This window comes from Congzhengia minquanensis (assembly GCF_014384785.1).
Classification (GTDB): Bacteria; Bacillota; Clostridia; order UBA1381; family UBA9506; genus Congzhengia; species Congzhengia minquanensis.
The window spans coordinates 519044-568282 of sequence record NZ_JACRSU010000002.1 but is presented as its reverse complement, the minus strand read 5'-3'; the positions used below and the strand labels follow the sequence as shown (position 1 = coordinate 568282).

The following is a 49239-nucleotide window of genomic DNA, read 5'->3' as shown; positions in this document are numbered from 1 at the left end:
TTAGCACCTGCGCCACCGGCAAACCCGCCATTGGTCTCTTTTGCATTTTTTCCAATTGCGCCGCCTTCTGTCGCTCCCGTGTTACCGACTGTTGTTGCTGCGCCTGCCTGAAAACCGCCATCAGCCGTTTGTTTGTCTGCCTTTAAAGCTAAAAGATTATCAACAATGTTTTTGTTATAATAATCTTTTAAAGCATTATTTAATTCTGTTTTAGTCGGATAAGCAGATAAATCAACCAACCCTCCAAAACTATCCCATGTAGTACCTGTCCATGCTACATTCTCACCTGCATTTACGGAAATTACCGTCAAACCGGAAGAAACGTATGTTGGACAAATAAAGAAAGACACAATATCTGTGTCATTTCCTTCATACCCTGTCAAATTGTTTACAAACCTTGAACCAGTTGCTTGCGCATATGGAAAGCCACCAGCGTATGTCCCATCAATATTATAAACATAAGTTTCACCATAAGTTCCAGAACCGCTTGTGTCTATAAAATAATCTCTATAATTTTCCCACACGTCTCCGTTGGAAAATTCGTAATTTTTATTTCCATCTGAATCCTCATACACAAAAGAGAAATAATCTGAAAATTTACCTGTAAAATATGCGCAAGAGGCTTCAAGTGTAATATAACTTTTCTCAATAATATTATAAACTGCACCAATCTCAGGATTTTTTGGTAAGTAAAGCCCCGATGTATAATTCCCTCTAAATTTATAAATTGAATGGTCTTCAAATCCTATTTTTTTTACGGAACCATCATCATTCAGCACATATATACCATCAGATTTGACAAATAACCCCTTCGTACCATCTGGTAAATCAAGAGGGTTAATATCAATTTCCGGCATTATTAAAGGAGTTTTCATCATATATGCCATTTAATCACACTCCATTCTTTTATTCTGTTTTATGTACACCTGTATAAATACAAGGCAAAAGAGCAACATTTCGCGGCCTTGTGGCTATAGAATTAATATTGTTCCCTAAAGACGCATTCCCGCCTTCGTGTGCCCTAACTGTTTTATTATCCTCGCCATCACTTACATATCGCACCCCATGCTCATCGGTAGTAAGCCTTGTTCCGTTCTGTGCCCCACCAAATACACGCCCATTATCAATGCCTCTACCTGCATCATACCCGCGAATGAATTCTCCGCGTAAATCTGGAATATTAAATGTTGTGCTTCCATCTCCAGAGCCAAATGTAATGCCAATTATATTAAACAGAGCACTATAAGTAGTTCTACTTAAAGCACGTCCGTCACAAACAACCCATCCGTCCGGCGCAGTGTCTTTACAATAATAACTTACAAATCCTACCAACATTGAATATAAATCTTCTGCAAGCTTATGAGCATCATTTATTCCATCTTCCATTTCATTCAAATTTGCTGCATTTAAATAGGGAGCACCGCCATTTACCCAAGTATGTTTATTTGTATATGCCAAATTTCCCACCTCATTTAATTTTAGTTTTTAAATACTATATGTGCATTTTTTAAATCTCCCCAATATAATAAAAACACATTATCACCAACAGTAATTGTGTCAACCGTCTTAATCTTGGCAGAAAATGTGTTAGAGTCAAAGGGGAGCTGTACCGTAGCAATATCATTATTAATTGAAATAACTTTAGCCTGTGTAATTTTAGCTGTGTTTTTAAAGGTGTCATCTTGTTTTAATTTCTTTACAACAAACGGAACTAATTCCTGAATTAATTCACTTAAATCTTTTTCATTCAATTCATATCAACCCCTATAACAGAAAAATTACTGATGTTATTAACACTGCAAGCACTCACGCTCATTGTTCCTCTCCCAGAAAGGGGCAAGGAATAACTATCAATTAAAAATTTTTCTTTCGTCATTTTATTTCTTGGTGTAGCTACAGTTATTAGTTTATTTACCTGAACCTCTCATGACTAAAGTCATAAGGTTCCCAGTCAAGTATTCTAATGAATACAGTATCACTGGGCTAACCGGACAGTTCCTGCCCTTTTACATATGTTAATTATGCTACTTGCAATATTCTTAATCCTTCGTTTAATATATTTATAGCGGCATTTATATCTCTATCATGATGTGTATCGCAACAAGAACAATCCCATTCTCTAACTTCAAGATTTTTAGTTTCCTTGTTTACATACCCACATACATTACAAGTTTGAGAACTTGCAAAGAATTTATCTACTTTTACAATTTGTCTGTTGTTCCAATTAGCCTTATACTCTAACATTCTTACAAATTCAGACCAACTAACATCTGCAATAGACCTTGCAAGTTTATGATTTTTAATCATATTGTTTACTTGCAAATCTTCAAGGCATATTATTTTATTGTCTTTAACTATATTAGTAGATAATTTATGTAGAAAATCTTTTCTTTGATTAGCTATTTTCTCATGTCGTTTAGCCACTTTAATTCTTGCTTTATTACGATTAGAACTACCAATTGTCTTTCTTGATAACTCTTTTTGTAATTTAGCAAGTTTATCTAATGACTTTTTGAGATATTTTGGATTTTCTACTATAATGCCATCGCTTGTAATACAAAATTCTTTAATTCCCAAATCTATTCCAACAACTGAACCAGTAGATTGATATTGTGGAAGTTCCACCTCAGTACAACATATTGAACAATAATACTTGCCACTTGGCTCTTGTGAAATAGTAGCATTTAGTATTCTACCTTGAGGGAATTGTTTATCTCTAAATTTTACCTTGCCAAGCTTAGGTAGTTTAATATGTTTTTCTAATACTGAAATACTATTGTTGGTAAATGTAGTTCTGTACGACTTTCGATTATCTTTCTTGCTTTTAAATTTAGGGAACCCTGAATGCTCTTTAAAGAATTTTTGATAAGCAGAATCTAAGTCTTTTAGACTTGTTTGTAATGCCCACTTATCGACTTCCTTGAGCTATTCTAATTCCGTTTTTAATGTAGTTAATAATTTACTGCATTCATTATAACTAATAGATTTTTTGTCATTTTTATAAGACTCAATCTTTTTAGCAAGAAAGTGGTTATATACAAATCTACTACAACCAAACGATTTTTGTATCAATATTTGTTGTTCTTTATTTGGATATATGCGATATTTGTATGCCCTTTCGATGATTTTCACCTCATTTTATCTTTTGTTTTTTGTATATATATTCTGATTTGAGATTCTATGTTCTCAGACACAGTAGCCACAAAATAGCTTGGATTCCATAAATGTCCACTATACAAACTCTTCTTGAGTGTTTCGCCAAATTCCTTCATAGTAATCGTGCTGAAACACCTTTTAAAGATTTTATTAGGTTTGGAATATAATGTTGCGGTGAACAATTTATAAGAAGATGTATATGGTCTAAATCACCATTACACTCTAATATCTCAAAATTATTATCACTTGCTATCTTGTTTAATATCTCTATTAATCTATTCTCTATTGTTTTTGTTAAAATCTTACGTCTATACTTTACGCACCAAACAATATGATACTGTATTGAATATACATATCCTCTACCATATACTTTTATATTAATCACCTTAATGTATAATAACATATGTATTAGATAAAGCCAAGTAAAAATCTATATTAAACTTATTTTTATAATTAACATATGTAAAAGAACAGGATAATGGTTAGTTACCCTATAATTTCAATCATTTTAGAGGTTGTCGTTCATATAGAGTCGCTACTCTCTATACAGTTCTCTTATGAACTTCTTAATGTTTCCATTAAGCACAGACTATATCTTCTCCCTCACCATTGCGTGTTAGGGGCTACCCACTTCGGTACGCTTGCACCTACTTCCCTCAAGAGGAATAGTCGTTGAACGTTCTCCTATTCGGAGCTTCGCTGCTGATTTTCGATTTTGTGAATAGTGTTTAGGGTTTAACCTTGCACCATCTAACAAATTTTTTCTACTTTCGTAACCATCACACTTGAGTGTATTTCATCTCTATGTTGTGGTTTTGTTAGCTTTACGAATTTCCAGCAATTCAAGTAGTATTGTACGGTTTCTCTCCGTATCTACATACAGATTTCTCTATATGCTAACTGTTTCTTCACCTAACTCACGACTAAAGTCACGAGTATGCGGTGAATATTCAATCAAAATGATATAAAGGCAAAGAGGGGAGTGTAATTGATTTTTTCAGCATCCCTTCCTGTTTTGCATATTCTTTTCCCAAAGCCTCACATTGAGAATCAGAATAATACTGAGAATCTTCATAAGGAGGTTTCGTTTTAAGCCCTATTTTCTCAATACTAATATCGCTTAAAGGATTATGATTTTGTATCCTTGCTTTTGCCTGATAACCATTTGCAATGTTACCCAAAACAATGAAATCATTATATACTTTGTCAAAATTATAACTGGTCTCTAAACCTGTCATTTCTTTTTCGTCAATTGTGTAATCCCATAAAATTTCTTTATCTTCATCAAAATCATCTAAGCTTGATAAAGGTTCAATCACAAGTCTTCCGTTTACATCATAATAAATAGAAGCAGAAAGAATTTTTGCATATTCAAGTAAAACATCTGCCATAGTTCCACCTCGCTGCACTGTAGCTGTATATGGACATTTTAATAATTCATTGCCAAAACTATCAAATTTTCCAATATAATAATTCGATAGATTTGGTTCTAGTGGGTCGATCATTTCTGTCTTATCCGATACATTGGTTCCATTGTCATATTTAGATAAACGAAGCAACCCTCTTGTAGCCTCAAACAGATTATTTCCGATATTCGTTTGATATGTACCAGATAGATTTCCGGCTATCGTTCCGTCAAAGTAAGCCCATTTATCAACCCCTTGAATTGTCACAGAACGTTCCGAAGGATTGTATGTATCTGTTGGATTCGTTACACAAAAAACGCCTTGTGGTAAGTATAGCGGGGTATTATCATCAAGATAAATCCCCGCCCATACCTTAAACTTCTGCCCAAACCATATATGATTAATGTCAATTGGATTTCGATTTCTGTCATTATTAATTTTTAATGTACAAGATCGTCTTGCACCATTTTGATAATTGACAGAAATATTACCGCTTATGTCAAACATCTGATTTGTTATATCTTGTTTTTCAGTTTCATCAGCATTTAAAAGTGTTATTTTCACTGCTGTTTTATGCGGCTGACGAATTTTTTTTAGATATTGCTGAAAACTAGTCATACAATAACCACCTCGCCACTAAAAGCGAAATCTGAATATAATGTAACATCATAATTGTTATTCACTTCAATATCGACAATTACAGAAATATATTTATTGTTGTGCAACATATACACATTTACACTGTCTGCATTTGTTCCGTGTGTTGCATAGGGTATATACAAAGACAAACTATCTGTCCAATCCTGAACAGTAAATTTCCGTCTGTATCTCGGATAAAATGTGTATAATACCCATTCATTACCGGTGCGCTTAAACCATGTCTGCAACGTAATATCAAATACAATTAAGCCGTCTCTTAAATATTCGTTTGACATCGCAAGCCGTTCTTCTGTTGACAAAGCCATAATATCAGAGCCAGAATTCTTTGACAACTTTTCAAAATTATTATTTATCTTCTCTCGTACTTCTTCTGCTTGGTCTCCATTGCGAATTTTATCTATTGTTATCATTGTTTTTCACCTCATTCCACATCAAGAACACCATGATTACCAGTCCAATACTTATTGTCATCCCATAAATAACTGTCATCCCAAACATAATTAAGATACGGTGAAACAATGCCGTTATTTGTAAGCAACCAAGTATTGACAGACAAATTAGAATTATTAATCACAGATAAACCATAAGTATCTCCAACTTCAACCCAATCAATAGAAACTGAACGTAAACTATCTACCAAGTTATTTTCGTTGCTGACCTTTAGCTCACTTGAAATTTGTATTTCAAACAAGTTTCCCTCAATATCTTTTAAGAATTTTCTACGAGTATCTGTAGTCAAAGATTTTAATTCTGTCATCATTTGAGGTGTTTGCTTATATTTCCCGTCACCACAATTTACAAAACCAACCAAAGAAGATAGAGAACCGCTCCAATAATTGCTTGGAGATGCTTGAACAGTTGGATATGAAGTGAAATTCTTGATTACTTCAATATCTGTATTATTTGACATATCTCCAATATTTAAATTCAGCCTAAAAATAAACATTTTGCTCAAATATAAAACATTTTCAATCCCACTATCATCTGCAACCATTAAACAATAATGACTCCATTGTGTTTTTACATCGTTGCTTCGCATTGGGTACATAATTCCATTTTCGCTTTTAGGGTATAAATAATAAGAGTAGGATTTGTTATTAGATACCATATAATCCACAACAAAACTTGTGTTTATAGAGTGGATATCTGCAACAAATTCTGTAAATGGATTAGCATTTTCCTTGCGTCTAATTTCAAATTCATCCAAAGACTCAATTAATGTATTGCCAGCATTTAAATTGTAATTAAATTTAGAGAAAAAATCAAAACTTGATACAGAAGCAAAATCATTCGCATCCGAAATAAAATTTTCAGATAAATCTATTTGTTCAATTGCTTCGTCCTGTGTTGCACAAATATAATCACAAATCCATGGCGTTTGATTACCACTTCCACCAATAGCCAAAAATCTATAATATAAATTTAATGGTAGAGAATATTGTGAAGACACATTGCATACAAGCTCATTATCAGCTTTTAATTGCCAAGTACCATATGTAGGCGTTAAATTCGCACTTGGTGACAAATTGCTCAATGGAGTTCTTGCGCCGGTAGCTTCATAAACAACTTCACGAATATCTCCATTTGGTTTAATTAAAACAAAATTCCAGTATTGTTCACCGTAAAATGAAATAGTACTTGTTGTTTCCGCAACAACTGTTCCATAGCGTGAAATAGTCATGGCGAGTTTAGAGTCATCATTTATAAATAATTTCTTTGTAAAAATACCGGAATCGCTTTCACTTACAGAAGACGAGAATTCCAAAAGCTGAACATTTTTAAAAGAATCTTGTCCTTTATATTGAAGGCTAATAAGAATATAAGACGAATCATATACTATAAAATTACTCTTGTCACTTTTCTGGAAAGAAACCCCTGATTGTTCATACAATTTTAATGATGTCAAGCCATTCATAGGATAATTGTCTATATATAAATTACGGCCAAATGCTGAACCTGACACAACCTTAACACCACCCCAATTACATAACATTCCACATTCATTTGGCAGTTGTGTAACAAGGAAATCACCTGACAATTCAGCCGCTTGGTATAAAACATTTATTTTTATAGTTTTAAATGCGAACATATCGTTTTGCGAAACCACTTTAAAAGAAAGCTCATATTCTTGACCAGAAATGAAACCACTATAAGAATATGAAATGTTTCCTACCGAGCCATAAATTCTATTTTTAGAAATCGTATCTTCTATAATTTCTCCTGTAGCACTATTCTTTAATATCCATCCAAACCATTTAACAGAAGAATATTCATCTATGTAATCAACCGTAAATAAACAACTTCGTTTTGTAATAGAGACAGAAGACACGATTTCAACTCCGTCTGAATACAATTTAATTTGCGGTGCTACGTTTGCATAAAATACAGCATAATCACTAGAAATAGTAGGGGAGTCCGCTGTATTAGACACACTCCAAAAACTCATTTTATATTTAAATGGGTCTGACTTCTCACTTTTTGACTTATAACTCACCAAATAAAGCATTCCATTTTTAAATATATCCGAAGATAATTTATTTTTTTCAAATGACAAGTCTGAAACATTATTTTTCAACATATAAATAGCTCCATCAGTAGCACCGTAATCTCCAACACTATATATTATCATACTGTCTATTGAATATATATCACGTTTTAATTCTAATTCGCCATCTTGTGTACATTCGATAAAATCACTTGCTAAATACCACATTGGAAGTGTATTTAAATTAATTCCATTTGTTAATTCAAACGTGTTATATCTCCCATGAGTGCTAGTTGGATAAAATAAATTTATAGATTGTTTGTTAGTTGAATAAAACGTCTGTGGCACAACATATGTGTATTGTACCCGATACGTTTTTCCAACAACAAACTCTCCATCTCCAGAGCTATAATCAAATTCATCATTTTTTGGTCTTACTAAACATCCCTCTTCATCGTCTATTTTGGCAGGAACACACGGATGAGTTGTATAAAATGTATAAATGGGATTTGTTTTAATTGGCGGTTTGTCCGAAGGTACATATAACTTTCCAGCAATAGAACATGTGAGTTCTTCGTCAAACACGTATAACACATATCCATCATCCGTTAAATTCATAATATCAACTTTATATGCATTTATTGGTTCATTTCCGTCAATTACGCATGTGGGTTTAAACGGAATATTTATATCCACAGCCGGATCTCCAATGGTTTCATTTGGACATAAAAATTTTGGTTTATATAATGGCACTTCCTCACCTCGTCTCTTTCTGAATATAATAAAAAGCAGCGAACAAAATACTCACTGCTTCAAAATATAAATATTAAATTTTAACATGTTTTATATATTGACAAAATAACCCACAAATGATAAAATATCGCTTGTGGAAATCCACTGTTTACTGTTGAGTTTCTTCCAATCTTTGTAGACGGTCGATGGTTAAAAGGACGGTTGCCTTGTCATCCCGCTTGGGCGGAATGGAGGCGTGTGTATAGCCCTTGACGGGAAATAATTCTCGAAGGGAGGCTGATACATATAACTCTTCAAGATGTATTTTGGATTATCTCTATTGTTTGGATTCTTATTCAGGCATGTGTTGACACTCCACATGACTAAAGTCGTGGGATTCTTGCTTCAACCACTACTGCATTCCTAACAAGTTGTCTTGCTGGCTTGTCTTACACAGTGTCCACAAGCTAGATTATACTGTTCCCGTATGCCCTACGGTGCAGTTTATTACAATAGAACCACTGATGTTCTAGTGTTTATGTTTACTATGCCGACCGCGTTTGCAGTCCTTTATTCAGTATGTTGATACTTGCGTTAGTATCCCTGTCATGCTTTGTATGACACTCCGGGCACTCCCATTTACGAATTGCAAGATTCTTTACAAGTGGATTTTTAAATCCACAGCAGGAACATGTCTGGCTACTTGGATACATTGTAGGTACTTTTACAATGTCATTACCGTACCAGACAGATTTATAGGATAGCATATCAAAAAATTTAGACCATGATACTGAACCTATGTGTTGTGCCAGTTTATGATTACGCATCATATTTTTTACTTTTAAATCTTCTATACAGATTGTTTGGTTTTCACGCACTAATATAGTTGACTGTTTTTGCAGGAAATCATTACGCTGATTAGTTATCTTTTCATGGACTAGAGCTACTTTGACACGCTGTTTATTACGATTGTTAGAGCCTTTTTGCTTACGAGATAGTCTACGCTGTTCTCTGATGAGCTTACGCATAGACTTCTCAAGGTATTTTGGATTATGTACTACATTCCCATTGGAATCAGAGTAAAAGTCCTTAATACCAACATCAATACCAATAGACCCACCCTTATTGGGCTTAAATTCTAGTTCAAAATCTACATTAAGAACCACAAAATATTTGCCAGAAGGTGTGCGTTCAATTGTTACATTATTGATTTTACCTACTTTCATAGACTGTTTAATTTTTACATAGCCAAGTTTTGGAAGTTTTAGATACTTGTCTACGATGCGAATGTTATCATTCTGATTAACAGTTCTATAGGATTGATGATTGTGATGTTTACTCTTAAACTGTGGATGCTTTGCACGTTTCTGAAAGAAATTTACAAAACCTCTATCAAGGTCACGCAAAGCTTGTTGTAAAGCTATAGAGTCAACTTCTTTTAGAAATGCAAAATCATCATGCTTTTTCAAATCTGTCAGCATTGCAGAAGTTTGAGAGTAACCTACTTTTAAACCATTCTTATAGGCTTCATCACGCATAGCAAGACCTTTGTTGTAGATGAGTCTACAACAACCAAGAGTCTGATTTATTAAGTTTTGTTGTTCCTTATTAGGATATGCTCTAAATTTAATACCTTTTTTCATGAATACTCCTATGGTCTGGTCTTTTGGGTATCAACATACCATTTGATAGTTTCAGAACTAACATTACCTGCTGTACTTACAAAATAGCTACGAGTCCAAAGAGAAGGCATAGATTTTAATTGTTTAAATTCTTCTCTAAGTACAAGTGATGTAGCACCTTTGATTTGTTTCATGATAATTGGAATTGACATAGTAGGAAGTACACTTAAAAACATATGTACATGGTCTATATGGCATTCCATAGCAAGTATCTCAATATCGCACTTGGCACATTCAGCAATTACAAGTTCTTTGAAACGCTGTTCTACTCCAGGGATATTGAATATTTTTCGTCTATATCTCGGACAGAACACAAAATGGTAGTTAATCAATGATACTGTTGTCTTTGTATGTTTATATTCGTTATTCATACTTAACAGTATAGCATATATGTAGATGTTAGTCAATATATTATCTACATATAGTTAAAAAATGTGGGCTATCATCCGCGCGGTTAAAACCGCGGGTTTTCTTGCCCACGTGGCTTATAAATTCATTAACAAAAAGAAGAAGTGAGCCGTCTGCCGCAATCAGAATGGCTCACTAAAATTTGAGATTTTATAATCTCATCTTAAGTTTTGTCGTATCATTGTGGCAACCGTCTTGGGTTTCCACACCTTTATTTTCTATAACTATTATATCATAAAATTATTTATATTAATACTGTTAATTTTAACAAAATCATATAATACATTTTGTTAGTTTTTTTATTATCATTTCACATAAGTATAATAATTAGTTAACCATTCCCTTTGAAGGATAAAATTCCATACCTTTGGCTAACAGATTTGATAAATCCGTTAAAGTAATTTTTAAGTTCTTTATTTCTTCTGGAGTTAATGGGGGTAAATATTTTTGCAAATCATCAGAAGATTGTTGAATTAACGCCTTTGTTGCTTCCTCATTTGCTTTTTTAACACTTTCTATCATATCATTTTGCATACTTAATATGTTATATTGCTCTTCTTGTTGTTTACAAGTTAACATGTGCAATTTTATTTTGGTACATCTATTTAAAATAACAATCAAATTGCGAAAAATGGGTTCAGATTCAGCACCAACAGAAAATTTCATCCATGTCCCGCCAATATCAAATGATTCTAACTCAAATTGTTGATCTTTAATATTTAAATATGGACATTGAGTGAAAACATTATTTAAGGTATTAACGTATTCAGTAAGCTCAGAAAAATTTTTAGTAACTGGGAATTTTACGTCAAACCCCGGTCTGAAATTATGAATATCAAGTTCTTCACAGAATCTTATAACGCCATCCATATAATCTGATAATGATGTAATGTTTGATTGAATCGTTTCAAAATCTAGTGCACTAAACCCCGAACCATTTGAATCGTTAACTTTTTTATTAATTAAATTAGTAGTTTCATTAATAATATCATTAAAACACCCAATTTTTTTTAAATTCCGTAAAGCTTGTTGAGCATTTAACCACAGTAATAGGCTATCCTCACTATCCGAAATATTCCCCGACATTATTTTAAAGTCTAAATCTAAAATTGCAAAATAGTTATCTTTTATTAGATAGTACATGTTTATTAATCTCATTTTTATCCCCCAAAGCTTTAATAGCAATATTATAAAATAAATATTTCTATCTCTAAAGCATCGTCACATTATCTATTTAAGCAAACATTAATCTCAGGATTTAATCGTTTCAAAAAATCATCAAACTTTGGGACAGTAAAATCAATCTCCGCATACCCAGTAGAATATATTAACCCTTTATTGATTAACTGTGCTCTAATAGGAGATATACTTTTCACATTTCGGTTCATTATTCGTGCAACATTAGCTATGGTACAAGGAAGCTCGCCGCATTTTACCATAGCATACATAAATTTTCTTTCAGTTTCTGTACACCTTTCAAATCTTATTTGAAAAAAACTATTATCAAGATTCTCAAGAGAATATGGTATCGCAGATATTACATCATCTTTCTGTATTATGTTTTTATCATAAATGCTCCATATGGTACTGCAAAGCTCTTGAAGGAAATATGGATAACATCCAGTAGCCAATAATATTTCAGCAATAGCACCTTCCGTATATTTCACATTAAATGGTTTAGCCGGTTCAATTATCGCATTAATAGCATCATTGTTTTTCAAAGAATCAATTTGTGTATATTGAAACAATCTTTCAGAATAGGATTTAATATCTCCAAAAGTTTTAAGTATCTTAGGAAGTCCTGCACAGAAAACTAAAATTGGCAAACGTAATTGATTGACTCGATGGAGAGCCATTAATAATGCCTCCAATTGCTCGTCTTCAACGTATTGAATTTCATCTATAAAAAAACAAATAGTGTTCCCAGTGTCAAATGCAAGTTTTCCCAATGATACAAAAAGTTCTGTTACATCATTAGAAAGGCTATCAGGTATAGTTAAATCAGCTATCTCTGCTGATGGAGTATTATCAGCCGGATTAATTGTAACTCTCAGTTGTTTAATTGCGGCAATTACTTTGTTTAATTTATCTTTGGCATTTTCTTTAAAGCTCATCTGATTTAACAATCTTTGGCTTGCGATTGAAACATCCTTAATAAAAGAATTGTTTTCTTTTATCTCAATATGCTCATACAATACATTTAAGTCATCGGCAATATTTTCAATAGCGTTGAGCAATACAGTTTTACCCACTCCGCGTAATCCGTAATATGCAATTGACCTTTCAGGGAACTGGGCTTGAGTTGATACAATACATCTCTTGGCTTCCTCAATGATTGAATCCCTTCCCGCTAAATAGCCGGGAATACGTCCAGACCCCGGAGTATATGGATTAACAATATTAATCAAAAAAAATCACTCCTCACGCTATAAGTTTATAGAAATAGTATAACATATTTTAGTAAATCAATCAAGCATATTGATGTGAACCATGCCTTATTTTATAGACATTGGTGCAACCAATGTATTTAATGCATTTTGCTCAAAAGTAGCAGTTACCTTTGCTTCTTTTTCTTCTGTATCTAAAAGATAAGGTTGTTTCACTATATCCATTGCATTTAACACTTCGTTAACAGTGAACTTATTTCTCTCGACCATAAACTTACAAACAAATCTATCTGCACCATATGGCAACAAAGATTCCGGCGGTAAATTCGCCCCGCAATTCATAAAATATTTTACTGATAACCAAGCTCTGTAAAATATTTCTGTAAATGAATGGTCATATGGTAAAGGACACACAATCAAATTTTTTGTTTCGTGTAAATATATTTTGTCATTTTTCCCTTGCTTTGCAGGGACTATTGCCATCCTAAGTCCCCTTGCTGCTTCTAATAATGAAGGGTTTATTTTTACAGTTGTTCCAATCCATTTATCAGGCTCCGACTTCCCCACAAATAAATCAGCCTTCCATAAACCGTTAATACTATTGGGTAATTTTTCTCTTTCAGAAGGTTTTCTAAATGCATTAATAACACCTTGTATATGTTTCTTTAATTTTATTGGTTGACCTTTTGTTCCAGTTAATAATGCAGATTCATCCGTTAAATGCTCATTTACAGTTTCAATTAACTGCATGGCTCCATTCTTTTCAGCCCCAAATAATATAGATGTAGGAGAACCTTGTTTAATTTTACAAAATTTCTGCAATACTGTATCAATGCGTTCTAAAACTAATGGATTATTGTTGACAATTGCATCATGTACTGCATATTCAAAACAAATACCACAATCACCGTCTCCTTCACGATACAAACGGGACAATAAATTTAAAGATATATTATCGTAACCACCAACATCGGCAACTACTTCTCTTTTTAAAGAATATAGTATTCCTCTTAGTATTGGGATAGTAACCGCAAATAAAGCTTCAACTTCCGAATTTACAGGATTGTTTTGTTTGTATTTTATCAGATCAATCATTTTGTCTTTGTTTCCTTTCAGCAATTATCACTTCCTTTCCATTATACACCAAATAGTTATTATTTTCAACAAATTTTGTATCAAAAAAACAAAGTAGAGACTGCCCAAAAAGAACAGTCTCATACCACATCGTATTAATGAATCGCTATATGTCTCCTTAATGCTTCATTAACAGCTTTTGAGTCTTGTTCTGATAATTTCACACCATTTACTGTCACGCTGTTATCAACATTTGTCACATTATTGTTTGTCCTGTTTGTTGTTTCAGGCAAAGGATAAGATTTCGTAATCCCTTTTATATCTGGTGGAGAAGCGACCAGTTTAGAATAATCTCGCTGTGTTAACGGAGTAATCCCGAGATTTTTAGCCACATCATCAGGCGTTAATACAACATAGTCATCTGAATTAATCGTGCTACGACTATAAGACTCGTCTTCTTCTATTTTGGCGTATCCGGACTTATGATACCCACTTTCGGGTTCTATGCTTCTTTCATACCCTTTATATTCCTGAAGTGGTACAAAATTTTTGCCAGTTAACATTTCATAAAGAGGACTAAAGGCACTGGTAATATCAGAAACAAAACTATCTAAATATTCACTGTCTGTCAATACCAAATCAGACCACGCCTGACTAACAGATAAAACGCCGCCTTCTGCAATTTCCGTTATTTTATTCCAACGGTCGTTAATTTCGGTTATCTGAGAATCTAAATAATTAATTTGCGTACTTAAATCGTCTGTCTTTGCAGATAACTTATTTGTTTCGCCGGTTTGGTATTTCTGTGTTTCAGCATTAGATAGAGAATACTTCGCGTCTTCTAAATCATTCTGCGCATTTATAACATCTTGTGTATTTGCCACCCATTGCCATTGCCCGTTAACAAACATTCTGACGTTACGTTCATTTAAAATATTATTTAACTGAGTGCGCTTTTTATCAACTTCCAACTGTGCTTTAGAAATTTCATATTGTTTCATTAACAAATCATACTGTCTTTCATAGTTGTTTGTTATTTCAGCAATATCTTCTTTCTGAGCGTGTTGCAAATCATATTCATAGCGACTTTTTAAATTATTTGCTTTAACCTGAATATCGTTTAGCTCTTTTGTTAACGCAATATAATCCTTTTCGTTAAATAACAACAGACGGGTTTGCGCATCAAGATATTTATAGGACGTTTGTGCAGCTTTCAATTCTTTGTTAATGTTATGATGTGCTTCTGTAATGCTATTGGTTACAGAATAGTATTTTGAAAGAAGAGTATTTAAAGAATTATAATAAGTGATTTGCTCATTTAAATTCTCTTTTTGTTTTTCAATAGCTTTCGTTTCAATATCAATGGCTTTTTGTACAGCGTTTATAAATTCTTGTTTTCTTTCTTGGTCTGAAGCATACAATTCATTTTGCGCTTTTTTACCGGCCTCAATATTATTATTAATTGCTTGTCCAAAAATCGAAATGCCTTCAACAAGCCCACGTATTTCAGTGTCAACCGCTTCTCCATATCGTGATATGATATCCTTCATATCCCGTTCAAATTCATCTGAAATACTTCCATCAATGTTAAACCAATCTGTAGGATTTAACTTTACACCGTTTATATCGGTAATAGCATTCCCGTCTAAAAATCGGAACAATTGTGCCATCACAGCATCGCGCTGTTCGCCGTTTGCCTTTTGAGAAGCTTTAGAATAATTTACAGTATCTTGATTTTCTTTATATTTTCTGTTTCTTAGAATGGCTTTTGCGATCGGGTCTTCCGTTAAAGATTCAAGACTTGCCAAATCATCAACACGCTTATCTCGATAAATTTGCTCGTTATCAAATCCGGCAACAATAGAATTCCACCATTTTTTAGAGTCGTTTACCTTTTTTTCAGCTATCTTTTTATCAAACTCATAAAGTATTTCCGTTTGATTCGTAATTAACTCCTTAAATGATGTTAATTCATCTTGCATAGCTTGTTCTAAAGCGTCAATTGCTTCTTGCGTCGCACCTGAATCTCTTGCTTCTTGAATTGCCGCTCCCCATTTTTCAATGGCCTCTTTTTCCATATCATAAAAGCCAAGAATATCGTCATTGCCATTTAAAAGAGTTTCAATTAAATCTTTTTGTTGAGTATAAAATTCAATGTCGCTTAATTCATAATTAATTCTTGCATAATTTATCTCAGAAGCCCGATTCCTTCTATAACTATCCGATTTATCCTTATTCAGTTGCCCTAAAGCTTCAATTTCAGAAACCGTTTTACTAATATTAGCATCAGAAAATGGGTTAGTGTCTACGCTCTCTTCCGTTATTTTTGTATTTTCGTCTAATGCTTGGGTATTATCAGAAACTATTTTTGTGTTTGCCGCCAATTCTGGATTATCAAAATAGTTACCTATATTTTCAATTTTTAATACGCCGCCGTTGCCTTTGGGGTTGGAATGTCCTTTCCCCCAATTCGTCATAAATTCAACAACACTGGCTCCGTTGTCATGCCCCCATTTATTAGCACCTGCGTCAGACTGATTTTTAATATCACCAATAACCGCCGGAATAATTGTTCCGTCAGCATTATAAATATTAATATAGTCACCAACACTGCCAAATGTATCTGTGACAGCAACGACGTATCTATTTGCAACAAGTCCATAACCTTCTGCATTAAACCAATGGTCTTTTTTCTCTGTTGATACATCTACCAACTTTCTTTGCAGGGAATCTTTGTTCCAGTTTGTTTTCCCTTGTTCTTTTCTATTCCATGCTTCATAAGTATAATATTTCCCAAGACCTTCTGGAAGAACAATCGTTCCTTTTGCAAATGTATCAATCGGCTTATCTATCTTCTCAGATACATCTTCTCCTACAATTTCAAATTTGTCTTTATCAAATAGAGTAGGGGAGTCAATAACAGACCATTCACCAGTTTTTTTGTTAATTGCGTATTCTTTCTTATAATTCTCTCCGGCAATTCCAAAATCTTTTGTGCCATTAGCGTGAGTTGAAGCCCAAAATGTTGGATCATAACTTTTACCATTTATTCTAGTTTCAAAATGTAGGTGGTTTCCGGTGGAATTGCCCGTAGAACCCACCTTTGCAATGACCTGACCCTTTTCTACTTTCTGCCCTGCCGATACCAAAAGCTTTGAAGCATGGCCGTAAAGTGTTTGAGTTCCATCACTATGTGAAATGATAACACAATTACCATAGCCACCATTATTACCAGCCAACAAAACAGTTCCGCTGGCTGCGGCTTTAATATCAGTTCCTTCGTCGGCTGCAATATCAATGCCATTATGCATTTTAGTCTCACCTGTTATTGGGTGTTTCCTCATTCCATAAGGGCTTGAAATTCTTTTGTAATCAGGAACAAGCGACTTTGCTATTGCGTTTGGAGTACTATTATTTGGATTAAAAGTTGAAGAATTGGCATCAGCTAATTTTTCTTTTAACTCATCAATCTTTGTAATAGTATTATCAACATGGGTCGTAACACTTGTTTCCATGTTTCCAAAATGTGTCTCAACATTTTGCTGCATGGTTCCAGCACTATCAGCAACCGAGTTAAAACTACCAGTAATTTTATTTTTTGTATTTTCAGTATTAGTAGCAGCAGTATCTAATGTAGCCTTATACTCTTTGGAAATTTCAGCAAGTTCCTCTTCCAATTTAGCTCGTTCTTCAGCTCTGGTTTTTGCATTTTCTTCCGCTTGCAGTTCTAAAGCATCAGTAACAATTTGATGAATGGTATCTTGTGTGGCTTGTTCTTCTGCAATTAACGCTTTATCGTGCTGTTTCTTTTTCTCAAGTTCCTTATCTAATTCAGAAACTTCACCAAATAATGAATCAAACGACATCATAGAATCTAAAAAGTCATTTGTTCTATTATATGGATTTTCTAATTGATCAAACGCCCACATTGTACGTTCTAACCCTTCGGCCAAACCGTTAGTAATGTCAATCGTAGCTGCTCGTGTCGCTTCAATACGAGCTTTTTGCATTTCAACAATTGTCTCTTTTAATATCTTCTTGTTGTTAGTTAATTCAGAACCAATTTCCTTTACACGATTTGCAATTTCCTGCGCTTCAGATGCGGTTTTATATGGCATTTCTAAAACACGCGACAATTCATCATTTAATTGATGTGTATAATCTGATATTTTTGCATACTTTTGACTAAGCAAATCAATTTTACCAGAATAATCGCTAGTTTCTATTATACCAAGCCCAAAGTCAAGCGTCTCAATATAGTTTTTGTATTTTTCTATCTCATTTTTACGCTTTTCAAGATCATCTTTTAACTGTTCAAGACGTTCCTTTTCCCATGCTTCCTCAATCTGCTTTTCTTTTTCACGAACTTGTTTTGCAAGGTCTTCTTGTTTTTTGGCAGTGTTTGAGCCTCCGCCCATTCCACCTTTCCCCAGCCCTGCAATGGTTTGATTCATCGCCTTTTCTAAACCAGATAAATAAGCTTCAGCTCCGGCTCTTTGTTCATCAGTAAGGTTTAGCGTTGCTAATGTAGCCTTATAATCAATAACTTTAGCTTCAGCAAGATTTTTATAACCTTGTGTTAATTTATCAAGCTGTTCAAGATTACCACTGTCGGCAGCCGCCTTTATGCTTTCAATATATTGATTTGCTTGTGTCTGATACATGTCACGGATTTTAGCCTCAGTTAAAAGTCTCCAAGACTCTTTTGTTAATGTTAAATTACCACTTTCATCCATTAACATTGACATGTATTCAGGGGCAAGTTCTAATAGCTTTTGATATGTGTCAACAGATAAATAGCCATTTTCGTTATACTCTTCAATAGCGGCAGCTACTGTCTGATATGCAGACTGAATTTTATCAAGTTCTTCATTAAGAGATTTTAATTTTGCTTCGTAGTTTTCTATGAAATTATCTATGCTATCTTTAGCATTTTCGCTACCGGAAACAAGATTATACCAATAATCATCTAAAAACTTATTTAATTTAGGAAATTGATTTGAAATGGATTCAATAATTTGTTCAACATTTTTCTTTGCACTGTCACTATTCTTATTAGGGTCAGATAAACTTGATAGATACTCATCTATAGCCTTAGTAAATTCATCGTTGTCTAATAATTGTGGCAACAACCTATCTATATCTTTATCCCCATAACCAGATGTAACAAGTGTTTCTAAAATACCTTCTGCAAAACTTTTACCACCAGTTCCAGAATATTCAGAAACTACATCTTCCCATGAAATTTTAGCATACTCTACTTGCTCTTTCCAAAAATTTGCCCATTCTTCTTTACTAATTTTCCTACCTATGACAAGATTGTTCCCTAATTGTCTTTTAGCATAAAAATGTGTAGCACTTTCTTCGCTATATGAATTATCCCATGCTATAGCTCTCATGTCTTCAGCAGAAAAATCAAACGGATTATATGAAGTATTGCCTACATTGGAATTAAATTGGTCTCTAGCAGCTTCCTTTTGCCTCATTTTTGAAACTTTTAACGCTGCTTTTTCTGCTTCAATTTTTGCCCACAATTTTTTTGTCGCAGATTCATAAGCATTAGATTCATCATTTAGCAATCCAGGTGTTTCGCCAATTGCATCATTTAATTCATTTTGTATCTGTGCTAATGCTTGTTTGTCACCGCCAGTTGATACTAGTTTTTTTTGAAGTTCTTCAAGAGAAGATAATTGTTCTTGACGATTTTCAACCTCTTCATCTGCTAATTCTCTTGAAACCCTTGCCGCTTCCTCATTTTTATGTTGAAGTGTTTCAATTGCTTTCCATAAAAACATTACACCTGTTATTGTTGCCGTTATAGCACCTGTAGGTGTTTTTATCCACGATACTATATTTTTCGGGATGGTTTTTAATATCAGACTAATTATCTGTCAATACTTTTGGGATATTGGCATATAATATACAAAAAAACGACACAATATGTGACTATTTGTTTCAAATAAACTTGTTTTTGAAAATATTGTAAAAGTATGATATAATTATACACAAAATAAAAGTTATGGAAGGAGAATAATTATGGCTTTAATTAAATGTAAAGAATGTGGGAAAGAGGTATCAGACAAAGCTAAAACTTGCCCAAATTGCGGTTGTCCTATTGATACCGCTATAAGATGCCCCAAATGTGGAAGCGCAAACACCAGAGTAATTAGCGGAGCAAGTAAAGCAATGTCAGTTGCTCTTTGGGGTGCATTTGCAGCAAACAAGGTTATAAGTAAATATCAATGCAATGATTGTAACCATAAATTTTAATGGGAGGAATATATAATGGAAAATGGGAAAATCAATACAATTATAACTGTTATAATTGTCATTTTTGTATTGGTAGGAATTGGATCTTGTAGTAGCACCACAAACAAAGAATATAAATGTTCACGTTGTGGAAAAACTTTTACAAATTCTACAGATACAAGTAGTATTGCATGGACAAGTAGGTGTAAACCATGTGATGACGATTATAAACTTATGGAAGAAATAAGAGAAGCTGCGAAAACATATAGTGAACGTTATGGTAATTGATAATCTCATAATTTCCGGCATTTAGAAAGGATGATACATATGTCAAAGTGTGATTGTTGTGGTAATGAAATAAGAGTTTTTGACATATATAAAGATTGCGTTTTAAACGAGAAATCCTTTAATGTATGTAACAGCTGTTCAAATAAAATTGATAAATGGACAAAAGGAGAACTAAAGTCATCAGAATTTATTTCTACAGAAACAGATATGGGATTAGCAAATACATTAATAGAAATTGAAAAGAGCCACCCAAACGGATTACGAGCGACTAACCCTTCTGAAGGTCTTGGCTTTATAGGTTCTGCTCTGGGATTTACTTGCGTTATTTATTTCTAATAGGGATTCTCACATTTTTTGTTGGTCTTTTGGATGGGGACACTATGTCTATAATAGGAGGCATCTCGGTATTCATATCATCTTTATTCATGGGAGGAATTTTTAAAATTATATATTTGTTAATCGATATAAAAAATAAACTTTAATCATTGTTCATACATGAGTAATACTCATAGCCTCTATATTTGAATTGAGCAAACACTGTAATACATATTCTGCATCGTCTATAATAACATTATCAACTACATGATTTGCATAATCATGGAGTGCAATTGGTTTAGGGATACGTAAATTTAATTCTTTTGCAAGACTAATAATGTACGACGATATACTGCTACTAAAACATAAAATAGGAATATTTTTTTCGGCAGATATTTTGATTAAGTCAGTGGTCTTGCCGGAATTACGTGGCTTATAAATAATATTCAAATTAATCAACCCTTTCAAATAATTTAAATTAAAGCAAAAAACTAACATAAACCATCAACATGATTTAATGGCTTGACTATATCATTATCAGCAACATGAGTTTTATTTTCATTTATAAAATCGTCAATAGAATTATATTCAAGTTCCTCGCGTTGCTGCTTAATTGTATTAATTACAATAGCTAAGATGGTTTCTGCATTATTATAGGTACAGCCATATTTATACAATAACTGCATTATTTCAATAACTAAAAATAAAATTTTACCATGATCATTAGCAAATATATGATCACCTACTTTCGAAAAATATAGATTAAAATAAAATCATATACGGTAAGGAGGAAAGTAGTATGCCAACAACAGGTGAAAAACCAGGTGAAGGTACATACACATGTACTAATTGTGGGCAACAGGTGACACTTGACGATGATAGCGACACAATGCCACCTTGCCCTAAATGCGGCGGAACTGAATATAACTAATCCGCTAAAGTAAACTGTTTAATGTTAAATGGTTTACAAAAACACTGTCTCCAGATGGTTATGTGTTTTTTACCATCTGGAGTAGTGAACTTACTCCAATACATAAACGGAAGAATTTGTCTTAATTTAAAAATAAATCTTTTCATAATATTTTCTCTCTTTCATAGTTATTTTAAATACAAAAATAGACCATTAACATGGCCTATTTTTTGTCTTATAATTCATTTTGTTAACTCGACACAGAGTTCATACAACGACATATTTAATAGTTCTTTTACCGAGTGAGACATTAATTTTTCTGTCCCATATCCGTTTTCAATAAGTGCTTGCCAATATTCTTCTGCTCGTCCAATAGGCAATCCTGCAAGATACATCAAATCCTGCACGGATTTTAAAGATGCTGGCAATTTACTCATTGGAGCTATTAATATACAGGCTAACATATTTGCTTCTTGTTCATTTTCCAAAGAATCAAAATCATGTTTTAATAGAAAATGAGCAATCTCGTGAAAAAAGTAAAATCTCCAATATTTACTTGATTCATCTATATAAATTATATATTGTCCATTACCTTTTTTACACAGAATAGCGGGGAAGTTAACAAGAGGATTAACTCCATTAAAATCTTCCTCATACTGCATTTTACACTTATAAACAATCCCTAGTTTTTTACACAACGATAATGGATCGTGTGGAATTTGTGAAGACGCTTGAATGAAAGGTTTAGCAATTGCCAACAATTCTTTATATGTTTTCATTTTGCCACCCCCAACATTCCATCTTTCCGCATAGTCTTTCTGATATAATCAAGACCTTTACGAGTGACATAAGTAACGTTTCTTGTTTTTCCATCATGGCATGGAGTTTCTTTCACCTTAAATTTGCCCTCTTTGCGAAAACGTTCATATGGAACATTAACCATATCTTTGTTGTAGAATAAGATTTTCTTACCACGTAAATAAGCAAACAAAGCATATTCGCCGATTTCCAGTTCTTTTGCTACAGTATTCATATCCAGTAGTCCATCTGTGCTTAATAAATCATCATAGAACTCTTGTAGTTGAGCATTCTTTTGCTGAAGCTCTTTAACCATTGAAAGCTTAAGTCCATCAGAGAAATTAGGAAAGTAATAGTCTATAGCTTCTGATTCTCTTTGCGGTTGAATATATGCCCCGTGTTTACGAATACTAGGTAGAACCTCTTGTGTAACCCACAGCCTAAAAGGTTTTGCTATTGGTTTACGACTACGTAAAACAAGTGTGTAAAAACCACTTTCAGAAATAATGTTAGTGTTACCACCACATAACCCTAAGTTTAACTTAGCCTTTTCAAAATCTTCTAATCCATTCATTGCAACAGTTGTATTTGTCAATTCTAAAATATTGCATACATCAGATGCAATAAACCACACATTTTCATTTTGATACACAGTTCTGATTTTACCAAACTTCTCATTACTAAAAGTTGAAATTTCAGTTTTCATTTATAAATACCTCCATTCGTATTGACATTTAATTTGAGGTATTATATAATATAGAAGAGATTTATATTATATAAATCCTCACTGCGTATGGTGTAACTGCTCCGCTAAAAGTTATGTTACACCATATTTTTTATTTTGTAGACAAAATCAAGTGAATACCCATCCTAATAGCCTCTGTTCGTGTTATATTATGAGTTTTACAATAATCAACCAATTGCCGATTCGTTGTTTCGTCAATACGAACTTTTAAATCAATATTTTTGGGATTTTCACTTTTTGGTCTGCCTGTTCGTGGACTCAGCTTGTTCACCTCACTTTCTGTGTTCCATAAATTAATTATAATATTTGGAACGCAAAAAGTCAAGAGTTTTTTGAAAAAAATTTTTTATAACCTTACTCAAATCTTGACAAAATATAACAGCATGTGATACAATGCCGTTTGGAACGAGGAGCATCGTTGAACTTTTACTCATCTTCATAGACGATATAGGCGGTTGACCTTCTATGCAATAGAGGGTTTCTTAGGGTTTCTTTCCCCTCTGGAAAGGAGGGGTGCCATGGTTACATATGATGGATTGTTTATTTTTACGACCCTGATTGTTGGTATCATTGGTCTTTGTTATACTATATTTAGCAAAAAGAAATAACCGCCCACACGTCCAAATGTAGCGGTTATTCTTTAACTTATACACGAGGGTCAATCGTCTTGGCTTCTCGTTCTTTTTTTGTAGCCATCTGCGGCAACAGATAGCTGACAAGTTTCGTAGTTTATCTAAAAGATAAACTGCATATAAAAATTTGTTAAACTAATTGTGCGTGGCAACCGTCTTGGGTTTCCACACCTTTATTTTCTATAACTATTATATCATAAAATTATTATAGAGTTCTAAACATTTGAACTCGACCTTTTTTTAGTTGCATATCGAGTAGCAACAAACATTTGAAACCCACTTATATTAGGCTCATACTTATTATACATCATTTTAAACAAAAATACAAGTGTTAAATTCCACTAATTTAATTAGCAAATCATTATAGAAATTAAATATTTTAATAAGATGGTATATCCTTATTATAATTATATGACAATTTATAGATAAATGCAACTATTTCTAAAAATTTTTTACCATATTTCATTTCCTACAGGTTTACCAAAATCAGCTTCTTTAAAGGTATATTGCCCTTGAAATCCCTTTAGCCGCTCATCTAATGTTAAAATATAGTCGTGAGCTAAGTGTTCCATTCGTTTAAAGTCAATACAACGTACTGAAATTTTGTTAGTGGGGTGATTATATTTAAGATTATAAATCTTTTTGGCCTTTTCGGGCAAATTCAAAGTGTCGATATATTTCATTTCACGCTTTAACAAATCTACATATTGACTTTTTTCTTTGTCCGACTTAAATGTGCGATGCTGTTCGATATTTGAGACTGTAACCGGATAAATCTCAGACTTAGGGATAGGGAACATATAGTTTAAATTAACAACAGCAATAAGTCTATTAAGTTTTTTGGGGTCATATATTTTATAAAAGTCTAATTGGTTTTTTAATTTATTATGCCGAAGTTGAGGATGAGATACTTGTGTTATGTAGCATAAATCTTCTGCTTCAAACAAAACACCAAAGAATGGCTTGTATTTGTTTTCTCCATAATCAGTTTTAGGTATTCTGTCTTCAAATTTTCTTAAATAATCAAGATAATTTGCATTTACATCTATCCATATCATATGTATATCCCCAAGAATAAAGACAGACACAAGGTCTGCCTCTATTAATACGATTTTGGTAGGCTTCGTAACCTCTATTAATACGATTTTGGTAGGCTTCGTAACCTCTATTAATACGATTTTGGTAGGCTTCGTAACCTCATATATTTCTACATTATTATTATAGCACAAATCAATATAAAATAACACTGGTAAATTCTACAAAAATATTATAACAAAATGTAGCATTTTGCTCAAAATAATAATTTAAAGTTATACTCTCACACATCTTTCTTGAACATGATTTTTAATATTATCGCTATTTTTATCGTAAGTTAATTCTATTACATCACATTTAGAGGTATCAATAACAATTCTTTTCGTTGGCACTGTGTCAAAATCTTTAATTATTTTTTTGTCACTGTAATTTCGATATATATAACGATTAAGCACAATAATCGGTTTGCGTTCAAATTGCTCAAACAAAACAAGTTGTCCATATATATCAAAATTACATTCTTTAGATACAACCTTAACCCATAAACCATTATCTTTATCTTCTATATCTCGCCAAATATATTCATTAATAGTAGACTTAATTTTCAATTTCTTTAAAATCCATCTCATCCACTTGCTTACATAAAATTGAGCAGTGATATAACCGGCAATTGCACATATTATTAAAAATAACATTGTATCAAGAACAGCATTATTGTATGTGATACTGGGTATAATTTTATAAAACAGTGTTAGTATATATCCACAAATAATAGAACGTGTCAAAATATGTTGCTGATCTATAACCTTTTTGTTTGCAACAATAAAGTGAAATATTTGCGTAAAAATATAACCGCTTGTAAAATATAAAAATATCTCACTTAAAGAAATCTCTTTAAAAAATTCTAAAATAAAATCACCTCATTTTATTCGCCATCCTCCGATGGTCTTGGTTTTGATAAAGAATTTGTAGGTTCTTGTGAGTGTCTAATAATTTCAGCCGTATTTATTTCAACTTGTTGTCTTCCTCTGTTTTTGTCATTTTCTTGTTTAATGGGGCTATTATCATTATTATTGTTTGTTTTATTACACATTTTCATCTCTCCAATACAAAAATTTACATTGAAATTATAACATATAATGTCAATTAAATCAAGTAAACGACAAGATGATTATGTGATCATGGCTCATCAAACCTCTCATAGCTAAGCTACAAGATTCCTGTTGCACAGTTTAGCGGTAAACTTTCGACCCAACCATTTATATACCGCATATCGGTCAGCGGTATTTATTTCTAACCGCATATTTATGCGTCGCTTTACGGTAAGCGACAATCATAAGCAAGCCGTTAATTTATGCGTCGCCAAACGGCAGGCAACAATATAAAAAAGAGATGCCAGTAATGGTATCTCTAAATGTTTTACATTTATTATTATTTTAACTATGTAAACGCTTATCTAAGTACCAAATTAATATTCCAATATACTCTTTATATTTTCCATTAGTATCTTTTTCTGTATAATAGTCTTTTATTTTTCTTAAAATTGTTGTTGTCCATGTTCCACATTTGTACTGTTTACTTATAAATGATTTTAAACTGTCAAGCGCAGCTTTCCTATTTAATGGTAATCTTGATTCAAGACAGTTTAAGTTTAAAGTTACTTCCAAATCTATTTTTATTCTATTGTTTTTAGATGTTATCTTACCCGTATGTTCTTCATATTCAATCTCATTAATAGAAGACTGAATCCAAGGATTAATTGTTAAGTCACAGTTCCTTCGGTGGGAATCGCAAGTTTGGTTTTTAAATTCACAATTCCTATCTGTTTTACATACGCCTAACATTATTTGATAATTCAATGCACCAATTCTATCTAGTTTAGATTGAGGTATATAATGTTCTATAGTTAAATCATCTGAGTAATTTATACGTCTCATGCAATATGCACATAAATAACCCTGCTCTTGTAATAATGCATGACGTATATCATCTTTATTACGAAATCCGTCAAAATAAGCAAATTTTTCTTTTTTATATTTTGTAAGGGACACAGGCTCTTTCCCTTTTATAATATAAAACATAAAGAAACCTCATTCATTCATTTTTTCTAAATCAAGAGTTGTTTGCGCTCCTGTAATATCAGGATCATTTTCTGATAGTTTTTGTTTTAATTCGTTTAAATAATTTTCAGCAAGTTGTAAATTATGACATTCAATTGCATTATAAAATTTAACAAAATCAGACTGTATCGAAGGAACTCTCATAGTTGAATCTTGTAAAACACTTAAAACGTCATTTATTTGATAACCATAAGCCGGTTTCTTATATTCAATTTCACCGTCTTTATTAAGTGATATAATATGCTCCCCCTTAAATGACGATAATATAATTGATGAATGTGTTGTTGCTATGAATTGAACATTAGGGAATGTTTTTTCTAAAGCCGCAATTATTTTCCATTGCCACTTAGGATGTAAATGCAAGTCTAACTCATCAATTAATACAATACCATTTGTCATATATGTTTTATCTAATAAATTGGGATTAAGTATAGACATCCTACAGGCAATATCTAAAACCATTCCAATCATAGAACGATATCCAGCACTTAAAAATCTTAATGGTAAAACATCATCTTCAATTATACACATTAATTCCTCTGATCTTTTATCATAAAAAACTTGTGCTTCTGATGACGGAGCTATTGTATCTTCGGGATTTGTCATAAAGGTAATAAAACGTGAAATTGCAGATTTAGCACTTTCATATTCCCCTATTTTTTTGTCTAACTGCCAAGAAATTTGCTCCATTTTTTTACACCAATTAGTTAGCATCTTTGTATTTGACGATTCATCTAAGCAGTCAGTGTAACCAACTACCCTTGAAAAATCGTCTTGAAATGGATCATTCCATTTGTCTTTTTTTTGAGACCACATTCTTGCGGCACTTTGATAACTAATAATTGGTAATTCAGAAGTATCATTTCCTGCTCCTGCTAACAATGCAGCTTTCCTACAAATATCTCTTGGTTCAATAGTGGTACGAGAACTTTTAATACTATTCTTTTTTCTAGTAAAAGAGAATTTTTCATTATCTAATATTAAATCACATTGAACTTGTATAGGTGTACTATATTGAATATTATAAGAACCATCACCTGTCCAATTACTTATTCTACGAATCTCATCTTTATTAAAATGAATAGTAGAAATATTGTCGATTCCAGCTAAGAAGCCTCCCAACGCCACAGATATTGCTTCAAGAATAGAAGTCTTACCAGAACTATTGTCACCAATAATTAAATTAAATCCAGTATTAAACTTTAAGTTTAAATTCTCTATTTTTTTAAAATTATTAATAAACACATTCTCTATACGCACTATATCACCTCCATACTATTATTATTATGTTTAATGCTATTATACCAAAAATTACTAAGCAATGCAAATCATATCAGCATTTTTTTATGTTTTTTTATCAACCAATAATAAATAAGGTTCAATACCAAGTATTTCACCCAAATGAATTAACATTGGCAAAGAGGGTAGAACATCTAAATTTTTAGCTTCTATTTGGCTTATGTAACTCCTTGTAACATTTGCCCGCATTGCAAACCCCTCTTGGGTTAGATGCTTTTGCTTCCGATAATAAGCAATATTTTTCCCAATAATTTTATAATATTTTTTATCCATATAACTCACCTCAATACAATGCTAACACAAAAGGAGCATAGTATTGCGTGTTGATAGTGAGCAATTTAAGTTGTTAAATATGAAACATCTATATATTACGACAGATGTTATGCCGCCAAAATACAACAAAGAGCACAATATACTATGCCCTGAAACAATCATTCTGTTGCTGAATGTTAGTCCAGAATACACCTTCACGATTATATTCTCAATAAGGTAGAGATAACCGTGCGACTAAGATACTCGTTGGCCACTCCTGTTAAATATATTTAATAGGTTAGGTGCGGGTTCCTCAAATTCTTTTACTATTCCCATACCATATCGCTTTCACGATTGCCACTATAATGTCACCACTATAGTTTGGTGAAAAGAACATAGACAGTTCCCGTCTCGTTGCTTCATCGAGAGTGTGTTTCTTACGCACACCATTTCAGTCGTTTGCTACACACAGTCTTGCTTATAAAACCGTCTTCATTATAAACTCGTTCAATGTTGCCATCACCGTGTGGTGGGCATATTATAAGGGACAACATTTTATCCCTACCCACGAAGCTTGTTAATTTCTTTGCAAGATTTAATTTAGATAGTCCTTTAATACTAGCCGATATTAATGCTACTTTTGGTACGAATCCATCACCAACAGTTAAGACATTATTTAGTAGTCCACCGATAGGTGCCAAAATACTTTTAAGAACAGACAAGGCAGAATTTAACTCTTGTACTGCTCCAATCAAAGTACCCGATTGAGCAAATGAAGATATTAAATCAGTCCAAGTATTGCCTAATGAATTTAGTGATCCTTCTAAATTATTCGCACTCTTTTCAGCCTCAACAGCCATTGAGCCTCCACCATTTGCATATTCACCAAGCATTTTCTCGTACATATCCCAATTTCGTAATAAAGCATCTAATTGGGTTGCTCTTAATTTCCCACCTACCGAATTTAATAAATTCGTTCTACGAATATCGTTATTATTTAATTTTGAATATTCAACTGATAATTCGTTTAGAACCTCCATCGGATCACGAAGTGAAGTAACCCCATTTTTAGTTTCTTTTAATTTAACATTAAGAGCATTACATGCCTTTTCATACTTAGTAAGCCCTTCTGCACTAATCCCTTCCTCTTCGTCAGAAACCTGTCTAATATTAAGAAGGATGGCGCGAAAAGCACGAGCAACTTCAGAACCTTCTTGTTGTGTGACAGCAGCCATTGTCCCCAATGCAGCAGTTGTTTCGTTTACATCAACGCCAAAACTTGCAGCAGTTGATCCAACTATTGACATACCTTCTGCTAGCTTAGTCATGTTAACTGCATTCAAATTAGTTATTTTATTTGAACCATCAAAAACTTCCGTTAATTTTTGAACATTTCCCTGTAAACCATATGCCTTATCTGTAGCAATAACATATTGATTTGCAATTTCAGCCGTTACATCTCCTGCGCCTTGAACAGCAACCGATAATTCTGCTATATCTTCTGCGTCAGAATATCCAGCTCGCGAAGCTTCTTGTACTCCTGATAAATAATCTGTCGATTTTTTACCATATTTACTGGCAGTTTCAAATGACCTGTTCCCGATTCCTTTTAATTCATTTTTTGATAATTTATCATTTGCCTTACTTATTTCTGTTAATAAAGTGTCAACCTGTTTAAGTTCTTTAACTGCCTCTCTGGTCTCATTAACAAAAAACATCATACTCTGAGTACCAAGAGTCCAACCGCCAAATTTATTCCAAATATTTTTGATTTTATCAAACGAGGAATAACCAAGCTTTCCAGCTTGCCTAGCAGCATTACCAACATCCTGTAACTCTTTTTCTAATTGGTTTGCTCTGTCAATTGGTATTTTCATTCCGTTTGACAACTCATTTATATTCTTTAGTAATTGCGCTCCCCATTTTTTATGAGCAGCAGTATTTTTGTCATAAAAGGTCTGATATTTATTTAATAAGGTAGTGACTTCGTCATCTGTAGCATATTTGCCTTTTTGTATAGACGTTAAATTTTGCGTTTTCTTTAATGCTTGCTGAAATCTTTCTTCATTCTTAACTCTTTGGTCGGCCTGTTGTGGGTTAATTAAATCCTTATAAGCCAGTTCCAAATCATTAATGCTAGATTTCAATTGTGCATTTTCAGATTTCCATTTTTGAGTGGCAGAAATTGCTTGATTTAACTGTTTTTCATATGTACCATTATCAATAGATAGTTTTATCTTATTTGATTTCTGTGCCGTTTTATCAAATTCTGCCTGTAATCTCTGGTTGTCTTTAATAAGATTATTTACGGCCTTTGTCACAGCAGAGTCATTAATTTTAATATCTACACCAGATATTTTCTTCAATTCAGACTCGATTTCTGGTATAACCTTTTTTATACTCGCTATAAGGTCTGCTTTATCAATATCGGCGGCTATGTTTACAGAAAGCTTATTAATAACCTTTTGAACTTTGTCAATATCCTGTTTGCCAATACTGCTTGTATCCAAAATAGCTTTTATAAGTACTTCAAAGTTATTCAATTATATACATCTCTCCTTCCTATTTTGAGCATAAAAATAGCTCTCCCCAAACGGGAAGAGCAGAAAATTATATATAAAAAAGACTACTAATTTAGTAGCCTTTGATTTTTTTACTTTACCTTCATTAAATATATTATTTTAAAAAAGTACGTTCTAAAAAACGGTCAAAATGGGGAACAGTAAAATCAATTTCACCAAACGAAGGAGAATAAATTAATCCTTTATTAATAAGATTATTTCTTAAAGGAGAAATAGAATGAGAGTCTCTGTTCATTTTTTTAGAAACTTCATTCATTGCACATGGGAAATGTTTGCATTGAGACATTGCAAGTAAAAAATCTTTTTCAGCTTTTGTGCTTCGATTAAACCTAACTCCGTAAAAACTATTATCTAAGGTTTCAGTGTATTCATCATATGACGTGTGAACTATTTCTTTTGTAACATGACGATCAATAGCAGCCAGGTTCCAAATTATTCTGCCATACTGTTGTATGAAATACGGGTATCCACCTGTATGCTTTAATATAAGGCTTACAGCAGCATCATCAAATTTTACGCCGTATTGTAACGCAGGAACAGTAATTGCGTCTATCGCATCATTATCATTTAACGAAGAAATTTTAGTAAAATTAAATAGCCTTTCTGAATATGATTTTGCATCTCCGGCAATTCGTAAAATAGTTGGTAATCCCGCAGCATAAAGCAAAATAGGTAGTCCTAATTGATTCATTCTATGTATTGCAGTTATTAAAGCAACCAGATACTTTTTATCTAGAGCTTGAATTTCATCAATAAAAAAACAAATAGGGACATTAGCCTTTTGTGCCAATTTACCAAGTGAAGTAAACAATGTAATTAAATCAGTTGTAAAGTCACCTGTATCTGCTGTTTCAACATTGTATGGTTGTTGACTCCATCCAAAGCTCCAAGTATTATCATCAGGCGAATAAGTTGTCTTAAATGATGTTACTACCAATTTTACTTTGTCAATCAATTCTTTCACAGACTTTATAAGACTCAATTGATTAATGAACTTTTTGCTTTGTATAATTATATTTTTATTAAAATCAAAATTTTCATTACATTCTATGTGAGAATATAAGAAACCAAGATTATCAGCCATTTCTTCAACCCTATTTAATAGCACCGTTTTACCTACTCCACGAACACCATAGAATACAGTGTGCATTACCATACCGCCTTCTTTTAATTCATTTAAGTTATTTGTAGCAGTATCAAGTAATTGGTCTCTACCAGCCAAATATTCAGGAGCAAAACCAGCTCCCGGCTTATATGGATTTTTCAAAACAATAGACCTCCCAGAAATGCAGTTTTCTTTCAGTCTATCATCAAAATGATTAAAAATCAACACCTTATCCTTTCTAAATATAAAGATATTTTCTCTCTACAAACCATGTGTCATCATCTCTCCAAATATAGGTTCGTTTTCCGTTTATAACAACAGTATATCTAATACCCAACCCGCCGCCTTTAATTGACGCTGCGCGACGAATATCTATCACGTTGTCAATTAAGAATATACGTCCATCTTCCCATTTTATCCGCATTGGTATTACATTCCCCGCGCAGTCAAATTTTGCTAATACATCTACATATGTTTTACATGGCTTCTTAGACATAATTATAGCTCCTCGATAAAATTTTAATTATGTCAAATACCAAAGATGAACGAACAAATGTTCTATATTTATTATACCATACAATTAATCATATATCAATATCTATTTAACATTCAACCCTTGTTTTATTAGCTCTTCTTTTAGAATATTTGACGCATTTTTTTCACAGAAATCAATGAAAGCGTCCCAAAATCTACCTTCGGTTTGAATATCTTTAGAACCGTGATAACCTTCCGATGCATACGCTAATTGTTTTTCACCAGTCCAAAAACTGTTGTAGTTCATTTTGGGACTGTCCATAAAAATTTCACCACAAGTAGCATTTAACATTCTTGTTGATGCTGACCGCCAAAAATCATAAGAGCGAATGTATCTATCTGGTTCAAACTGGTCATAGTATTCTGTGTCTATTAACTCTTGTAGCGTTCCAAGTAGTCTATTACAAGCACTTTCAACTGCTTTTTTACAAGCACTTTCAACATAGTTTTCAAGTTCAACAACTGTTTTAAATACTTTTGACAAACGATTTGCTCCTTTGTTTTAATTATTCAACGTGACTTATCTCATCATTACTTTCTACAACACTATGTACCAAAATTTTTTGCATATCCTCCGGCGATAATGTTGCCATATAAGTTAAAATTTCTATTAATCTACTTTCGTTTGTCTTAAATGCGTTTGCCAATTCAGAAATAATAAGCGGATATAACTCTTCTGTTTTAACATTTTTAGATGCTACAACAAGCTTTTTAAAGAATTCACCAATAATTGCGCTTTCTTCTACAAGTCCGTTTACAACAGGCAGAGCAGTCGCCATTGTTTTCGCCATTTCACGCTTAGCAGCTTTACGATTTTTTCTGTACTCAAAATACTCTCTAAACATAAAATTAATCTCCTTTTTTAATTACTTGCTCTATCATAAGAGCTACATTATATTTGTAATTAACCTTTAATTTCTTTTTCTCAATAAGAGTAGGGGAGCTGTGTTTCAATAAATCCCCCTCGTTAAACGACTTCTTATCAATGCATTTAATCATATTCAATACATCATCTATCTTTGTAAAATATGTATGATCGGACTTTCGGAAGTCAAGCAAAAATCCCGATATAACATTTTTATATTTTGCAAACTTTGAAAGGCTATCAAATTGGTATTTATGAATTACCCCTTTGTCGTCTTTTTCTCTTTCAAAGGATATACTTGTACCAAATACCGTCTTTAATTCCAAACAGAATAAATGCGTTCCATTAAATAACATACAGTCACAAGGAGAATGTTGACTAAATCGTAATTTTGAACTTGCACCAATATCAAATCCTTGAGCACTATCTGGAGGTCTATAATACCATATATTATCTGGAATAGATGCTTTGAAATTGTTCTCAAAGATCTTACCAATTGACTTGCCTATTATTTTCACTTCCTTATACAACAAAAGAACGGCTATTCACAATCGAATAAAACCGTTCTTTAATACGATATTTTTATTAATCAATAATCTTGCTCTAAATATGATTTTCTGATAATTTCAATACTCATATCAACCTCGCTATTTGTAAGCCGGTTTGTTTCAATTATCTTTTCATACTTGTCATACGTTTTAAGGCAATGTCTATAACATTCCCTACTTATAGTTCTTCCGTTAGTTATTTTATCTGCCGTATTAATGATTTCCCATCGTAAATCATCTATTTCTTTATCCACAAACATGCATGTTAAATCTTCTATTTTTCGTTCAATCTTTTCATCATGAATAATAGATTGCTTAACATCGTCTTCATGTTTCTTTTGCAATTCATTCAAATTCTGAGCAGTTGTTATTAAAAGCTCATGGTCTTCATTTTTCTTCTTTATCCATTTTACAGGTTTTCCTATTATTTCTGAAAACTTTCCAATAATAGTAGTCATAGCGATAATCGCTGACAATATTAAAAACAAGCCTGTAAATACAGACAAAATATCCAATCTAAATAACTCTGTTATGGCTTCCATCCATATAGCACCAAACCTTTACACATCATCTTTATTAATAAACTGCTTAAATACCTGATGTAAACCCGTTGATGCCAAACCTGAAAGAACTCCGCCTAAAAGAATAGTTGGAGTAAAAGCCATATTTAACCAAATATTAATAACAATACCAAGAATACCCATAATTAGAGGAATAAATCTGTCTACCTTGTCCGTTGGTATTAAATTTTTTAAAATGTATCCAATACACAAACAAATTCCAATAATTAACGGAACTGCATATTCTGCTAAAAACGTTATATCCATATTAACCCTCCATTTAATTTATAACTCTCGTTTACACCACTTATCATATAACTCATAAGTGTCTTTTCTATTAAATACATAAATTAATTTGTTATCTTTGCCACAAAATACATCTAATAACTCTGCGTTATTATCCAGATATTTATATGTTTGAAGCTGATTTACAATAAAAACACATTCATCAGGATTATATAATTTTCCTGTAACAATACTACATTCTTTTATGGAATTCCACTCCTATCTTATCGTAAAAAAATAGGGAATACAAAACTATGAATAGTTCTATATTCCCTATTAATAACACTATTCACTATTTGTATTGTCGCATTCGCCTACTTGTTCCGCTTCTTTCTTCTTTGAAACGGTTTTTGCAGATACTCCTTTACTCTCTTTAAAGATTTCATCAATTACCGAAGCAATATGAGGCAAAAACTTTTTATAATCGCCTATATCACAATCCAACAACATTTTTTTAGCATCTTCCTTCGTTATACGTTTATTGGTATAATCAGAAAGAATAATATGAATTTTATAATGCTCCATAGTATCTACAATTGTGCGCCATGGTTTAAAACTTTGTACTTCCTCACAAGTGCGACATACAGGATATTTCTCACCGCAAATCGCACATTCTCGTAAATTCTGTTGCATATTTCCTCCTAAATAACATAAAAGTATTTCACTTTACATGCTATTAGTTTTATTATTTTGAAACAAAAACCTCTACTAATTTTGCCTTTTCATCACAGTACGGTTTTTCTAATTTATACTGTGCACCATGTTTGCCATCAGATGTAAGGTTTACATCAATATTTGACGGGTCAATTTGAGCACGGGTAGCCCTAATAACACCACTATAAACGATATTTTTATTGCATGGATCATGAAAAATAGCATGAATTAAAAGTGATCTAACGTATGGGTCTTTGCCAGTTTCCTTTACAATCCTGACAGCTTCATCGCTGGCTTTTTCATAATTAACAAACACCCGCCCAGTTACACCACTTGGCAGAGTGATTGTTTTCGTATCAACGTCCAATGTAAATTTGCCATCAGCAGCAGTTGCCGAGATTTCATAGGTCTCCCCAAAAGTATTATCACTGTTAATAACTTTTACATAAGGTATTTCTGCCCCAGTTGTACCAGTCGGTGTATATGTAAGAACTACAGCACCTCCAGTGCCAATTGGCAGCACCTCTGAAACAGGTACATTAATTTTATTACTAGTCGAAGCAATTTCTTTTGTTGTTCCAAACTGGCTTGCAAGCAAATCCAAAGAATGCAACGAGTTAGTAAACGAAAAAGACCCCTTCTCTGCATCATAAAATGTCATAATAGATGACCCAAAAGCGTCTACAACTTCTCTTTCATCGGCCGTGAAGTTTAATGCTGGGTCTTCGATCTGAGTATAACGACCAACCAATTCCAACGTAGCTGGGTCATATTCCTCAACAGAACGTACTTTTTCAAGCACTAATTCATTTGGGTTAAAATCTGCCATAATATTTTCCTCCTTAATTTACATAAAAAAAGAGAACTCTAATCAAGTTCCCCTGTCCAATCTAGTTGTTTTTTATTTATTTCTTTTAAATTAACTCCAAACCCTGAATATCCAGACTGCAAAAGCAAATTTGCATTTTTTATCTTAGAAATTCTACGCACAGAGTCCATAAAAGCATTTATTTTCATATCCCATACCTGAGAATGACTATATTTAAAGCCTTCACAATTTATCATTGCAGAAACTAAATTCTTTAGACGTGAATGGTATTTCTTGTTTCTATTCATTTCCTGATCTTCTCTTGCATCCTCAATTAAAACCATTTTTGTTGTTTCGTTTGCAGGAACTCTTTCATCTTTCTCAATATAATGTGCTTGACGCAAATAATCGGTAATTATGTTATAAGTAAATTCATCTATTACAATCTCATCAATACCACTATGGGTTTCTACTTTTTGATAAAGAAAAAATGAATCATCACTTTTTCGCTGTATAACTTCAAAACGTTGAAAATCTAAATTTCCAAACAAAATAGATGTTTTATCTTTCGGAAATAATTTAAACAACATCCCATAAAATAATTGCCAAGCGGATATTTTAGTATAATCAACACCCATATCCCATAACTGTACTTTCATTGTTTGTGGAGTTGCAGTCAAATTATATAACATATTATAATAATCTTGCTCGCCAAAATCACATATTTCATTTAGTGTCGCTTGGTGGATAGTGATGTGGTCAGATATTTTATAATCATATCCACGATATATCTTGAATTCGTCATTTTCGGTCATAATAAGTTATCACCACCTATTACACATAGAAACATCAATATCAACTGTTTCAAATATAAGCTGGCGAAAAATAAACTTATCCGTAGCAACTCCTTCAATATTGCTAATTAATTCAAGCCTCCCGATATTTCCATATTTTGTTGAGTCATTAAACTTTTCATCAATTAACATACCAAGATAATCATTACGACTAAAATCTTGTAGCTCATTGCCAAACTTTAAATCCATATGGTCGTTATGAGAAAATATATTAATTATGAGTGTCGGCGTTACAAAAGTACCATTTTTATCTCGCCTCTTTGTATTTACTTGAATTGTAATAAAAGTCATTGTTTCAGTAATAGTGTTTGGATTTTTATTGTAGGAAAATATATGTGTTCCTTTTAATAACTCCCCAGTTAATTTATTTGGTGAATCAATAATAGAACAAATATCACTATCTTCACATATAGCATTGATTACATTCTTTTTTAAAGAAGCAACGATTGAACTATTTGCCATCAAACCCCTCCTTTAAAAAGAATCTATCACATTAATTTTAATTTCCGTTATTAATTTATCATTTAAACCTATTACTTGCAACAGAAAATTTGTACCAATATAACGTTCATCTTCAACACATAGTTCAATGGAATTGCCATTCACATTTTTATCTACCTCAAAATCACTAACCACATCCCATTTAAAATCAACATCAACATCGTTTCCGTTTTTATCTTTGAAAGTTACAGTATATGTACGACTAAAACCAAGTTTAAGTTTAGAATTTCCAGAAATAATTGCAGAAAAATCCGCCGTCATATCAGGAACGTTAGGTGTAATTTGAGTTGTATAAGAGAAATAGTTACAAATCCAAACCATTTTACCATTTAATTCAATATGTTTATCTTTCTCTCTGTTAAAAGCATCAAAAGCAAAAGAAAGTTGAATTGTTCCATCAGTAAGGTTAATTTTTCGGTTACTAAGTCTATAAATATCTGGTTCAGTAGCATCATCAAAATCAAAAGCAAATCTCATGCCACGCTTTAGCTTCTTGGTGTCTGCATCAATAGGCAATAATAATCCATATTGATTATCACCGACAGTAATAACGCTATTAGAATTTTCACCATCAGAATATTTTGTTTGGTCTGAAGCATATGCCCATTTTTCAACAATATCTCCATTAGAATTTTGCCACCGCAAAACATATTGGCAGCGAGACATCCTTGTTGAAAGATAAGCACCGTCAACATTAACAACATTGGTGTCAATTATCCAAGTGTCACCTTCATACTGAACATAATAGCCTCGTTTCACATCGGCAATAATAGGACAATGTATCTTGCGAAAATCGTTCAATTCTCGTAGAGGGTTGCTTGAAGTCTGCACAAGACATCTTTCAGTAATGCCGTTGATTACAATATCATATCCCTCTGCACTATGATAGCGTCTAAGGTCGAAGTTCTCAATTACGCTGTCGATAGTTTCTTCTTTGGTATAAAACCTTTCGTCAGCACCTCTATCATTCACAAGCCAATCATTTCTAAACATCATAATCAATCACCTCACTGACCATGGTGGGCAATCTTTTAATAAAATTAGAAATATCAAGGATTTCGTGCCTGAGAGCCTGATGATTGTTTAAATCAACAGAAAACTCTTTTTCAATAAGCCCCATAAGAGCATTAATCTTTTTATATTCCTTATTGCAAAGGTCTGTAAAATCAATTTCACATTTAGGTGTTTTTATAATTACACTTTTCATAAAACACCTACCTTTCATCGGAATAGTCTGGAAATTCCATTAAAAATCTTGAAATTTCGTCAGTCCAATACTTTAAACTGTTTTCAGTCAAATCAAATTCTTCTTTGTTGGACGGTATTTTATTAAATGCCTGTGTTCCAAGATATTGTTTTCTCGTAGTAAGTAACGAGAATTTTTGCACAAGATACTCTTTAACCATAAACATAGAGATAAGTTCTATTGAAGAATTGCTTATAATATTTTTAAAATACCCTTCATATGTATATTCGTCACAAACATAATCTAATTTGTCATAAGTATGGCGATAACACTTACTGATTGCAGACTTAAAGAACTGAAATACCTGACTTTCTTTTCCGAAAAAATCCACGGTTGGTACTTTTATGAAGAAAGCATCATAAACTTCTTGTAAATCTGTACCCATTTTACCACCACCTTATCTAAATTTAATTCCTGTATATTCCTCTAAAAACTCAATGCGGTCATATTCATTTAGTTTCATTTTTCTACAGTAATTCATAAAGATTTCTTTTTCGTGATGAAGCACAACCTTTTCTTTAACATTTTTCTTAAATGCGGAATCGGATTTTAATTCAAAAATCTTTGCACATTCATCCTTTGTAAGAACAAACTGAAATCTTTTTTCTTCAGGCGAATCATATCCCACATATTCCCTAAAATCGGGATTATCAACATAAATTCTTGCGTGGTTGCCATCGCTTGTTCCGTTAAACATAACATTCTGATTGTCAGCCAATGTAACCAATTCCTCATTTCTTACTGTAGCCGTTTTGTTTGCTTCCAATAGCAATTCACCATTAGAGTTTGGCAAAGTAAAAGAAACACCCCAAGGACACAGATTTATAATTTTGCTTCTCTTGTCCATATCTAAACTCATAATATAAAACCTCCAAAATAACCTTTATATTAAATGTAAGAGGAGTAAGTGAACCCCTCTTACACTAAAAAAATATCTTATTTATCAACGGAATAGTTGCTGTCAGATACAAGACCGATTGCAGGAACATACTCGTCAATAACAGCAGTACCCATTTCAAGGTCAAATCTCATAACATCTGCTCTAAGGTTCAAATCCTGACCAGCCATAGTCTGAAGACCGCCCTTAAAACCAATCTTGAGAGGTGAAAGAGCACCAGAAATCAGGAAGTATAAAAGACCTTCGGGAAGATATGTTTCATAAAAATCCTTAGTGTCATTAAGTTTAGTCATATTGAAGGAGTTAGGAATTTCAACAATTGGTGTCCCTTTATATGTCTTAAGAAGACCGGTCTTTCTAATTTCCTCCATAACCGCCTCAGAAAACCTTACAGAACCAGAAGTATCAACTTTAAACCCGGCAAAATCTTCAATCTGAGTAATTACAGAATAATCACCAATCATTGTTACATTACCAAATCTACGAGCCTTTTTCAAAGCAGCATCAACAGATGTTTTTGTAATGCCAGCGGCTTCAGCAAAATTCTTAATAGGAGCACCTTTAATGCCCGCATACAAATTCTTTTGAACCTTATAAAATACTTTATTCATCATATCTGTTACAGTCTGCTCATTGAGTGTTTGAATTGCATCAAGATTACCTGTCGCAAACTCTCTGTGGTCTATAAGGATACCACCCGTAATATTGTCGGTATCCATTGTTCTTGTCTTGTATGTATAAGTTGCAAACGGAAATGTACCGTTGACAGCCTGCCAATCAGACATCTTTCCTTCAAGATTATAAACCTTGTATTCCACGGCTTCATTCATACCAACATCAATTTTTTCACCCATAAAATCAAGAATGTTAAGTCTCTTAAGAAGAGGGGCCTCAATCATTTCTGTTCTAATAGCGTTAAGTTCTGCCTGAGCCTTTACATCGCCATTTTTGGCAGCAACACCCCTAGTCTTCACATAAGCATTAACCTTATCAACTTTATTGCCGTACTTACTTACATCTTTACCCGCACACATAGCAGAAAAGATTTCTACACCTTCGCTTTTTACATTAACTGTTTTCTGCAAACTGTTAAGTTCAGCATTTGCCTGAATATTTTCAAAATTAATTGCGTTCACCATTCTCTCTCCTTTCGATTAACCTACAACAATAACGCAGTCATAGCCAGAACCGCCAACGTTGTTAAAATCAACAACTTTAAGCGATACTTTATAACCTGTAGCTGCTTCAACCTTAGTGTAACCTCCATCTGTGCCAGCAACAAGAATATCGCCTTTAGCAATATTGTTACCCGTTACAAGGTCTCCAGAAATTTCAACAATTTCTCTTGCAGAATTAGCAAAATTAAATGCTCTTACAGGCTTACCTTTTTTAATTACAAAATCCTCATAATTTTTAAGTTCAGGTGTAGTAATTGTATTATTCACAAAATAAATATCACCCTTTGCTGTATCAGCAGTAGGAAGTTTTGCAACTTCATCACCGTCAACATAATCAATCGTTACAGCATAACCATTTTTTAAATCTACATCGGCGATTGCCCTTGGCGTGTGCTGTTCATTTTTGATACCACTATAATTCTGAAATTTTACAATTGGCATAATTCTTTCTCCTTTCAATTATCTAAATAATTCACTGCCATCACTATTGGCACTATTTGCTTCTACGGTTTCAATTTTAGTAGAGAAGAAGAGTGTACCATTGTTCAAGTCTTCTGCACTATTAATTTCTAGTTCCGATTTTTCAGCAGACTTCATTGCTTTAAATTTAGCAACACAAAGTTCTGTTTCTTTAGCTTTAAGACCATCTAAATCACACTTGTCAACAAAGTCCTCTTTCATAGAGTTAAGTTCAGCCTCACTAAAACCATTCTCATTCTTAATGTTTTCAAAATAAGAATTTATCTCGGCCTGAGCCTGTGCTTTCTCGCTATCTGCCTTCATCTGTCTTAAAGGTTCAATTTCGCCGTTAAGTTCAGCAACCCGATTTTTCTGAGCCTCTAATTCTTTGTTTGCTTCCACGAGTAATTCATTCAACTCAACCTCTTTTGCCTTTGAAGCAGTTAATTTTTCTTTGCAGGAATTCAATTCTGTTTCAGTAGTAGACAATTTATTTTTTAACTCGTTGAGTTCTTCGACCTGTGCAATAATTTTTGCGTTTAATTCAACAACAGTATTGTCTGTCTTTACGTCTTCTGCCATTTCGGTTTCCTCCTTTTTGTTTATATCATCTAAATTGATTTTAGTTGATTTTTGGTTGATTTCTATAACCTCTGACGCTGTATCTGCCGGTGGCACAAAATCAGAAAGCAATGCCAATCCGCTTATATCGAATAAGACGGGAGTTCTTGGGATAATTAAATTACCGTTTTTATCTTTGCTCCCAATCCCATGCTCATAAACAATTTGTTTTAATTTTCCTTTGCCTGATATTTCCACACTACCTTTTATGTGATTGCCCGAAGAAATTGCTTCACGAAGATATTTTACAAGTTCATGGTATCTTTGGTCATAAATTACACCTGATACCATCAGTAATTTTTTTGTTTTACCTTTAACCTCTCTGTCCTCAATCCACACATCTTCAATGTGTCCAACTGTATCACTGTCAGGGAAAATAATGTTGCCATCCTCAATATCGTTTTCCATTCTTCCGTGGTCAGATATTAAAGACCTATTCACATCAACAAATCTAACTACAAAAGGTGCACCTATTGCAGATTCCATGTTGTCAATAGTGTATTTTTCTTCCCAATGTATGCCGTTATTGTTTATTTGAGACAAATTCCCTGTGTCGTGTATTTCGTAAGCGGACATTACGATTTTGACTCTGCCAGCTTTTATATCTTCAGAGGTTTGTTCCTGAATTGAGCACAATTCTAAATCCATTTAAAACCTCACTTTCTTGTACTTGGTTTTGGTGTTTTGTTTCCGCCATTTGTTCTTGTCTGTACTCCTAAATCACTCAACTCACTATTTTTTTTCTTTGGAGCACCACCCGAATTTTCATCGACAGTTGCTTTATCCATAGAGTTAGAAAGAGTGTACGACGTTGGGTGCGGTAAAAATCTATCGTCATACTCAAGTTCTTTTTCCATCTCCATTAGCCTTAGATATGTGTTTGAATCACCTGAACCAACTGCATACAACCACGTTCTTGAACCTCCAGCGGACAAATATAAATCCTTTGCTGTTGAGAAAGCACTTTCTTGATTAAGAGTCGATGTCTTTAAATAAACAATATCAATCCAATCTTCTTCTGACAATTCAAGATAATTATTAATCAGCTTTGTATATTGCCACTGAATTTGCTCTAACATTTGAAAAACTTCAGCAAGCATCAAATCGATATTAACGGATAATGTAGAGTAGGATGCACCTTGCCCACCACCATTTAATGCCGATATAGCCAACCCTAAAGATGTACTTATACATTCGTTATTTTCTTTTGTAAGGGTGTTTGTTAAGAATGTGTTATCAGAATCTAGTTTTCCTATAACTGTTCCAGGAGCAAGTTTCAGAGTAGTTGTACGGCCAATTTTATTTTTTTTATTTTGGTCGTCTATATTTACAGCCTTTTTGAAAGCGTTATATTGATTGGTTTGTTGGTCTTTATTAAGACTACAACTGCCTTTTTTCTCTCCTTCTGGAAGTGTCATATACCGAATATTAGAGCTATTTTCACGCATGTTATTTCTTTGAGAGTCTGTGTATTCCTCAGAAAATAAAATATCTAACAAAGCAAAAAGCCCCAACATTCTTCCGTGGGACTCTAAAATCGAAGCGCGATATTTATATGCAAAGGTTGTTTCTTGATTTAATAATAACCAACGTTTATTTGAGTCTTTTTTATATTCTGTATAACCTCTGATAAAGTTGCTAGGATAGTTTTTAATCTCTCCAACTAATCCATTTCCTTTAAATCTATCAAAGTATGACATGTCAAATGAGACAACATAATCTCCATTGGCAAAACCCTCAAATCTTACATAATCTAAATCTAATGGCTGCAACATCATATTATCAATAAATGCTAAACCTTCAATTTTATCAGAGATAGAGTAAGCGTTGTTTTTAGTGATTCTCTTTGCCTTTGTGTCTCTCCATATTGCAACATATTCCCCATATACCAAGGCATTATGAAGACAATCTCTTGTAATTAGCTTATGATTTAATTTATGTCGCATAATATGATTGGCTTTATCAATACTTAACTTTGCTTTTTGTGTTGAACCGTTTGGCATAGCAATATAATCCAGAGTAGGAGAAGCAGTCATTTTGGCAACAGTTTGTCCATATGTACCATTTTTATTGTACATTCTTTCGGAAATTCGCATTAGTTCTTTATGATAAAGCATTGGTTGAGTAACATATTTTTTTAGTTGTTCTTCTGTATAATAATCAAAAATATCGGAATAACGACTAAATAAATTTATTGTCGAAGCGTCTTCATACGAATTTGTTTCAACATCATAAGAATAAGAAAAATCTTCTGTCACTTTTGTGTCTTCATGTAAAAATTTTTTATGTTCTGTATCTTGCATATTGCACTGTCCCTCCTTTCTCTAAATATCAAAATCGAAATCATAGTCTGAGTTATTATATATATCTCTACAAAATTCATTTATAAACCAAAGCACATATATTGTTGCAGATACACGGTCTTTATCTAACTTTTTTACAACTTTTTCTAATGTAACCCCACCATTTGGCAAATGTTTTAATTTCAAATTTGCGGTTTCTTCAAAAAATGCATCCGTTTCTAAAAATGGAGCAACACTATCAATAAAGTTGTCATTTTCTTTTTCTGTAAAATCATTTATTCCTCTTTTTTGAAGAAGTCGTAATTTTCCACTGTCAACCATATCTATAAACGTAGTTACAATTTTACTTTGAGCAGTTTGTGCTTTTAAGTTATAAACAATTTTAATTGCATCCTGAACTTCTGGTTGATTGTCATCGTTAATAGTATCCCAACAACCTAATGGTTCTTTGGTTATAGGATCAAAGCTTTCCTTTAATAATTCATCAATCAGACCTGCACCAAGCCCGTTACCATCAACAACTACACCTCTTGCATTATAAACTCGTTGAATTTGCTTAATTCTACAAGCTTGAGCTGTAAAATTTAAAATGTTAGGAATGTTAATGATGTTTACTATATCAATAGTGATAATTTTTGTTTTATCTTTGGTTCTTATAACTTTTGCTACAGAAACAGACGACTGATTATTGCTAGAGTTTTGAGACCTTGCAACATCAACACCTAAATAAAATTCTTCTTCATCGTTCATGGCTTTGTTTTGAACAGAAACAAGAGAACGACAAATCATTAATTTATTTATATCCACCAATGCGCCATCACTACAACCAACCCATTTTGATTCATAATTTTGTGCGAATGCAATAGGGGACATTTCTTTCTTCTTTTTTAAAATTTGACTTTTAGTTGAACCTCTACCATACCAACAGGGCAAAAACCAAGAAGACCCAAGCACGATTTCTCCACGTAGCTGTATCATGTCATTTAACATCTTTATGTTTCTTTCATATTCATCACTTCCTCTAAAACCAGAGGTTGTAAAGAAATTTATTTGCTGGTTTAATTCACAAGGATCAACAACACCAAGTCTTCCAATAGTATATCTAGGAACCTCAACAATAGGCTTTAAAGCATCTTGAAATAATTCGTCATTTAAAAGTGCAGACTCCTCAATATTTATTCTTTTTCGTCTTTGTCCTTTACTTGTCTGCGCGTTTGCAAGATTATCAATTTTTGCGCCTGATTTCCAGTTTATTTCCGCATCTCCCTTAGAGAACTTTTCTTTCCCCTCTATTTCATTTTGTAATATAGGAAAATGCTTCATTATTTCCGTATGTTTATCTTTTATTAACTCAGCAGCATTTTCTTTGGTTTGTGCTGTCATTGCAAGATCAATATCTGGGAAAAATATAGCCACAAGATCCATACCAAGAACCTCATCGTATGTTTTACCATATCCTCTGGGGAAGACCCCATACATAGCAACAAACCTCATAATGCAACGTAAATACACTCTTTGGTCAGAATGTAAATTAATACCACCAGTTTTAGGTTTAATTAAGTCGAGAAATAAATCAGGGAAACCAACGACACCAAGAGCAAAACTTAACATATTTATATAGATTCTTTCCAAAAACAGAGTCGTCCTGTAAAGCAATAATTTGTTCTTTAGTCATGGTTTGGCCTCACCCCCTCTAATAGGCTAGTCCATTTATTATATCTTCTTGCCGACCACCCCTTAATCATCACCATCTTTGTAATCTTTAGGTAAAACTATAAATTTTTCAATGCTTGGCCTGTTTTTTTCTGTTGGATCATCATCAAATATTCCGTATGGATCACCATACTGCTCTATATATTCTTGCTTTTTCTTGTCGTAGAACTTGTACACATCCTCATATTCGCATTGCGGTAAACCTTGTAACTCTCTTGCATAATTAATATAACACCATATGTTAAAATCTAATGCATCATTAGGTCTAAATTTAAACTGAGGTAAAATAGGTATTACATCTATAGCTTGTTCTACCGCTTTAAAAATTTCTGAAAAACTATTTATACCACCCTGCAAATCTGCTTGTGTAAGTTGTTTAGGTGTTAATTTGGCCTTATCCGCCGCATCTTGTGCTGCTGCCCACCATTTTTGTGCTTCTTGAACATCTCCTTTTGCAGTTGCAAGTTCTTCTTTAACTTTAAATCTAACATAAGTAACAAGAGCTTCTTGGTGAAGATTCGTTTGAATAGAATAATTCATTTTTATGTCGTTGTATTTACGATGCATATGTTTATATTCTGTTCTCGTATAACCTTCTCCAAAAAGATTTATCATGTCCTGAGTAACATTAAACTCCGAATCATCCGACCTTATAGGCTTTTCTTCAATGGGGTGATGTGTAGTCTGTTCTTTGCTTGCAATATCTTCAGCACTTGCCCCCATATATTTTTTTGCAATACGGTCTTTTTCGGCTTTTGTAACATTGCTGTTATTGTGAATATAACCGTCTTTTTCCGATTCAGCAAAATTTTTATTTCTTGTTTGCCTTAACATAACATTTTTGAAGTATAAGGCCACAATTTCCTTGCCTTTTTTAGCAATTTCATCATCAGATAAAAAACTGTGTTCTTTTTTATATTGAGAGTATCCAGACTCTAAATCATCCCAATATAAAGGCTTATCAAGTCGCTGACACATGTTTTTCATTTTATTTTTATTTATCGTGCCATCTTCATTTACAATTCCATTTTTTACACAAGCAGTACAAATAGGGACACAACCATCCGCTTGGTAAAGTGGGGAAGAACTTTTATAAAATCCAGACTTTAAGGGTTTCTCTTTCTTACATATAGGGCAAATCTTCTTTGCCACCTTATCATTTTTATGCGATCTTTTCGGCAAAGAAATGCCACCTCCTTTGTTTTAATACAAAAAAAGACACCACTAGGAAATAGCAGTGTCTTTATAGTCCAATAATTAAGTTAATTTAACGATGATATGAAAGACGCGCGCGGCGAGTGACATGCGCATAAGAAGGCGCATAGTTGCAAAACCAATAACACGGCCCGCAAGCAACCCCATCGTACCAATAGCCGCCGACATGCGCCGCGCAAAGCGCGCCACGTGGATAATAGTAATAATCAGCATAATACGTCGATGTCGAAGCGCCAATTTCCGAAGGAATACGAAGGAACGGGAAGCGTTCATCATACCCAAACTTTTTAACATACCCGTCGGCCGTTGGTAATTGAAAATTCGCGTTTACATAATCGTCCGTTATGTTGCCGCTGCTGTATTTGGTAGCGTCAGGCAAGAAGTAAATATCGTATGTGTACGGGTCTTCGGTTGTTCCGCTGCCCTCTCTTTTGAAAAGAACGTCGGAAATCCATTCATAAGCATTTCCAAACGGTGTTTCTTCGCCGCGATAAATACAAGTATATTTTCCGCTTGTATTTGATATATACGAACCGGAAGAAGATAAAACGCCGTCACAACTTCCTGTTTTCCACGCAATCGCAAATACGACATTTCCAACCGCTATATTTACGGGGTCGCCGTCGAATGTAATTGCACTGTTGCTGTCGTCGTAAACATCTATCGCGGTAACCGTTCTATTATTTGCGACGTTTGTACTTCCGAGCGATGTACCGATTGCAATTCCCTGTCCGACAACATACGCCGCAGCATTTACGTTTGAAATAATAATGCGGTTTGCCGTGTCTTCTGCAACAACTGCGGTATGACTCGCACTATACGAAAGAGAAGAACACCCATTCATTTTTGTTTGAATATCCCGCGTTGCAAATTCTACCCACATAAGAAGGCATTTTGTGTATTGTTCAGCCATTGTAGTAGTAGTGTATCGTTCACCCATTAAACGCGCGTTTGTCATACCATTATTCAATGACATAACAGGGGTATAAACCCCGCTTCTTGAAGTTGGCAAACCATCAACGATGCCCATAGGGTAAGCCGCTGTATATGCCTTTTGTAATAATGTGCCATCTTCGCTTATATGTATAGGGGAGGGTTCAAAACCACTTATTGGGTGCGCTGAAATAACAATTTCTTCACTATCATCATCTCCGTATATATGTTTGTAATAGAATAACGGTGTTTCAACCCAAACTTCACCATTACTTCCGTCTGTTACATAATCACGTTCACCTTCATAAGCATTAACGACAAAATTTCCATATTCGTTAAAATATCCGCAACAGCGTTTTCTTTCACTCCAAGGATATATATTATCAAAATCGTTTATAGCAGTTTCAGTATCCGTCCCAACGTTTGCGACTAAACCCGCAGCATCATATAAACGATGTACAGTATCCCCGCTATTTAACGCACCATCAAATCGAACTCCATACAATTTTGTATTATTTCTATTTACTAGTACTTTGGTTTCAACACTGATATTTGGCTGCAAATGTTCTTCAATGTCATCAAAATAAAAGCTCGTTTCATACTGAGATGTTTTAAGTATATAGTCTGAGTAATCAAGCAATTCTGTTACTGGTGTTTGTCGCACAAACATTACTTTAACCGGATTTTCTTTGTCGTACATGTCTTGTAACCAAGCGTTTCCAGCATCAAGAGCTGATGCATCAG

48 protein-coding genes and 2 pseudogenes (1 of these 50 running past the window's edge) are annotated in these 49239 nt (G+C 33.2%); 4 read left to right on the top strand and 46 right to left on the bottom strand.

All coding sequences use genetic code 11. The annotated features are described in order from the left end of the window. From H8698_RS07800 to H8698_RS07735, 15 genes and pseudogenes are all read right to left on the bottom strand, one after another. The coding region (locus H8698_RS07800; protein ID WP_249312201.1) for a hypothetical protein at positions 1-887 on the bottom strand (887 nt) is incomplete at its 3' end. A gap of 19 nt (positions 888-906) precedes the next feature. After that, positions 907-1458, bottom strand: coding sequence for a phage tail protein (locus H8698_RS07795; protein WP_249312193.1), 552 nt, complete (start codon positions 1456-1458; stop codon positions 907-909). A 20-nt stretch (positions 1459-1478) separates the two neighbouring features. Continuing rightward, the gene (locus H8698_RS07790; protein WP_249312186.1) at positions 1479-1751 is read right to left on the bottom strand and encodes a hypothetical protein; all 273 of its coding nucleotides are present in this window, start codon (positions 1749-1751) and stop codon (positions 1479-1481) included. A gap of 268 nt (positions 1752-2019) precedes the next feature. Next, positions 2020-2913, bottom strand: a pseudogene (tnpB, locus tag H8698_RS07785) (IS200/IS605 family element RNA-guided endonuclease TnpB); the annotation flags it as partial. 12 nt (positions 2914-2925) lie between these two features. After that, on the bottom strand, positions 2926-3132 hold the full coding sequence (locus tag H8698_RS13395) for a helix-turn-helix domain-containing protein (RefSeq protein WP_346726835.1): 207 nt from the start codon (positions 3130-3132) through the stop codon (positions 2926-2928). Between the two features lie 29 nt (positions 3133-3161). After that, positions 3162-3559 (bottom strand): annotated as a pseudogene (gene tnpA, locus H8698_RS07780) (IS200/IS605 family transposase); the annotation flags it as partial. Between the two features lie 547 nt (positions 3560-4106). Then, positions 4107-5180 (bottom strand): hypothetical protein, encoded by a 1074-nt coding sequence (locus H8698_RS07775; RefSeq protein WP_249312178.1) that lies wholly within the window; start codon positions 5178-5180, stop codon positions 4107-4109. Next, a complete protein-coding gene (locus H8698_RS07770) occupies positions 5177-5632 on the bottom strand; it encodes a hypothetical protein (RefSeq protein WP_249312167.1) in 456 nt (151 codons plus the stop codon). The genes H8698_RS07775 and H8698_RS07770 overlap by 4 nt, the downstream gene beginning before the upstream one ends. An 11-nt stretch (positions 5633-5643) precedes the next feature. Next, the gene (locus H8698_RS07765; protein WP_249312157.1) at positions 5644-8460 is read right to left on the bottom strand and encodes a hypothetical protein; all 2817 of its coding nucleotides are present in this window, start codon (positions 8458-8460) and stop codon (positions 5644-5646) included. Positions 8461-8984: 524 nt separating this feature from the next. After that, positions 8985-10082, bottom strand: coding sequence for an IS200/IS605 family element RNA-guided endonuclease TnpB (tnpB, locus tag H8698_RS07760; RefSeq protein WP_249312154.1), 1098 nt, complete (start codon positions 10080-10082; stop codon positions 8985-8987). Between the two features lie 8 nt (positions 10083-10090). Next, complete coding sequence (tnpA, locus tag H8698_RS07755; RefSeq protein WP_249312142.1) at positions 10091-10492, bottom strand: IS200/IS605 family transposase; 402 nt, start codon at positions 10490-10492, stop codon at positions 10091-10093. 364 nt (positions 10493-10856) lie between these two features. Beyond that, a complete protein-coding gene (locus H8698_RS07750; RefSeq protein WP_249312124.1) occupies positions 10857-11687 on the bottom strand; it encodes a hypothetical protein in 831 nt (276 codons plus the stop codon). A 68-nt stretch (positions 11688-11755) separates the two neighbouring features. Further along, complete coding sequence (locus H8698_RS07745; RefSeq protein WP_249312123.1) at positions 11756-12937, bottom strand: ATP-binding protein; 1182 nt, start codon at positions 12935-12937, stop codon at positions 11756-11758. Between the two features lie 87 nt (positions 12938-13024). Continuing rightward, the gene (locus tag H8698_RS07740; RefSeq protein ID WP_249312111.1) at positions 13025-14035 is read right to left on the bottom strand and encodes a hypothetical protein; all 1011 of its coding nucleotides are present in this window, start codon (positions 14033-14035) and stop codon (positions 13025-13027) included. A gap of 110 nt (positions 14036-14145) precedes the next feature. Further along, positions 14146-19785, bottom strand: coding sequence for a peptidoglycan DD-metalloendopeptidase family protein (locus tag H8698_RS07735; protein WP_249312104.1), 5640 nt, complete (start codon positions 19783-19785; stop codon positions 14146-14148). Between the two features lie 241 nt (positions 19786-20026). On the opposite strand from H8698_RS07735, the gene H8698_RS07730 reads away from it, so the two are divergent. The 4 genes from H8698_RS07730 to H8698_RS07715 all read left to right on the top strand — a co-directional run bounded on the left by H8698_RS07730 (position 20027) and on the right by H8698_RS07715 (position 21773). Then, a complete protein-coding gene (locus H8698_RS07730; protein WP_249312101.1) occupies positions 20027-20260 on the top strand; it encodes a zinc-ribbon domain-containing protein in 234 nt (77 codons plus the stop codon). Positions 20261-20275: 15 nt separating this feature from the next. Next, positions 20276-20527: a hypothetical protein gene (locus H8698_RS07725; protein WP_249312097.1), complete on the top strand. Its 252-nt coding sequence runs from the start codon at positions 20276-20278 to the stop codon at positions 20525-20527. 39 nt (positions 20528-20566) lie between these two features. Further along, positions 20567-20863 (top strand): hypothetical protein, encoded by a 297-nt coding sequence (locus H8698_RS07720; RefSeq protein WP_249312095.1) that lies wholly within the window; start codon positions 20567-20569, stop codon positions 20861-20863. A gap of 778 nt (positions 20864-21641) precedes the next feature. After that, entirely contained in the window at positions 21642-21773 is a 132-nt protein-coding gene (locus tag H8698_RS07715; RefSeq protein WP_249312085.1) for a zinc ribbon-containing protein, read from the top strand. A gap of 221 nt (positions 21774-21994) precedes the next feature. Here H8698_RS07715 and H8698_RS07710 read toward each other — a convergent pair whose 3' ends face one another. From H8698_RS07710 to H8698_RS07555, 31 genes are all read right to left on the bottom strand, one after another. Beyond that, entirely contained in the window at positions 21995-22531 is a 537-nt protein-coding gene (locus H8698_RS07710) for an ImmA/IrrE family metallo-endopeptidase (RefSeq protein ID WP_249312082.1), read from the bottom strand. Next, positions 22528-23256, bottom strand: coding sequence for a phage antirepressor KilAC domain-containing protein (locus tag H8698_RS07705; RefSeq protein ID WP_249312079.1), 729 nt, complete (start codon positions 23254-23256; stop codon positions 22528-22530). The genes H8698_RS07710 and H8698_RS07705 overlap by 4 nt, the downstream gene beginning before the upstream one ends. A 1123-nt stretch (positions 23257-24379) precedes the next feature. Next, entirely contained in the window at positions 24380-24985 is a 606-nt protein-coding gene (locus tag H8698_RS07695; RefSeq protein WP_249312070.1) for a type III toxin-antitoxin system ToxN/AbiQ family toxin, read from the bottom strand. Between the two features lie 252 nt (positions 24986-25237). Beyond that, positions 25238-25747, bottom strand: coding sequence for a hypothetical protein (locus tag H8698_RS07690; protein ID WP_249312061.1), 510 nt, complete (start codon positions 25745-25747; stop codon positions 25238-25240). A 140-nt stretch (positions 25748-25887) separates the two neighbouring features. Next, a complete protein-coding gene (locus H8698_RS07685; RefSeq protein ID WP_249312056.1) occupies positions 25888-26055 on the bottom strand; it encodes a hypothetical protein in 168 nt (55 codons plus the stop codon). A 343-nt stretch (positions 26056-26398) separates the two neighbouring features. Beyond that, on the bottom strand, positions 26399-27043 hold the full coding sequence (locus H8698_RS07680; protein ID WP_249312054.1) for an HNH endonuclease family protein: 645 nt from the start codon (positions 27041-27043) through the stop codon (positions 26399-26401). Between the two features lie 9 nt (positions 27044-27052). Beyond that, complete coding sequence (locus tag H8698_RS07675) at positions 27053-28342, bottom strand: AAA family ATPase (RefSeq protein WP_249312052.1); 1290 nt, start codon at positions 28340-28342, stop codon at positions 27053-27055. An 84-nt stretch (positions 28343-28426) separates the two neighbouring features. Beyond that, positions 28427-28654, bottom strand: coding sequence for a helix-turn-helix domain-containing protein (locus H8698_RS07670; protein WP_249312046.1), 228 nt, complete (start codon positions 28652-28654; stop codon positions 28427-28429). A 416-nt stretch (positions 28655-29070) separates the two neighbouring features. Further along, on the bottom strand, positions 29071-31176 hold the full coding sequence (locus H8698_RS07665) for a phage tail tape measure protein (RefSeq protein WP_249312045.1): 2106 nt from the start codon (positions 31174-31176) through the stop codon (positions 29071-29073). A 133-nt stretch (positions 31177-31309) separates the two neighbouring features. Continuing rightward, positions 31310-32482 (bottom strand): ATP-binding protein, encoded by a 1173-nt coding sequence (locus H8698_RS07660; RefSeq protein WP_249312043.1) that lies wholly within the window; start codon positions 32480-32482, stop codon positions 31310-31312. 76 nt (positions 32483-32558) lie between these two features. After that, complete coding sequence (locus H8698_RS07655; protein ID WP_249312039.1) at positions 32559-32816, bottom strand: hypothetical protein; 258 nt, start codon at positions 32814-32816, stop codon at positions 32559-32561. Positions 32817-32918: 102 nt separating this feature from the next. Beyond that, positions 32919-33338: a hypothetical protein gene (locus H8698_RS07650; protein WP_249312034.1), complete on the bottom strand. Its 420-nt coding sequence runs from the start codon at positions 33336-33338 to the stop codon at positions 32919-32921. Between the two features lie 22 nt (positions 33339-33360). Further along, positions 33361-33699 carry a hypothetical protein gene (locus H8698_RS07645; RefSeq protein WP_249312030.1) on the bottom strand — a complete coding sequence of 113 codons (339 nt, stop codon included), beginning with the start codon at positions 33697-33699 and terminating at the stop codon, positions 33361-33363. A gap of 4 nt (positions 33700-33703) precedes the next feature. After that, positions 33704-34249 (bottom strand): hypothetical protein, encoded by a 546-nt coding sequence (locus H8698_RS07640; protein WP_249312028.1) that lies wholly within the window; start codon positions 34247-34249, stop codon positions 33704-33706. Positions 34250-34308: 59 nt separating this feature from the next. After that, on the bottom strand, positions 34309-34809 hold the full coding sequence (locus H8698_RS07635; RefSeq protein ID WP_249312026.1) for a hypothetical protein: 501 nt from the start codon (positions 34807-34809) through the stop codon (positions 34309-34311). Between the two features lie 18 nt (positions 34810-34827). Continuing rightward, on the bottom strand, positions 34828-35094 hold the full coding sequence (locus tag H8698_RS07630) for a phage holin family protein (RefSeq protein ID WP_249312024.1): 267 nt from the start codon (positions 35092-35094) through the stop codon (positions 34828-34830). 303 nt (positions 35095-35397) lie between these two features. Continuing rightward, positions 35398-35745, bottom strand: coding sequence for a hypothetical protein (locus H8698_RS07625; protein WP_249312022.1), 348 nt, complete (start codon positions 35743-35745; stop codon positions 35398-35400). Between the two features lie 52 nt (positions 35746-35797). Further along, entirely contained in the window at positions 35798-36595 is a 798-nt protein-coding gene (locus tag H8698_RS07620) for a hypothetical protein (RefSeq protein ID WP_249312020.1), read from the bottom strand. A 38-nt stretch (positions 36596-36633) separates the two neighbouring features. After that, complete coding sequence (locus H8698_RS07615; protein ID WP_249312018.1) at positions 36634-37389, bottom strand: hypothetical protein; 756 nt, start codon at positions 37387-37389, stop codon at positions 36634-36636. Between the two features lie 9 nt (positions 37390-37398). After that, positions 37399-37890 carry a hypothetical protein gene (locus H8698_RS07610; protein WP_249312017.1) on the bottom strand — a complete coding sequence of 164 codons (492 nt, stop codon included), beginning with the start codon at positions 37888-37890 and terminating at the stop codon, positions 37399-37401. Between the two features lie 12 nt (positions 37891-37902). After that, positions 37903-38925, bottom strand: coding sequence for a hypothetical protein (locus H8698_RS07605; protein WP_249312015.1), 1023 nt, complete (start codon positions 38923-38925; stop codon positions 37903-37905). Continuing rightward, the gene (locus H8698_RS07600) at positions 38915-39136 is read right to left on the bottom strand and encodes a hypothetical protein (RefSeq protein ID WP_249312013.1); all 222 of its coding nucleotides are present in this window, start codon (positions 39134-39136) and stop codon (positions 38915-38917) included. Before H8698_RS07600 ends, H8698_RS07605 begins: the two co-directional genes overlap by 11 nt. A gap of 7 nt (positions 39137-39143) precedes the next feature. Beyond that, a complete protein-coding gene (locus tag H8698_RS07595; protein ID WP_249312011.1) occupies positions 39144-39560 on the bottom strand; it encodes a hypothetical protein in 417 nt (138 codons plus the stop codon). A 12-nt stretch (positions 39561-39572) separates the two neighbouring features. Further along, complete coding sequence (locus H8698_RS07590) at positions 39573-40034, bottom strand: hypothetical protein (protein ID WP_249312008.1); 462 nt, start codon at positions 40032-40034, stop codon at positions 39573-39575. Positions 40035-40111: 77 nt separating this feature from the next. Further along, positions 40112-41212 (bottom strand): hypothetical protein, encoded by a 1101-nt coding sequence (locus H8698_RS07585; protein WP_249312006.1) that lies wholly within the window; start codon positions 41210-41212, stop codon positions 40112-40114. 15 nt (positions 41213-41227) lie between these two features. Next, positions 41228-41692 carry a hypothetical protein gene (locus H8698_RS07580; RefSeq protein ID WP_249312004.1) on the bottom strand — a complete coding sequence of 155 codons (465 nt, stop codon included), beginning with the start codon at positions 41690-41692 and terminating at the stop codon, positions 41228-41230. An 18-nt stretch (positions 41693-41710) separates the two neighbouring features. After that, positions 41711-42979 (bottom strand): hypothetical protein, encoded by a 1269-nt coding sequence (locus tag H8698_RS07575; protein WP_249312002.1) that lies wholly within the window; start codon positions 42977-42979, stop codon positions 41711-41713. Positions 42980-42987: 8 nt separating this feature from the next. Continuing rightward, positions 42988-44634, bottom strand: coding sequence for a hypothetical protein (locus tag H8698_RS07570; RefSeq protein ID WP_249312000.1), 1647 nt, complete (start codon positions 44632-44634; stop codon positions 42988-42990). Between the two features lie 21 nt (positions 44635-44655). Next, positions 44656-46266 (bottom strand): hypothetical protein, encoded by a 1611-nt coding sequence (locus H8698_RS07565; RefSeq protein ID WP_249311998.1) that lies wholly within the window; start codon positions 46264-46266, stop codon positions 44656-44658. A 105-nt stretch (positions 46267-46371) separates the two neighbouring features. Then, entirely contained in the window at positions 46372-47529 is a 1158-nt protein-coding gene (locus H8698_RS07560; RefSeq protein ID WP_249311997.1) for a hypothetical protein, read from the bottom strand. Between the two features lie 85 nt (positions 47530-47614). Further along, positions 47615-49239: the 3' portion of a hypothetical protein gene (locus H8698_RS07555; protein ID WP_249311995.1), read on the bottom strand. The gene runs 1018 nt beyond the window's last position; the window shows 1625 of its 2643 coding nt (coding positions 1019-2643); its start codon lies off the right edge, out of view — the gene reads right to left on this strand; the stop codon is at positions 47615-47617.

Bases quoted from the DNA above. Each gene is read 5' to 3' on its own strand.
- H8698_RS07775 (WP_249312178.1), bottom strand. From the start codon at position 5,180: ATGACTAGTTTTCAGCAATATCTAAAAAAAATTCGTCAGCCGCATAAA.
- H8698_RS07770 (WP_249312167.1), bottom strand. From the start codon at position 5,632: ATGATAACAATAGATAAAATTCGCAATGGAGACCAAGCAGAAGAAGTA.
- tnpB (WP_249312154.1), bottom strand. From the start codon at position 10,082: ATGAAAAAAGGTATTAAATTTAGAGCATATCCTAATAAGGAACAACAA.
- tnpA (WP_249312142.1), bottom strand. From the start codon at position 10,492: ATGAATAACGAATATAAACATACAAAGACAACAGTATCATTGATTAAC.
- H8698_RS07750 (WP_249312124.1), bottom strand. From the start codon at position 11,687: ATGAGATTAATAAACATGTACTATCTAATAAAAGATAACTATTTTGCA.
- H8698_RS07735 (WP_249312104.1), bottom strand. From the start codon at position 19,785: ATGTTTTTATGGAAAGCAATTGAAACACTTCAACATAAAAATGAGGAA.
- H8698_RS07730 (WP_249312101.1), top strand. From the start codon at position 20,027: ATGGCTTTAATTAAATGTAAAGAATGTGGGAAAGAGGTATCAGACAAA.
- H8698_RS07725 (WP_249312097.1), top strand. From the start codon at position 20,276: ATGGAAAATGGGAAAATCAATACAATTATAACTGTTATAATTGTCATT.
- H8698_RS07720 (WP_249312095.1), top strand. From the start codon at position 20,567: ATGTCAAAGTGTGATTGTTGTGGTAATGAAATAAGAGTTTTTGACATA.
- H8698_RS07715 (WP_249312085.1), top strand. From the start codon at position 21,642: ATGCCAACAACAGGTGAAAAACCAGGTGAAGGTACATACACATGTACT.
- H8698_RS07710 (WP_249312082.1), bottom strand. From the start codon at position 22,531: ATGAAAACATATAAAGAATTGTTGGCAATTGCTAAACCTTTCATTCAA.
- H8698_RS07705 (WP_249312079.1), bottom strand. From the start codon at position 23,256: ATGAAAACTGAAATTTCAACTTTTAGTAATGAGAAGTTTGGTAAAATC.
- H8698_RS07695 (WP_249312070.1), bottom strand. From the start codon at position 24,985: ATGATATGGATAGATGTAAATGCAAATTATCTTGATTATTTAAGAAAA.
- H8698_RS07685 (WP_249312056.1), bottom strand. From the start codon at position 26,055: ATGTGTAATAAAACAAACAATAATAATGATAATAGCCCCATTAAACAA.
- H8698_RS07680 (WP_249312054.1), bottom strand. From the start codon at position 27,043: ATGTTTTATATTATAAAAGGGAAAGAGCCTGTGTCCCTTACAAAATAT.
- H8698_RS07670 (WP_249312046.1), bottom strand. From the start codon at position 28,654: ATGGATAAAAAATATTATAAAATTATTGGGAAAAATATTGCTTATTAT.
- H8698_RS07655 (WP_249312039.1), bottom strand. From the start codon at position 32,816: ATGTCTAAGAAGCCATGTAAAACATATGTAGATGTATTAGCAAAATTT.
- H8698_RS07645 (WP_249312030.1), bottom strand. From the start codon at position 33,699: ATGTTTAGAGAGTATTTTGAGTACAGAAAAAATCGTAAAGCTGCTAAG.
- H8698_RS07635 (WP_249312026.1), bottom strand. From the start codon at position 34,809: ATGGAAGCCATAACAGAGTTATTTAGATTGGATATTTTGTCTGTATTT.
- H8698_RS07630 (WP_249312024.1), bottom strand. From the start codon at position 35,094: ATGGATATAACGTTTTTAGCAGAATATGCAGTTCCGTTAATTATTGGA.
- H8698_RS07625 (WP_249312022.1), bottom strand. From the start codon at position 35,745: ATGCAACAGAATTTACGAGAATGTGCGATTTGCGGTGAGAAATATCCT.
- H8698_RS07620 (WP_249312020.1), bottom strand. From the start codon at position 36,595: ATGGCAGATTTTAACCCAAATGAATTAGTGCTTGAAAAAGTACGTTCT.
- H8698_RS07615 (WP_249312018.1), bottom strand. From the start codon at position 37,389: ATGACCGAAAATGACGAATTCAAGATATATCGTGGATATGATTATAAA.
- H8698_RS07610 (WP_249312017.1), bottom strand. From the start codon at position 37,890: ATGGCAAATAGTTCAATCGTTGCTTCTTTAAAAAAGAATGTAATCAAT.
- H8698_RS07605 (WP_249312015.1), bottom strand. From the start codon at position 38,925: ATGATGTTTAGAAATGATTGGCTTGTGAATGATAGAGGTGCTGACGAA.
- H8698_RS07600 (WP_249312013.1), bottom strand. From the start codon at position 39,136: ATGAAAAGTGTAATTATAAAAACACCTAAATGTGAAATTGATTTTACA.
- H8698_RS07595 (WP_249312011.1), bottom strand. From the start codon at position 39,560: ATGGGTACAGATTTACAAGAAGTTTATGATGCTTTCTTCATAAAAGTA.
- H8698_RS07590 (WP_249312008.1), bottom strand. From the start codon at position 40,034: ATGAGTTTAGATATGGACAAGAGAAGCAAAATTATAAATCTGTGTCCT.
- H8698_RS07585 (WP_249312006.1), bottom strand. From the start codon at position 41,212: ATGGTGAACGCAATTAATTTTGAAAATATTCAGGCAAATGCTGAACTT.
- H8698_RS07580 (WP_249312004.1), bottom strand. From the start codon at position 41,692: ATGCCAATTGTAAAATTTCAGAATTATAGTGGTATCAAAAATGAACAG.
- H8698_RS07575 (WP_249312002.1), bottom strand. From the start codon at position 42,979: ATGGATTTAGAATTGTGCTCAATTCAGGAACAAACCTCTGAAGATATA.
- H8698_RS07570 (WP_249312000.1), bottom strand. From the start codon at position 44,634: ATGCAAGATACAGAACATAAAAAATTTTTACATGAAGACACAAAAGTG.